This is a genomic window from Algiphilus sp. (assembly GCF_023145115.1).
Lineage (GTDB): Bacteria > Pseudomonadota > Gammaproteobacteria > Nevskiales > Nevskiaceae > Algiphilus.
Map to the genome: position 1 here is coordinate 1 of NZ_JAGLEJ010000029.1, position 57671 is coordinate 57671.

The 57671-nt window shown below is 70.4% G+C and carries 48 protein-coding genes; 27 read left to right on the plus strand and 21 right to left on the minus strand.

Annotated features, from left to right (window positions below; all coding sequences use genetic code 11):
* Positions 1–619: 619 nt before the first annotated feature.
* Positions 620–2179, minus strand: coding sequence for a threonine ammonia-lyase, biosynthetic (ilvA, locus tag KAH28_RS09530; protein WP_290576021.1), 1560 nt, complete (start codon positions 2177–2179; stop codon positions 620–622).
* An 86-nt stretch (positions 2180–2265) separates the two neighbouring features.
* On the opposite strand from ilvA, the gene proC reads away from it, so the two are divergent.
* Genes proC through KAH28_RS09555 form a run of 5 tightly spaced genes read left to right on the plus strand, consistent with a single transcriptional unit; the run spans position 2266 to position 5873 of the window.
* The gene (proC, locus tag KAH28_RS09535) at positions 2266–3096 is read left to right on the plus strand and encodes a pyrroline-5-carboxylate reductase (RefSeq protein ID WP_290576023.1); all 831 of its coding nucleotides are present in this window, start codon (positions 2266–2268) and stop codon (positions 3094–3096) included.
* Positions 3093–3650, plus strand: a complete 558-nt coding sequence (locus KAH28_RS09540) for a YggT family protein (protein WP_290576025.1) — start codon at positions 3093–3095, stop codon at positions 3648–3650. Before proC ends, KAH28_RS09540 begins: the two co-directional genes overlap by 4 nt.
* A gap of 2 nt (positions 3651–3652) precedes the next feature.
* Complete coding sequence (locus tag KAH28_RS09545) at positions 3653–4804, plus strand: homoserine O-acetyltransferase (protein ID WP_290576027.1); 1152 nt, start codon at positions 3653–3655, stop codon at positions 4802–4804.
* A complete protein-coding gene (metW, locus tag KAH28_RS09550; RefSeq protein WP_290576029.1) occupies positions 4798–5433 on the plus strand; it encodes a methionine biosynthesis protein MetW in 636 nt (211 codons plus the stop codon). The genes KAH28_RS09545 and metW overlap by 7 nt, the downstream gene beginning before the upstream one ends.
* Positions 5430–5873: a DUF4426 domain-containing protein gene (locus KAH28_RS09555; RefSeq protein ID WP_290576031.1), complete on the plus strand. Its 444-nt coding sequence runs from the start codon at positions 5430–5432 to the stop codon at positions 5871–5873. The genes metW and KAH28_RS09555 overlap by 4 nt, the downstream gene beginning before the upstream one ends.
* Here the strand turns inward: KAH28_RS09555 and KAH28_RS09560 are convergent.
* The 7 genes from KAH28_RS09560 to KAH28_RS09590 form a co-directional block, all read right to left on the minus strand.
* Entirely contained in the window at positions 5870–6892 is a 1023-nt protein-coding gene (locus KAH28_RS09560; RefSeq protein WP_290576033.1) for a diguanylate cyclase, read from the minus strand. The two genes, KAH28_RS09555 and KAH28_RS09560, sit on opposite strands and share 4 nt — an antisense overlap.
* On the minus strand, positions 6889–7461 hold the full coding sequence (locus KAH28_RS09565; protein ID WP_290576035.1) for a chemotaxis protein CheB: 573 nt from the start codon (positions 7459–7461) through the stop codon (positions 6889–6891). The genes KAH28_RS09560 and KAH28_RS09565 overlap by 4 nt, the downstream gene beginning before the upstream one ends.
* Positions 7462–7467: 6 nt before the next feature.
* Positions 7468–8313, minus strand: coding sequence for a CheR family methyltransferase (locus tag KAH28_RS09570; RefSeq protein WP_290576036.1), 846 nt, complete (start codon positions 8311–8313; stop codon positions 7468–7470).
* A complete protein-coding gene (locus tag KAH28_RS09575) occupies positions 8306–11803 on the minus strand; it encodes a response regulator (RefSeq protein ID WP_290576037.1) in 3498 nt (1165 codons plus the stop codon). Before KAH28_RS09575 ends, KAH28_RS09570 begins: the two co-directional genes overlap by 8 nt.
* Positions 11804–11862: 59 nt before the next feature.
* Positions 11863–12339: a TerB family tellurite resistance protein gene (locus tag KAH28_RS09580; RefSeq protein WP_290576038.1), complete on the minus strand. Its 477-nt coding sequence runs from the start codon at positions 12337–12339 to the stop codon at positions 11863–11865.
* Complete coding sequence (locus KAH28_RS09585; RefSeq protein WP_290576039.1) at positions 12336–13064, minus strand: DUF6588 family protein; 729 nt, start codon at positions 13062–13064, stop codon at positions 12336–12338. The genes KAH28_RS09580 and KAH28_RS09585 overlap by 4 nt, the downstream gene beginning before the upstream one ends.
* A gap of 68 nt (positions 13065–13132) precedes the next feature.
* Entirely contained in the window at positions 13133–13789 is a 657-nt protein-coding gene (locus tag KAH28_RS09590) for an alpha/beta fold hydrolase (protein WP_290576040.1), read from the minus strand.
* A 187-nt stretch (positions 13790–13976) separates the two neighbouring features.
* On the opposite strand from KAH28_RS09590, the gene KAH28_RS09595 reads away from it, so the two are divergent.
* The 8 genes from KAH28_RS09595 to KAH28_RS09630 all read left to right on the plus strand — a co-directional run bounded on the left by KAH28_RS09595 (position 13977) and on the right by KAH28_RS09630 (position 26851).
* Positions 13977–14606: a hypothetical protein gene (locus KAH28_RS09595; protein ID WP_290576042.1), complete on the plus strand. Its 630-nt coding sequence runs from the start codon at positions 13977–13979 to the stop codon at positions 14604–14606.
* Positions 14607–14693: 87 nt separating this feature from the next.
* The gene (locus KAH28_RS09600; RefSeq protein WP_290576043.1) at positions 14694–16475 is read left to right on the plus strand and encodes a DCC1-like thiol-disulfide oxidoreductase family protein; all 1782 of its coding nucleotides are present in this window, start codon (positions 14694–14696) and stop codon (positions 16473–16475) included.
* A 33-nt stretch (positions 16476–16508) separates the two neighbouring features.
* Positions 16509–17312 (plus strand): TatD family hydrolase, encoded by an 804-nt coding sequence (locus KAH28_RS09605; RefSeq protein ID WP_290576045.1) that lies wholly within the window; start codon positions 16509–16511, stop codon positions 17310–17312.
* A 115-nt stretch (positions 17313–17427) separates the two neighbouring features.
* Positions 17428–20751 (plus strand): DUF2126 domain-containing protein, encoded by a 3324-nt coding sequence (locus KAH28_RS09610; RefSeq protein WP_290576046.1) that lies wholly within the window; start codon positions 17428–17430, stop codon positions 20749–20751.
* 3 nt (positions 20752–20754) lie between these two features.
* Positions 20755–23157, plus strand: coding sequence for a circularly permuted type 2 ATP-grasp protein (locus tag KAH28_RS09615; RefSeq protein WP_290576048.1), 2403 nt, complete (start codon positions 20755–20757; stop codon positions 23155–23157).
* Between the two features lie 4 nt (positions 23158–23161).
* Positions 23162–24040 carry a transglutaminase family protein gene (locus KAH28_RS09620; protein WP_290576049.1) on the plus strand — a complete coding sequence of 293 codons (879 nt, stop codon included), beginning with the start codon at positions 23162–23164 and terminating at the stop codon, positions 24038–24040.
* A 108-nt stretch (positions 24041–24148) separates the two neighbouring features.
* Entirely contained in the window at positions 24149–26206 is a 2058-nt protein-coding gene (locus tag KAH28_RS09625; protein ID WP_290576050.1) for a thioredoxin family protein, read from the plus strand.
* A gap of 24 nt (positions 26207–26230) precedes the next feature.
* Positions 26231–26851, plus strand: a complete 621-nt coding sequence (locus tag KAH28_RS09630; RefSeq protein WP_290576051.1) for a thioredoxin family protein — start codon at positions 26231–26233, stop codon at positions 26849–26851.
* 67 nt (positions 26852–26918) lie between these two features.
* Here KAH28_RS09630 and ilvD read toward each other — a convergent pair whose 3' ends face one another.
* Positions 26919–28619 (minus strand): dihydroxy-acid dehydratase, encoded by a 1701-nt coding sequence (gene ilvD, locus KAH28_RS09635; protein WP_290576052.1) that lies wholly within the window; start codon positions 28617–28619, stop codon positions 26919–26921.
* Between the two features lie 101 nt (positions 28620–28720).
* Between ilvD and KAH28_RS09640 the strand changes: the two genes are divergently transcribed.
* Entirely contained in the window at positions 28721–29815 is a 1095-nt protein-coding gene (locus KAH28_RS09640; RefSeq protein ID WP_290576055.1) for a serine hydrolase domain-containing protein, read from the plus strand.
* A 156-nt stretch (positions 29816–29971) separates the two neighbouring features.
* On the opposite strand, the gene KAH28_RS09645 is transcribed toward KAH28_RS09640, so the two are convergent.
* Genes KAH28_RS09645 through KAH28_RS09675 form a run of 7 tightly spaced genes read right to left on the minus strand, consistent with a single transcriptional unit; the run spans position 29972 to position 35681 of the window.
* The gene (locus KAH28_RS09645) at positions 29972–31255 is read right to left on the minus strand and encodes an MSMEG_0569 family flavin-dependent oxidoreductase (protein ID WP_290576057.1); all 1284 of its coding nucleotides are present in this window, start codon (positions 31253–31255) and stop codon (positions 29972–29974) included.
* Positions 31252–31536: an MSMEG_0570 family nitrogen starvation response protein gene (locus KAH28_RS09650; RefSeq protein ID WP_290576059.1), complete on the minus strand. Its 285-nt coding sequence runs from the start codon at positions 31534–31536 to the stop codon at positions 31252–31254. Before KAH28_RS09650 ends, KAH28_RS09645 begins: the two co-directional genes overlap by 4 nt.
* A complete protein-coding gene (locus tag KAH28_RS09655) occupies positions 31529–32560 on the minus strand; it encodes a sll0787 family AIR synthase-like protein (RefSeq protein ID WP_290576061.1) in 1032 nt (343 codons plus the stop codon). The genes KAH28_RS09650 and KAH28_RS09655 overlap by 8 nt, the downstream gene beginning before the upstream one ends.
* Complete coding sequence (locus tag KAH28_RS09660) at positions 32557–33111, minus strand: MSMEG_0567/Sll0786 family nitrogen starvation N-acetyltransferase (RefSeq protein ID WP_290576062.1); 555 nt, start codon at positions 33109–33111, stop codon at positions 32557–32559. The genes KAH28_RS09655 and KAH28_RS09660 overlap by 4 nt, the downstream gene beginning before the upstream one ends.
* A gap of 2 nt (positions 33112–33113) precedes the next feature.
* Positions 33114–34220: an MSMEG_0568 family radical SAM protein gene (locus tag KAH28_RS09665; protein ID WP_290576064.1), complete on the minus strand. Its 1107-nt coding sequence runs from the start codon at positions 34218–34220 to the stop codon at positions 33114–33116.
* A complete protein-coding gene (locus KAH28_RS09670) occupies positions 34150–35193 on the minus strand; it encodes a Nit6803 family nitrilase (protein WP_290576066.1) in 1044 nt (347 codons plus the stop codon). Before KAH28_RS09670 ends, KAH28_RS09665 begins: the two co-directional genes overlap by 71 nt.
* A 5-nt stretch (positions 35194–35198) precedes the next feature.
* Entirely contained in the window at positions 35199–35681 is a 483-nt protein-coding gene (locus KAH28_RS09675) for an MSMEG_0572/Sll0783 family nitrogen starvation response protein (protein ID WP_290576068.1), read from the minus strand.
* 292 nt (positions 35682–35973) lie between these two features.
* Between KAH28_RS09675 and KAH28_RS09680 the strand changes: the two genes are divergently transcribed.
* A complete protein-coding gene (locus KAH28_RS09680; protein WP_290576069.1) occupies positions 35974–37389 on the plus strand; it encodes a PLP-dependent aminotransferase family protein in 1416 nt (471 codons plus the stop codon).
* Positions 37390–37493: 104 nt separating this feature from the next.
* Here KAH28_RS09680 and KAH28_RS09685 read toward each other — a convergent pair whose 3' ends face one another.
* The 3 genes from KAH28_RS09685 to KAH28_RS09695 all read right to left on the minus strand — a co-directional run bounded on the left by KAH28_RS09685 (position 37494) and on the right by KAH28_RS09695 (position 42091).
* Positions 37494–38129 carry a peroxiredoxin gene (locus KAH28_RS09685; RefSeq protein ID WP_290576070.1) on the minus strand — a complete coding sequence of 212 codons (636 nt, stop codon included), beginning with the start codon at positions 38127–38129 and terminating at the stop codon, positions 37494–37496.
* 82 nt (positions 38130–38211) lie between these two features.
* The gene (locus KAH28_RS09690; RefSeq protein ID WP_290576071.1) at positions 38212–40671 is read right to left on the minus strand and encodes a DUF6351 family protein; all 2460 of its coding nucleotides are present in this window, start codon (positions 40669–40671) and stop codon (positions 38212–38214) included.
* 64 nt (positions 40672–40735) lie between these two features.
* Positions 40736–42091, minus strand: coding sequence for an MATE family efflux transporter (locus KAH28_RS09695; protein ID WP_290576073.1), 1356 nt, complete (start codon positions 42089–42091; stop codon positions 40736–40738).
* An 85-nt stretch (positions 42092–42176) separates the two neighbouring features.
* Here KAH28_RS09695 and cutA point away from each other — a divergent pair, with 85 nt between their 5' ends.
* The 9 genes from cutA to KAH28_RS09740 all read left to right on the plus strand — a co-directional run bounded on the left by cutA (position 42177) and on the right by KAH28_RS09740 (position 49395).
* A complete protein-coding gene (gene cutA / locus KAH28_RS09700) occupies positions 42177–42503 on the plus strand; it encodes a divalent-cation tolerance protein CutA (protein WP_290576074.1) in 327 nt (108 codons plus the stop codon).
* Between the two features lie 2 nt (positions 42504–42505).
* A complete protein-coding gene (locus tag KAH28_RS09705) occupies positions 42506–43009 on the plus strand; it encodes a TlpA disulfide reductase family protein (protein ID WP_290576076.1) in 504 nt (167 codons plus the stop codon).
* Between the two features lie 94 nt (positions 43010–43103).
* The gene (gene aroQ / locus KAH28_RS09710) at positions 43104–43538 is read left to right on the plus strand and encodes a type II 3-dehydroquinate dehydratase (RefSeq protein WP_290576078.1); all 435 of its coding nucleotides are present in this window, start codon (positions 43104–43106) and stop codon (positions 43536–43538) included.
* A 39-nt stretch (positions 43539–43577) separates the two neighbouring features.
* The gene (accB, locus tag KAH28_RS09715) at positions 43578–44036 is read left to right on the plus strand and encodes an acetyl-CoA carboxylase biotin carboxyl carrier protein (protein WP_290576080.1); all 459 of its coding nucleotides are present in this window, start codon (positions 43578–43580) and stop codon (positions 44034–44036) included.
* Positions 44037–44052: 16 nt separating this feature from the next.
* Complete coding sequence (accC, locus tag KAH28_RS09720; protein WP_290576082.1) at positions 44053–45402, plus strand: acetyl-CoA carboxylase biotin carboxylase subunit; 1350 nt, start codon at positions 44053–44055, stop codon at positions 45400–45402.
* Entirely contained in the window at positions 45402–46277 is an 876-nt protein-coding gene (gene prmA / locus KAH28_RS09725; RefSeq protein ID WP_290576084.1) for a 50S ribosomal protein L11 methyltransferase, read from the plus strand. The genes accC and prmA overlap by 1 nt, the downstream gene beginning before the upstream one ends.
* Before the next feature lie 159 nt (positions 46278–46436).
* A complete protein-coding gene (locus tag KAH28_RS09730; protein WP_290576086.1) occupies positions 46437–46703 on the plus strand; it encodes a helix-turn-helix domain-containing protein in 267 nt (88 codons plus the stop codon).
* Entirely contained in the window at positions 46700–48247 is a 1548-nt protein-coding gene (gene purH, locus KAH28_RS09735; RefSeq protein WP_290576088.1) for a bifunctional phosphoribosylaminoimidazolecarboxamide formyltransferase/IMP cyclohydrolase, read from the plus strand. The genes KAH28_RS09730 and purH overlap by 4 nt, the downstream gene beginning before the upstream one ends.
* 326 nt (positions 48248–48573) lie before the next feature.
* On the plus strand, positions 48574–49395 hold the full coding sequence (locus tag KAH28_RS09740; RefSeq protein WP_290576090.1) for a glutathione S-transferase N-terminal domain-containing protein: 822 nt from the start codon (positions 48574–48576) through the stop codon (positions 49393–49395).
* 158 nt (positions 49396–49553) lie between these two features.
* Here KAH28_RS09740 and KAH28_RS09745 read toward each other — a convergent pair whose 3' ends face one another.
* The gene (locus KAH28_RS09745; RefSeq protein ID WP_290576092.1) at positions 49554–50183 is read right to left on the minus strand and encodes a TetR/AcrR family transcriptional regulator; all 630 of its coding nucleotides are present in this window, start codon (positions 50181–50183) and stop codon (positions 49554–49556) included.
* Between the two features lie 183 nt (positions 50184–50366).
* Here KAH28_RS09745 and KAH28_RS09750 point away from each other — a divergent pair, with 183 nt between their 5' ends.
* Genes KAH28_RS09750 through KAH28_RS09760 form a run of 3 tightly spaced genes read left to right on the plus strand, consistent with a single transcriptional unit; the run spans position 50367 to position 56098 of the window.
* The gene (locus KAH28_RS09750) at positions 50367–51575 is read left to right on the plus strand and encodes an acetyl-CoA C-acetyltransferase (protein WP_290576094.1); all 1209 of its coding nucleotides are present in this window, start codon (positions 50367–50369) and stop codon (positions 51573–51575) included.
* 55 nt (positions 51576–51630) lie between these two features.
* The gene (locus KAH28_RS09755) at positions 51631–53769 is read left to right on the plus strand and encodes a 3-hydroxyacyl-CoA dehydrogenase NAD-binding domain-containing protein (RefSeq protein WP_290576096.1); all 2139 of its coding nucleotides are present in this window, start codon (positions 51631–51633) and stop codon (positions 53767–53769) included.
* A gap of 52 nt (positions 53770–53821) precedes the next feature.
* On the plus strand, positions 53822–56098 hold the full coding sequence (locus KAH28_RS09760; RefSeq protein ID WP_290576098.1) for an acyl-CoA dehydrogenase: 2277 nt from the start codon (positions 53822–53824) through the stop codon (positions 56096–56098).
* Between the two features lie 67 nt (positions 56099–56165).
* Here the strand turns inward: KAH28_RS09760 and KAH28_RS09765 are convergent, their stop codons facing one another.
* The gene (locus tag KAH28_RS09765) at positions 56166–57578 is read right to left on the minus strand and encodes an SMP-30/gluconolactonase/LRE family protein (protein WP_290576100.1); all 1413 of its coding nucleotides are present in this window, start codon (positions 57576–57578) and stop codon (positions 56166–56168) included.
* Positions 57579–57671: the final 93 nt, after the last annotated feature.

Genomic DNA, 57671 nt, shown 5'->3' on the forward strand with positions numbered 1-57671 from the left:
CGTGCTCGGGGGCACGGGTGAACAGGACATCCCTGTCCTGGTCACCCTTGCTCGACGTCCTGTCTCGCAGCCCCACTGCGCGCGCCTCCCGGTCCGGCCACCCGTGAAGGCACCCTGGACGGCTGGTTGCTTCGCAACATCGCGGCAACGGAGTGGCGCTGATTCTTGGCTTTGGCGACGTTGCGGAGCAACGAGCCGACCATGTCCCCCTTCAGGAGGCGCGGCGGCTGGTGGTGCGCGCAGGGAGTCGGCCGGCCACGGAAGGCCGGCCGAGCCGCGGAGGACAGGATGTCCGTCCGCGGCGACCCCGGAGCGCGTCGCCAGTCGCCGGGACTCCGTCCCGCCCCGCGGGCGGGCCGGAGCGCCTTCTGCGGGGTGCGCTCTTTTGGCAACTTTTCTGTCGCAAAACAGAAAAGTAGCCCGCGCCGGTCGAGCGGCATCACTCGGTAGCACCGAAGTTCCGTGGCGCGGAACCCGCGAGCACCACCGGATCAACGCGGGAATGGCAACTACCGAACTTGCGAGCACGAACGGGTCAACGAGGAAGACGCAAGCACCGAGCTTCGAGGGCACCGGCCCCGGGACCACGCACGAGTCAACAAGGAACGCGGCAGCGCCCTCAGTCCGTCCCCAGGAACAGCCCGTAGGCCGCGTTCCCGCTCTCCTCCCACCACGGATACCCGGTGGCATCCAGGCGTGCCCGAACCGCGCGCACCTGCCCGCGCGGCACCTGCAGGCCGAGCAGCACGCGGCCGTGGGCCGAGCCGTGATTGCGGTAGTGGAACAGCGAGACGTTCCACCGGGTGCCGAGCTTGTTGAGGAAGGTCAGCAGCGCGCCGGGGCGCTCGGGGAACTCGACCCGGAACAGGCGCTCGTCGCTGAGGCCGGGGGCACGTCCGCCGACCATGTAGCGGATGTGCACCTTGGCCATCTCGTCGCCGGAGAGATCGACGACGGCGTAATCCTTGCCGCGGAGCTGCTCGACGAGGTCGGCGGCTTCCTCTAGCCCGCCGGTGACGCGCACGCCGACGAAGATGTGCGCGGACTGGCTGTCGGCATAGCGGTAGTTGAACTCGGTGATGCCGTGCCGGCCGAGGTCGCGGCAGAAGGCGCGGAAGGCGCCGGGACGCTCGGGGATGGTGACCGCCAGCAGCGCTTCGGTGTGATCGCCCAGCTCGGCACGCTCGGCGATGTGCCGCAGGCGGTCGAAGTTGACGTTGGCACCGGACACGATGGCGCAGAGGCGCTGGTCGCGCGCACCGTGCTCGAGTGCCCAGCGCTTGGCACCCGCCACGGCGAGCGCGCCGGCCGGCTCGGGCACGCTGCGGTTCTCGTAGAAAACGTCGCGCACTGCCGCGCAGATCTCGTCGATGCTCACGGTCATCATGGCGTCGACGGTGGCGCGCGCCACGCGGAAGGTCTCGCGGCCGGCCTGGCGCACCGCTACGCCGTCCGCGAACAGCCCGACCTGCGGCAGCTTGACCCGGCGACCCGCCGCCAGCGCGCGCCCCATGCAATCGGAATCCTCGGGTTCCACGCCGATGACCCGGGTTCCGGGCGAAACCGCCTTGATGTACGCCGCCACGCCGGCCAGCAGACCGCCGCCGCCGACGCAGACGAAGACCGCGTCCAGCGGCGCTTCGTTCGCGGCCTCGAGCTGCTCGACGATCTCGCGCGCGATGGTGCCCTGACCGGCGATGACCAGCGGATCGTCGTAGGGCGGGATATAGGTGGCGCCGCGCTCCTCGACGATCTTGGCGGCATGGGCCGAGGCGTCGTCGTAGGCATCGCCGTGCAGCACCACGCGACCGCCGAATCCGCGCACGGCATCGATCTTGATCTGCGGCGTGGTGCGCGGCATGACGATCCAGGACGGACAGCCCAGCGTGCGGGCGGCCAGCGCCACGCCCTGGGCATGGTTGCCCGCCGACGCGCACACCACGCCGCGCGCGCGCTCGGCCTCCGGAATGTGCACGATGCGGTTGAAGGCGCCGCGCAGCTTGAAGGAGTGCACCGGCTGCAGATCCTCGCGCTTGAGGAGCAGCTGGTTGCCGATGCGCGCGGACAGGCGGGGCGCGTCGGACAGCGGGCTGCGCACCGCCACGTCGTAGACGCGGGCGGCCTCGATGCGCTGCCGATAGCGCGCGATGAGCCTGGAGGTGGGGTCCGCTTGCGACACGTCGACTCCTGTGGGTTCCGGCAGCCCTCTGCAGCCCGATGAGGCGCGCGATTATCATGCATTTTTTGATCGCCCCACTTCGGCACGTGCCTGAATCCCCCCTGCAGCGTCTCCCCATCGCCTTCCTGGGCGGCGGCAACATGGCCGACGCCCTCATCGGCGGGCTGGTCGCCGCCGGTCACGACGCCGACGCCGTCACCGTGATCGAGCCCGATGCCGAGCGCGCGTCGGCGCTGGGCGCGCGCCACGGCGTCCGCGTGCAGGCACCCGGTTCGGCACTGCCGTCCGACGGAATCGTCGTGCTCGCGGTCAAGCCGCAGCAGGCCGCGGCCGCGCTCGCGGAAACGCCGCCGCCGCCGGGCAGCCTGCTGGTGTCGATCGCGGCCGGGCTGTCCTGCGACTGGCTCGGCTCGCGCCTGCCGGCCGGCACGCCGGTGGTGCGCTGCATGCCGAACACGCCCGCCCGCCTCGGCGCCGGTGTCAGCGGCCTCTGGGCGCCCGCGACCGTCGACGATGCCGCGCGCGAACGCGCCGGCTACGTGCTCGCCGCGGCCGGCACCGTGGCGTGGCTGGAACACGAGGATCAGATCAACGCGGTCACCGCGCTCTCGGGCTCCGGTCCGGCCTACGTGTTCGCGCTCGGCGAAGCCATGGCCGAGGCCGGTGTCGCGCTGGGCCTGCCCGCCGACACCGCGCAGTCGCTCGCCCGCCAGACGCTCATCGGCGCCGGCCGCCTGCTCGCCGAGGACCGGGCCTCGCCGGGCGAGCTGCGCGCACGCGTGACCTCGGCGGGCGGCACCACCGCCGCGGCGCTGGACGTGCTCGGCGGCGGCCTCGACGATCTCGTGCTGCGCGCGATGCAGGCTGCCGAACGGCGCGCCCGCGAGCTGTCCGCACCGGAGGACGCGGCACGGTGAGCTCGAACGTCGACAACGCGCTGTTCTTCCTCGTCTCGACGCTGTTCAAGCTCGCGATGTGGGTCCTGATCCTGCGCGTGGCGCTGCAGCTCGTGCGCGCGGACTTCTTCAACCCGGTGTCGCAGCTGGTCTGGCGGCTGACCCAGCCGGTGGTGGGTCCGGCGTCGCGGATCGTGCCGCGCTACCAGCGCTGGGACCTGGCCTGCCTGCTGGTGCTCTACGCACTGGCCGTGCTCTACATCTACGCGGTATTCGCCATCCTGTCCTACCGCGTCGCGCTGGTGCAGGCGCTCTGGCTGGGGCTGGTATCGGTGATCTCGCTGACCCTGATGCTGCTGACCTTCAGCATCTTCGTGCAGGCGATCCTGTCGTGGCTCGGCCCGGGCGTGAACAACCGCGCCGGCAGCGTGCTGTGGAGCCTCAACGAGCCGCTTCTGGGACGCATCCGCCGCTTCGTGCCCGCGGTCAGCGGCATCGACCTGTCGCCGCTCGTCGCCATCCTCGTACTGCAGGTGCTCTACTATCTGCTGCCCCTGCACCCGGTGCTCCGCTGACGGTGGGTAGTCCGCACACAGGCGACAACTCGGTCGGCATCGTCGAACCACGGATCCTCCACTTCGACGAGGCCATCGAGCTCGAATGCGGTCGCAGCCTGCCGCAGTTCGATCTCGCGGTGGAGACCTACGGCACGCTCAATGCCGACCGCAGCAACGCGGTGCTGGTTTGCCACGCGCTGTCCGGGGATCACCATGCCGCCGGCTACCACAGCCCGGATGACCGCAAGCCGGGCTGGTGGGACAGCTGCATCGGCCCCGGCAAGCCCATCGACACCAACCGGCTGTTCGTGGTCAGCCTCAACAATCTGGGCGGCTGCGCGGGCTCCAGCGGACCGACCAGCATCGACCCCGAAACCGGCAAGCACTGGGGCGCCGACTTCCCCATGGTCACCGTGCGCGACTGGGTGCGCGCACAGGCCATGCTCGCCGACCGGCTCGGCATCGACAGCTGGGCGGCCTGCGTAGGCGGCAGCCTCGGCGGCATGCAGGTCATGCAGTGGGCCATCGACAAGCCCGAGCGCGTGCGCCATGCCGTCATCATCGCCGCCGCGCCCAAGCTGTCGGCGCAGAACATCGCCTTCAACGAGATCGCCCGTCAGGCCATCTTCTCGGACCCCGACTTCCACGCCGGCCGCTATCTGGAGATGGGCACCACGCCCGAGCGCGGTCTGCGCCTCGCGCGCATGCTCGGGCACATCACCTACCTGTCCGACGAGGCCATGCGCGAGAAATTCGGCCGCATGCGGCGCTCGGACATCCTCGGCTACCACTTCGACGTCGAGTTCGAGGTGGAGAGCTATCTGCGTTACCAGGGTCAGCAGTTCGTGTCGCGCTTCGACGCCAACACCTACCTGATCATGACCAAGGCGCTGGACTACTTCGACCCGGCGCGCGAGTACGGCGACGACCTGGCCGCGACCATGGAGCGCGTGCAGGCACGCTCGCTGGTGATCGCCTTCGAGGCCGACTGGCGCTTCTCGCCGGAGCGCTCGCGCGAGATCGTCCAGGCGCTGGTGGCCGCACGCAAGCCGGTGGCATACGTGTGCGTGCCGTCGAGCCTGGGCCACGACGACTTCCTCATGCCGATCCCCTACTACCACCGCGTGCTCGGCGACTATCTCGCGCGCATCGCCAAGGAAAGCGGATGCTGACCATGGGACCGCGCGTGCCCGAGAAGCTGCGGCCCGATCTGGCGCTCATCAGCGACTGGATTCCGTCCAACGCGCACATCCTCGACCTGGGCTGCGGCGAGGGCGCCCTGCTGGCCTATCTCAACGCCGAGCGCGGCGTCACCGGCTACGGGCTGGAGATCGACGAGGACGAGATCGCCGCGGCCATCGGCGGCGGCGTCAACGTCATCCAGGGCGACGTCGACGACGGTCTGCAGCAGTACGCCGCCGGCAGCTTCGATTTCGTGGTCATGACGCAGGCCCTGCAGGCCCTGCAGCGCCCCGACCTCGCGATCGGCGAGATGCTGCGCGTCGGGCGCACCGCCATCGTCACCTTCCCCAACTTCGGGCACTGGATGGCCCGCCTCGACGTGCTCCGCGGCCGCATGCCGCTGACGCGCACCATGCCGGAACACTGGTACGACAGCGAGAACATCCACCTGTGCACAGTGCGAGACTTCGAGGTGCTGTGCGAGGAGAACGACTGGCGCATCACGCGCCGCAACCTCCTCAACCACGATCACCAGGACGGCTGGCTGCAGCGCTTCGCGCCCAACCTGTTCACCGAGATCGCGGTCTACATGCTCGAATCGCGCAAGGAGGCGGCATGATGCGCTACCGCTGCACTGCAATGACCCTGCTGCTGGCGATCGCCGGAGTCTGCGCCGCCGAGAACGGCGGCCAGTCGGTGGTGCGCGACGGCTTCGAGATCCACTATGCCGCGCTCGGGACCATGGACATTCCGGCCGAGACCGCGCGGGCGGTGCAGGTGACGCGCAGCGCCAATCGCATGCTGCTGGTGCTCAACGCCCAGCGGGCCGACGATGCCGCCAGCGTGCGCGCCACTGCGGAAGGCACCGTGACCAACATCGTCGGGCAGGCGAAGACGTTCGAGCCGCGGGTGGTCGAGGACAACGGCGTGTGGTACGTGCTGGCGGACTTCCGGGTCTCCGGGGGTGAGCGGCTGCGCTTCGACCTCGCGGTCACGCCCGAAGGTGCGTCCGCACCGATCCCGGTGCGCTTCCAGCAGACCTTCTACCCGCCTCGCTAGCGATCCGGGGCGGACGCTCCCGCCACCCGCACGCGCCCCTTGCCGCCGCGCTTGGCCTCGTACATGGCCTCGTCCGCGGCCGCCACCAGACTGTCCACCCCGCTGCCGTGATCGGCGCCGAAGGCGAGGCCGGCGCTGGCGCCGATGTGCGCGCTGAGGTGCGCCCCTTCGGCCTCGAGACGGAACGGTCTGCCGAGCATATCGACCACCTGGGATGCCAGGCGCTCGGCGAGCGCGCGTCCCTCGGCCGGCAGCGCGCGCAGCAGGACGGCGAACTCGTCGCCACCCAGCCGCGCGACCAGATCCTCGGCGCGGAATCCGTGACGCAGCCGCCCTGCGACCGCCACCAGCAGGGCGTCGCCGGCGGCATGCCCGTGGCCGTCATTGACCTGCTTGAAGCCGTCGAGATCGACGAAGATCAGCGCCACGCTGGCCGGGTCCTCGGTCAGCGCGGCCTCCAGGCACTCGTAGAAGCGCGCGCGATTGGGCAGATCGGTGAGCTGGTCGTGGTAGGCGCGGTGCAGCGCCCGCGCCTCGGCACGCTTGCGCTCCTCGACCTCGAGCTGCAGGCGGCGGTTGTAGTCCTCGACCTGCCGCAGCAGCGTCTGCATGCGGCCGCGCGTGCGGTACAGCTCGAGAAAGGCGCGCACCTTGGCCAGCAGGATGGTCTCGTTGACCGGCTTGGTGAGGTAGTCCACCGCCCCCAGCCGGTAGCCCTCGAGATGCGAGAGCTCGTCGGTACTGTTCGCGGTCACGAAGATCACCGGTGTGTCCGAGAGGTCCCCCTGCCCGGACAGCAGCTCGGCGACCTCGAAGCCGTCCATGTCGGGCATCTGCACATCGAGCAGGATGAGCGCGAACTGTTCCTCGAGACACGCCGAAAGCGCCGCGGCACCGGAGTCGGCCTCGACGATGTCCGCATCCACCTGCGCCAGCAGGCGGCGCATGGCCACGCGATTGGCGTGGATGTCGTCGACCACCAGGATGCTCGGCCGGTCGGTGTCGGCTGTGTCGCTCACGGCAACCATGCAATGACTTCCCCTGCGATCCGGTCGGCGGCCACTACGCGATCCACCGCAACCGTGGCGATGGCGGCTTCCGGCATGGCGCGGAAGGCAGCGTCTTCCGGTTCCTGGACGATGATGTGACCTCCATGATTGTGCACGCGCGGCAGCGCGCGGGCACCGTCGCCATTGGCTCCGCTGAGGATGACGGCGCAGAGCCGCTCGCGCCAGCAGTCGGCGGCGCTGTCCAGGAGCACATCGGCGGAGGGCCGCACGTACGACTCGCGGGCGTCGAGCGACAGCGCAAAGGTGCCGTCGGCCTCCACCAGCAGATGATAGCCGGCCGGCGCGGCGTGCAGGTAGCCGCCGGAAGCCGGCGCGCGGTCGGCCGCCTCGACGACCGGAGCGGGGCTGCGGCGGCGCAGTCCCTCCGGCCAGGTGCCGGGGTCGTGTTCCGGCAGATGCATCAGCACGATGAACGCGGTATCGGCCCGCACCGGCAGTTTCGGCAGGATCCGCCCGAGCGCGGCGATGGCGCCGCTCGATCCGGACAGGACGACCGCATTGCGTGCCGCGATGGCCATACGCGCCTAGCTGCTGAGACGCCGGTAGAGACCGTCGCCGAGAGGCTCGAACCACCGCGTCACGAGCTCGCGGTCGACCGCCTCGCGCAGCCCGAGCAGGAGGTAGCCGCCGCGCACCAGCGAGTCGGCGAACAACTGCAGCGCGCGGCGCCGCAGCGCCGCGTCGAAATAGATGAAGACGTTGCGGCAGAGCACGAGCTGCGCCTCCACGAAGACGCCGTCCGCAGTGAGATTGTGGGTGGCGAAGGTCATCGGTGCCCGCAGCCAGTCGTGCATCTTGATGCCGCCGTACTGGGCGTGCATGTAGTCCGAGAAGCTGGCGGTTCCGCCCGCGGCGAGGTAGTTCTCCGCGTACTGGCGCGCTTCGCGCAGCGGATAGATGCCCTCGCGGGCGAGCGCCAGTATGCCGTCGCTGATATCGGTGGCGTAGATCCGGCTGCGCCGCATCAGGCCCAGCTCGTGCAGCACGATGGCCAGCGAATAGGCCTCCTCGCCGCCCGCGCAGCCGGCATGCCAGACGGTAAGGCGCGGGTGACTGGCCAGTGCCGGAAGCACCTCGCCGCGCAGCCGCGCGAACACGCCGGGATCGCGGAACATGCCGGAATGCGGCACCGACAGGCCGGAAATGATCTCCGGGAGCATGGCGGGATCGCGCAGCATGCGCCCGATGAGGCTGCTGATGTCGGGCGCCTGCTTGCGGGCCGCGAGCGCCTGCAACCGGCGCTTGAAGCTCGCACGAAGATAGCCCGAATAGTCGTAGCCATGGGCGCGCCTGAGCGCCTCGATGAACAGCTCGACCTCGACATCCTCGGCGTCGGGCGGCGCGGTATCGTCGGGGACCGCCTCAGTCATGCGGCGTCGCGTCGAGCCAGACCCGCATCATCGAGACCAGCTTGTCGACGTCCACGGGCTTGCTCAGGTAGTCGCTGGCACCGGCCTCCAGACACTTCTCCCGATCGCCGCGCATCGCCTTCGCCGTGAGCGCGATGATCGGGAGCTGCTTGTGCCGGGCGTCGGCGCGGATCCGGCGCATGGCTTCGTAGCCATCGATGCCCGGCATCATGATGTCCATCAGCACGAGCTCGATGCCGCCGGCGTCCTCGGTCGCCAGGAGCTCGAGCGCCCGGGCGGCATCCTGCTGCATGACCACGTCCAGCCCGCGCGCGCGCAGCGCCTTGGACAGCGCGAAAACATTGCGCACGTCGTCGTCGACGATGAGCACGCGCCGCCCGTCGAGATCGGCAGCGCCCCCCGATGCCGCGGCGGCACCGGTGGCGCGCGGCCGGTCCACGGCGTGCAGGAACAGCTTGACCTCGTCGAGCAGGCGGTCCGTGGCCTGCGCCCCCTTGATGACGATACTGTCGGTGTGCCCGCGCAGGCGCAGCATCTCCGCCTCGCTGAGCTCGCGCGCGGAATAGACCACCACCGGCGGCGGGTCCGGGTTGCGTTCAATGGCGTCGAGCAGCTCGAAGCCATCGATATCGGGCAGATTGAGATCGAGGATCATGCAGCCGATGCGCCGACCGCTGCCCAGCGCGGCGAGCGCGGCCTCGCCGTCGGCAGCCTCGTCGACCGTAATCTCGGGGTAGCCGCGCAGCAGCTTCGCGAGCGCCCGTCTGGTGGCGGCGTCATCGTCGACGATGAGCACGCGCCGGCCGCGCTCGGTACCCAGCAGCCGCGCGAACACCTGGTCGAGATCCTCGCGCGTGACCGGCTTGCGCAGGAACCCGCGGATGGCGGCGTCGTCGGCGCCTCCGGCGTCGTCCGCGGCGCTGATGATGTGCACCGGCACGCCCCGCGTGCGCTCGTCCGCACGCAACGCCTCGACCACGGCACTGCCGTCCATGTCAGGCAGCCCCAGGTCGAGCACGATGCCCGCAGGCGGATGGGTGCGCGCCAGCTCCAGACCGGCTCCGCCGGTGGCCGCGTGCTGCACCTCGAGGCCGCGGCCCTCGGCGGTCTTCGCCACCACCCGCGCAAACGCGGCGTCGTCCTCGATGATCAGCAGACGCGGTCGCGCACCGCTACCGGCTCGCTCTAGCTCGGGCTCTGGCGCGCTCGGCACCGGCGTCGGCGCCGCCTCGGGCACCGGTTCCGCATCGTCACGGTCGTCTCCGGCGAGCGTCAGCGGCACCCGCAGGCGGAAGCAGGCACCGGCGCCGGGCTCGCTCTCGACCGACAGCGAGCCCCCCAGCAGCTCCGCCAGACGACGGGAGATGGCCAGCCCCAGACCGGTACCGCCGTAGCGCCGGGAGGTCGAGCTGTCGGCCTGCTCGAAGGCCCGGAAGACGCGTTCGGCGGTCGCGGCATCCATGCCGATGCCGCTGTCACGGACCGCGACCGACAGCTGCGCGGCATCGCCCTCGGCGACCACGGCGACAGACAGCGCCACCTCGCCCTGTTCCGTGAACTTGATGGCATTGCCCAGCAGGTTCACCACGATCTGACGCAGCTTGTCACCGTCATGCCGGATGTGCGCGGGCAGCGCCTCGTCGATGTCGAGTTGGAAGGCGAGCCCCTTGCTGCGTGCCATGGGCTCGAACTCACGCCGCAGGCGCTCGAAGAGCGCGCGCGGCGCGATGCGCTCGGCAGCGACCTCGAGCCGGCCGGCCTCGATCTTGGAGAGATCCAGCACATCGTTGATCAGGCGCAGCAGGTTCTGGCCGCTCTCGTGGATGATGCGGGCGGACTCGATCTGGTCGTCGTCGAGATTGCCCTGCTCGTTGTCCGCCAGACTGCGCGCCAGGATCAGCAGCGCGTTCAGCGGCGTGCGCAGCTCGTGCGACATGTTGGCGAGGAACTCGCTCTTGTAGCGCGACGCCTGCTCGACCTCGCGGCTCTTGCGCGCAATCTCCTCGGAGGCGCGCTCCAGCGCCATGCTGCGCTCCTGCAGCTCGCCGTTGGCCTCGCGCAGTTCCTGCGCCTGGACACGCAGCTCCTCCTCGGAAGCGCGCAGGCGCTCACCCTGCTCCTCGAGCTCGGCGGTCTGCGCACTGAGCGTGTCATTGCTCGCACGAAGCTCCTCCTGCTGGGCGCGCAGCTCCTCCTCGCTCTCGCGCAGCGCCTGCGCCTGCTGACGGGTCTCGTCCAGCAGCTGGCGCGTCCGCAGATCGCCGTCGAGACTGTCCAGCGCCAGGGCGAGCACGCTGCGCGCCTCGTCGAGCAGGGCCCGCTCGGCCTCGCCGGGCGAACGGAACCCGCTGATCTCGAGCACGCCGATCACCTCGCTGCCGACGGTCAGCGGCTCCGCCATCGCGTAGGCCGGTCGGCTCTCGCCCAGGCCACCGCGTACCAGCGGATAGTCCGGCGGGAGATCGGTGACGCGGACCGGTGCATGCGAACGCAGCGCTTCGCCGACCAATCCCTCGCCGGCCGCGAACACGATGTCCGCCTCGCCGCCCGCGGCACCGCGCGCCCACTGCCCGAAGCAGCGCGCGCGGGCACCGTCGTCCTCGACCCGGTACAGCGCCCCGCTCACTGCACCCAGCTGCGGGCACAGGGTGCCGAGCGCCGCCGAGGCGAAGGCGGGCCAGTCGTCGGCACGGCCGAGTCGCTCGGTGAGATCGGTGACGCTGGTCTTGATCCAGACGTTCTGCCGTGTCCGGCGGTTGGCGCGGCCGAACTCATCGAGCGCGCGCGCGATGTCGCCGATCTCGTCGCGCGCGTCGAGATGGTCGATCTGCGCGGCCTCGCCGGCCGCCAGGCGCCGGGTGCTCGCGGCCAGCGCCGTCATGGGGTCGGCCACGCGGACGCGCAGCGTCCGGACCACGCCGAGCAGCACGAGCATCGCGACCGCCAGGGCCACAGCCACCGCAATCGTCATCATGTCCAGCCGCCGGGCCAGCTGCGCCTCGCGCGCGGCAAGGGCCTCGCGATCCTCGGCGATGAGCCCGTCGGTGAGCGTTTCGATGCGCGTGACCATGTCGCGCCCGCGGCCGGCCTCGATGCGGTCGCGCAGCGCCTTCACGTCGCCGTCGCGGTACAGCGCCAGGACCGGCTCCGCGAACTCGGTTCGCCAGCGCTGTGCCAGTGCGACGATCTGGTTGATCGTCGACCGGTGGCCGTCGCCGACGGCCTCCAGTGCCGCCGCCTGTTCGCTCAGACGCTGCGGTGCCGACTCGTAGTCGTCGAGGAACGGGCGGCGATCGCTGAGCAGATAGCCGCGCAGGCTGCTCTCCTGCTCGTGGATGGTTGCCAGCAGACGCTCCACGAGCGCGAGGCGCTCGGAGGTGCGCCGGCCAAGCTCCCGGGCGGCGTTGAGCTCGACGACGGCGACCCCGAACAGGGTCGTGAGCCCGACGAAGAGCGCCAGGATGGCGCCGAACGCGACCGAAAAGCGCATCTGCAGCCGCATCCGCCGACCCGATCCACCCGGTTCGCCACCCGTCGAACGGTCCACCGCTATCCGGAGGCCTCCCCGCCGTCGCTGACGCCGCGCGCTTCCTGCACCGCGAGCTTCTGCTGGATGAAGACGCTGTGCGGCACGAACAACAGATCGCTCAGGCGGCGGACCATGTGCTCCTCGTGCGCGTCGAGCACGCCATCGGCGTAGGCCACTTCCCAGATCATGCGCACGAGCCGGCGCTTGTCGTCGAAGCTGCAGACCTCATTGAGCGCCCCGACGTATTCGTGCAGCGAGACGTTCTCGTCCTTGATCGCGGCGGCGCGCGCGATCAGTGTCTCGATGCTGTCGGCGTCGACGCCGGGCAACCCTGCCAGCAGATTGCGCAGGGTATGGTTCTCGGCATCGGCCACTTCCATGTCGGCACAGGCGATCTCGTAGAGCAGCACGGCCGTGGCGATATCGGTATCCGGTGTATCGCCGCCGCCGGCGGCATCGCCGCCAATGGCGGACTTGAGCTTGTCCCACAACGTCACAGCGTCACACCGAGGCGCAGATTGGCAACCGTCGATCCACCGCTCTGCTCGATCTCGGGCGTGATGTCCAGCAGACCGAGCGACACCCGCATGCCGCCGAACACGCGTGCACGATCGACGCTTTCGCGATCCAGCGTGCCGACCTTCGGGTCGATCTCGCCGCGCACGTAGCCGACGCCGGCGTAGGGCGTGAGGATGGCGAAGCCCTTGGAGACGATGGCATCGAGACTGAGCGCATCGAAATCGAAGTCGTTGATGCCGTCCAGGCGACTGTACCCGGCGCGCACCGCCACGCCGGGCGTGACGGCGCTGCCCTCCAGCAGGGCGTACTGCAGGGCTCCGCCGATCACGCGGGCATCGCTGCTCGGCACGTCCGCGTAGAACGCGGAGACGTCGATGCCAAGCGGCAACCCCTTGCGCGCTCGCAGACCGTAGGCGTAGAGCGTATCGGTGTCGGTGCCGCCGGCGCGCTGCCACGCGCCTTCATCGTCGACGCCGACCCGGGTGGCAAAGGTCCCGATGCCGAAGCCGACCGTACCGAAGGCCTCGGCCGGCCCCACCGCCTTGTAGGCGTAGGCCGCGGACAGGTCCTTGGCCATGGCCGCGATATCGCCGGCAGCCGCTCCCGGCTGCAGCTGAAGATCCTCGGCCGCCACCGGTCCGGTGCCGATCAGCGCGACCACCAGCGCGCAGCGGCGCAGCGCGCGCGTGCCTACCGGAACCATGACTCGCTCCTCGCTTCGCTTTCGTGCCGCGAGAATAGCACCGGCCCGCGCCGGCGGACCGCACGCGGTCAGGCAGCGGAAAGCGTCTCCAGCAGGGCGCGTGCCGGATCCCGGACGAGCTCCAGCCGCCCATGGAAGAAGTGCCCGGCCTGTTCCGGGATCTCCCACCGCGGAGCCGAATCCGCCGATGCCAGTCGCGCGCGGTTCTCCTCCAGCGACACGACGTCGTCGTCGCGTGCGTGGATGCACAGCCACGGCATGCGCGGCCAAGCCGGTACGCCCTGTTCGCCGAAATACGCCACTGCCGGCGCCACCGTGATCAGTGCGGCCGGCGCGATCACGGCCTGCGCGGCGAGCGCGACGAAGCCCCCGAAGGAGAACCCGGCCAGCGCCAGCGGGCGGTCACCGAGCTGCTCGCGCAGCCACTGCGCCAGCAGCACGCAGTCGCGGGCCTCGCCGCGCCCCTCGTCGTGCGCGCCGCCGCTGCCGCCGACGCCACGGAAGTTGAAGCGCATGGCGGCCATGCCGGCGTCGTGCGCGGCGGCCGCCAGCGTGGTGACGACCTTGTTGTCCATGGTGCCGCCGTACAGCGGGTGAGGATGACAGACGAGCAGCGCGCCGACCGGCTCGCGGCCGCGAGGGGCCGACAGCGCGCATTCGATATCGCCCGCCTCGCCGTCGATGGTCAGTCGGCGTCGTTCACCGGGGTCCGGCAGGCCGTTCACGGCGCACCCGCGTGCGGCGGGACGAACTCGGAAGTGTCGCGGATCATCGCGCCGAGTGTAGCGACACCGCGCGGCGCCTGCGGCCGGCACACCCGCCATCGCTTGCGGGCCTTCCTGTGCCATCCTATAGTCCGGACACACAGGTGGCGCGCTCCGGCAGTGCCGCCGACAACATCGGGGAGAGGACATGAAAGCTTGGAAGACCGCTGCCGTCGGCCTTGTCGCGGCAATCGGCAGCACTGTCTCGGCCACCACCAGTGCCGAAGTGCTTCACGACCGGATGCTATGGAGCGACCCCGCTGCCCGCGCCTATCTCAGCCTCGGCTTCGGTGCCTCCGCCGATGCCGTCGACGCACCGGTGAGCGTCGGCCTTCGCGTGGATCGCGATGCGCGCAGCGACTGGACGCGCGTGCCGGCACTGGCCCGCGTCGACTTCGACTCGGCCGGCCTCACCGAAGCCACGCTCAACGGCATGCCGCTGGTCTCCCGCGATCCAGTGGTCTACCAGCAGGACGGCGACATCGTCTACAACTGGACCGACTGGGGGCTGTTCGCGCTCGGCCTCGGCGGCATCGGCTATCTCATCTACGAAGTCGCGGACAGCGAGGACGACCCCGATCCGCAGCCGGTGGACGGCGGCAACGGTGACGACGGTGATGACGGCGACGGCGGTGGCGGCGGCGGCGGTCTGCTGGGCGGGCTGCTCGGTGGCCTGCTGGGCGGCGGCTTCCAGGCCGACCCCACCGGCTCGCTCAGCGATGCCGAATACCGTGCCTGGATGGACGGTGGCACCGGACAAATGGGTGATCTCGACTAGCGCGACCGGGGGCGTGGCGGCACGCCTCGCGACGCCGGTTGCACGACGGGGAGCCCTGGGCTCCCCGTCGCGTTTCCGGCACCCCGCATGACGAAGTGGCTGCAACGCTGGTGGTGCGACGCGAGCAGCGTCGACCTGCGTGCGCTGGCGGCGATGCGCGTCGCGCTCGGCGTGGTCCTGCTGGCGGACCTCGTGCTGCGCCTGTGCGATCTCGGTGCCTTCTACACCGACGGCGGCGCGCTGCCCCGCGCCACCCTGATGGGGCTCGCCGAGTACAGCCGCCCCTCGCTCCTGCTGATGGCCGGCGGCCCGCTGTGGAGCGGCGCCGTCATCGCGGCGGCCGGCCTGGCCGCGCTGGCCTTCGCCATCGGCTGGCGCACGCGAACGGCCGCGCTGGTGCTGTTCGTCCTGCTCGCGTCGATCCAGGCGCGCAATCCGGTCGTTCTCATCGGCGGCGACATCCAGATGATGGCGCTGCTGCTGTGGGCGCTCTTCCTGCCGCTGGGTGCGCGCTTCTCGGTCGATGCCGCAGTGGCGCGCACGCCGCCGCCGCGCTCCGGCCGCTACCGCAGCATCGCGGCCTTCGCGCTACTGGTGCAGATCGTCTCGGTGTACTTCTTCTCCGCCATCCTCAAGGACGGCGACGCCTGGTGGCCGGACGGCACCGCGGTGTACTACGCGCTGGAACTCGACCGCTACACCACCGACGTCGGCCGCTGGCTGCAGCAGTATCCATCGCTGACGCAGCCGCTCACCCACGGCGTCTGGTTCCTGGAGTGGGCGGCGCCGCTTCTGGTATTCGCACCGGTGTTCATGCACGGGCTGCGGACCGCGGCCTGGATACTGCTGTCGCTGATGCACATCGGCTTCCTGCTCTGCCTCGAGCTCGGGCACTTCCCGTGGGTGAGCCTGGCGGCGCTGCTGGCGCTGACCCCGCCAACGCTGTGGCACACCGCGCGGCGCGCGCTGGACCGGGACGCGACCGCGCGCCGCCGGACCCGCATCTACTACGACCGCGACTGCGGATTCTGTCTCGCGAGCTGTCATCTGCTGCGCGTGTTCCTGGTCGTTCCGCGGGTCCGCATCGCCCCGGCCCAGGACACGCCGCGCGCGCAGCGCCTCATGGACGCGCACTGGAGCTGGGTCGTCATCGACGGCGACAACACCGCCCATCTCAAGTACGAGGCCTTCGTCGCGCTGCTGCGCGCCAGCCTTCTGTTCCGCTGGCTGGCGCCGCTGGCGGCGCGGCCCTGGGCGGTCCGCGCCGGCGACGCGCTCTACGACGTGGTGGCGGCGCAACGCGGCACCATCGCGGCACTGACACGCTGGCTCTGGCAGCCGCGCCCGGTGCGCTGGCGGCCGGGCGCCGCCGCGCACGGTGTGGCGGGGGCGGCGCTGGTCGCGGTGACGGCGTGGAACGCGCACACCGTGGGCTGGCTGCCCGCCCCGGTGCTGCAGCCGATCGCACCACTGATGCAGGCACTGCGCATCGATCAGCGATGGGACATGTTCGCGCCCGAGCCGTCGCGCACCGACGGCTGGATCGTGCTGCCCGGCACGCTCGAGGACGGCCGCGACATCGACCTGCACGCGGCCGACCGCGTGCTCGACTGGCAGCGCCCCGACCCACCCAACGCCCACCGCAACGTGCGCTGGCACAGCTACGAATGGCGGCTGCTCGCGTTGCGCGAGGAGTCGCTGTTCCTCGCCTACGGACGCTATCAGTGCCGGCGCTTCAATGCCGACCGCGCGCCGGGAACGCGTCTCGAGCGCTTCGACCTGGTCTACGTGGTCGAGACCTCGCCCCCGCCCGGCGGGCGCGCGACGCTCGAACGCCGGACCGCCTGGCACCATCGCTGCCTGCCCTGACCCGCCCCATCCGACCCGCCGGACCGCACCGACATGATCGACATCGGCGCCAACCTCGCGCACGAGAGCTTTCACGATGACCTGGAAGCCGTGGTGGCCCGCGCCACCGCGGCCGGCGTCGAGCACATCGTGCTCACCGGCAGTTGCGCCGAGAGCAATGCGCGCACCCTGGCGCTGGCGCGTGCGCAGCCGCATCTGCTGTCCTGCACGCACGGCCTGCACCCGCATCACGCCGAGCAGTGGAACGAGGGGCTGGCCGGCCAGATCCGCACCGGCGCGACGGCGCCGGAGTGCCGCGCGGTCGGCGAATGCGGCCTCGACTACTTCCGCGACCTCGCGCCGCGCGACGCCCAGCAGCGCGCCTTCCGCGCCCAGCTCGACATTGCCGTCGAGACCGGCGCCCCGGTCTTCCTCCACCAGCGCGACGCGCACGACGACTTCGTCGCCATCCTGCGCGAATACCGCCCCCACTTGCCGGGCGCCTGTGTGCACTGCTTCACCGATACCGCCGAGGCGCTGGACGACTACCTCGCGCTCGACTGCCATGTCGGCATCACCGGCTGGATATGCGACGAGCGCCGGGGCACCGCCCTGGTCGAGGCGGCCGCGCGCATCCCGGACGATCGCCTGATGATCGAGACCGACGCGCCCTACCTGCTGCCGCGCAACCTGCCGCGCGCATTGCGCAAGAGCGCCGGCCGGCGCAACGAACCGAGCTTCCTGCCCTGGGTGCGCGACCGACTGGCCGAGGCCCGCGACCAGACACCCGACGAAGTGGCAGCCGCCACCACCCGCAATGCGCGCGTCTTCTTCGGGCTGGAACCGGCAGCGACCTGATCGCCGCATCGGCATTGCCCATCGCGCCGCGCAACGCGCCGGGCGAGACGATCTAGCCTGGCGGCACGAAGCGTGCAACGCTTACGGCCTTCCCCTCACCGCAGTGCGGCCGACCGTGCCCATTCAAGCCAGCATCCATCACCTGACGCGCTACCGCTACGACCGTCCGGTCTCGCTCGGTCCGCAGATCATCCGGCTGCGCCCGGCACCGCACAGCCGCACGCGCGTGATCTCGCACTCGCTGAAGGTCGCACCGGGCGGGCACTTCGTCAATCACCAGCAGGACCCCTACGGCAACTGGCTGGCGCGATTCGTCTTCCCGAAGCCGGTCAACGAGCTGCGCATCGAGGTCGACCTGGTCGCCGACATGACGGTGTACAACCCCTTCGACTTCTTCGTCGAGGAGAGCGCCGAGCACTGGCCCTTCGCGTACCCGGAGGACATCCGCGACGACCTGCGCATCTACCGCGAGCCCGAACCCGCGGGCGAGCGCATGCAGGCGCTGCTCGCCGACATTCCCCGCACGCGCCAGCGCAGCGTGGATTTCGTCGTCGGACTCAACGCGCGCATCGCCGAGCAGACGAACTACATCATCCGCATGGAACCCGGGGTCCAGACACCGGAGGAGACGCTGACGCTGGGCTCCGGCTCGTGCCGCGACTCCAGCTGGCTGCTCATCCAGCTGCTGCGCCATCTCGGTTTCGCGGCCCGCTTCGTGTCGGGCTATCTCATCCAGCTCAAGCCGGACCTCAAGCCCATCGACGGCCCCGCCGGCACCGACCACGACTTCACCGATCTGCACGCCTGGGCCGAGGTCTATCTGCCCGGCGCGGGCTGGATCGGCCTCGACCCGACCTCCGGCCTGCTGACCGGCGAGAGCCACATCCCGCTGGCGGCCACGCCGCACTATCGTCTGGCTGCGCCCATCGCCGGCACCGCGACCCACGCCGAGGTGGATTTCGACTTCGACATGCGGGTGACGCGCGTCGCCGAGCACCCGCGCATCACCAGGCCGTTCTCGGACGATGCCTGGCGCGATCTGCTCGATCTCGGCGACCGCGTCGACGAGACGCTGCAGGCCGACGATGTGCGCCTGACCATGGGCGGCGAGCCGACCTTCGTGTCGATCGACGACTTCGAGTCCGAGGAATGGAATACCGCCGCCGTCGGTCCGACCAAGCGGGCCTTCGCGGACCGCCTCATCCGGCGTCTGCAGGCACGCTTCGCGCCCGGCGGATTCCTGCACTACGGCCAGGGCAAGTGGTACCCGGGCGAGAGCCTGCCGCGCTGGACCTTCTCGCTCTACTGGCGGCGCGACGAGCGACCGATCTGGCACGACCCCGCGCTGATCGCCACCGAGGACACCGATCACGGCGCCACGCCGGAGCAGGCGGAGACGCTGCTCCAGACCGTCGCCATCGAGCTCGGTCTCGCGCCCGACCGCGTCGTCGCGGCCTACGAGGATCCCGGCGAGTGGCTGCTGCGCGAAGCCCGCCTGCCGGACAACGTCTCGCCGGAGAACGCCGAGCTCGAGGACCCCGAGGCACGCCGGCGCATGGCGACGGTGTTCGAGCGCGGCCTGAGCGCGCCCACCAGCTTCGTGCTGCCGGTACAGCGCTGGCAGGCGCGCTCCGGCGAGCGTCGCTGGCAGTCCGAGCGCTGGAAGCTGCGTCGCGGGCATCTCTTCCTGGTGCCGGGGGACAGTGCCGCCGGCTACCGGCTGCCGCTGTCCAGCCTGCCGCACGTGCCGCCGGCGCGCTATCCCTACATCCATCCGCTCGACCCCACGGTCCCGCGCGGACCGCTGCCGGAATTCCCGCCGCGCGCGCCGGACGCGCAGGCACAGCCCTTCCGGCGCGTCGAGTCGCCGCGCGGCGGCCAGCAGCGGGTCGAGCAGCAGCGCACCGAGCTCGAGGGCGTGGTGCGCACGGCGATGTCGGTGGAGCCGCGCGACGGCCGGCTGTGCGTGTTCATGCCGCCGGTCGAGCGCATCGAGGACTACCTCGAGCTGGTGGCCGCGGCCGAAGCCGCCGCTGCGCGTCTCGGTCTGCGCGTGCATATCGAGGGCTACGCGCCGCCCGCCGACCCGCGCCTCAATGTCATCCGCGTGGCACCCGACCCGGGCGTGGTCGAGGTCAACATCCACCCCGCCACCAACTGGCGCGAGTGCGTGACCATCACCGAGGCGATCTACGAGGAAGCCCGCCAGACGCGCCTTGGCGCCGACAAGTTCATGATCGACGGCCGCCATACCGGAACCGGCGGCGGCAACCACGTGGTCGTGGGCGGCGCCACCACGCTGGACAGTCCCTTCCTGCGGCGCCCCGACCTGCTGCGCAGCCTGATCCTGCACTGGCAGCGCCACCCCAGCCTGTCCTATCTGTTCTCCGGTCTGTTCATCGGCCCGACCAGCCAGGCGCCGCGCGTCGACGAGGCGCGCCACGACGGGCTCTACGAGCTCGAGACCGCGCTCGGCCAGATCCCCGATCCGGGCGACGGCGTCTCGACACCGCCCTGGCTGGTCGACCGCCTGCTGCGCAATCTGCTGGTGGACGTCACCGGCAACACGCATCGCGCCGAGATCTGCATCGACAAGCTGTATTCACCGGACGGCCCCACCGGCCGCCTCGGGCTGGTCGAATTCCGCGGCTTCGAGATGCCGCCCGACCCGCGCATGAGCCTGGCGCAGCAGCTGCTGATCCGCGCCCTCATCGCGCGCCTCTGGCGCCATCCGGTGTCGGGGCGGCTGGTGCGCTGGGGCACGAGCCTGCACGACCGCTTCATGCTGCCCCATTTCGTCTGGCAGGACTTCCTCGACGTGCTGGCCGATCTGGAGCAGCACGGCTTCACGCTGCGGCCGGAATGGTTCGACGCGCAGGCCGAGTTCCGTTTCCCGTTCTGCGGCGCGATCACCGTCGAGGGCGTGCACCTGGAGCTGCGCCAGGCGCTGGAGCCGTGGCACGTGCTGGGCGAGACCGGCGCCATCGGCGGCACGGTGCGCTACACCGACAGCTCCACCGAGCGCCTGCAGGTCAGGCTCGGCGCACCCGATCCGGCACGCTACATCGTCACCTGCAACCGCCGCGCCGTGCCGATGTCCCCGACCGATGCACAGGGCGTCAGCGTCGGCGGGGTGCGCTACAAGGCGTGGCAGCCGGCGATGGCGCTGCATCCGGCGATTCCGGTGCACGCACCGCTGACGCTCGACATCTTCGATACCTGGAGCGGCCGGGCGATCGGCGGCTGCGTGTATCACGTGGCGCATCCCGGCGGCCGCAACTACGAGACCTTCCCGGTCAACACCAACGAGGCCGACGCACGCCGCCTGGCGCGCTTCGAGGCCCACGGACACACGCCGGGCGCCTACCGCCCGGCCGCCGAGTCGCGCCACGCCGAGTTCCCGATGACGCTCGACCTGCGCCGCCCGGCGGGAATCTGAGCCTTGGCCGGACAACCCGCCGCCCGGAGCGACCGCGTCGCCGAGCTGCTCGCCCGCTATCGCCCGCCGGCCGGCGTCTCGGATGAGCTCATCGACGGCAGCGGTGCCATCCGGCCGGTGTGGCGGCCCTTCATCGACCACCTCGCCGGCCTGTCCGGCGACGAGATCGCGCGTCGGCTCGCGCGCGGCGACCGCTATCTGCAGGATGCCGGGGTCTACTACCGCCAGTACGGCGAGGCCGGTGCCGCCGAGCGCGACTGGCCGCTCAGTCATGTGCCGGTGCTCATCGACGAAGCCGAATGGCAGACCATCGTCACCGGCATCCGCCAGCGCGCGACGCTGCTCGAATCGGTGGTCGCCGATCTCTACAGCGCCAACCGACTGGTCGCCGACGGACATCTGCCGGCCTCGCTGGTGGCGCGCAACCCGGAGTGGCTGCGTCCCATGGTCGGCGTGCGGCCGCGCTCCGGCCATTTCCTGCACTTCCTGGCCTTCGAGATCGGGCGCGGGCCGGATGGCGGCTGGTGGGTGCTGGGCGACCGCACGCAGGCACCATCCGGCGCCGGCTTCGCGCTGGAGAACCGCATCGCGACCTCGCGCGCGTTCTCCGAGCTCTTTCCGCAGGTCAATGTCCACCGGCTGGCGGGCTTTTTCCGCGCCTTCCGGGATGCCCTCCAGCGCATGCGCGGCGAGGACGATGCCCCGGTCGGCATCCTCACGCCGGGTCCGCTCAACGACACCTATTTCGAGCACGCCTACATCGCGCGCTATCTCGGGTTCAGCCTGCTGGAGGGCGAGGACCTGACGGTCCGGGACGGTCGCGTCATGGTGCGCACGGTATCCGGCCTGCAACCGGTATCGGTGCTGTGGCGCCGCCTGGATGCGGCCTGGGCCGATCCGCTCGAGCTCTTCGAGGGGTCGCGCATCGGCACACCCGGCCTGGTCGGTGCGCTGCGGCGCAACGGCCCCACCATGGTCAATGCACTGGGTGCCGGCGTGCTGGAGATGCGGGCGCTGCTCGCCTTCCTGCCGCGCATCTGCGAGGCCCTGCGCGGCGAGCCGCTGGCGCTGCCCAATCTCGCCACCTGGTGGTGCGGCCAGACGTCGGAGCGCGAGCACGTCAAGGCCCACACCGAGCGCATGACCATCGGCCAGGCGCTGGCCACGCAGCTGCCCTTCCGGGTCGACGACAAGGCCGTCGTCGGCGGCCAGCCGGTCGGCGACATCGGCGTTCCGGTGGCGGAATGGATCGACGCCGCGGGCCCCGATCTGGTCGGCCAGGAAGCCGCGACGCTGTCCACCACGCCGGCGCTGATCGACGGCGCGCTGGTGCCGAGGCCGATGATCCTGCGCGTGTTCGCCGCGCGCACGCCCGAGGGCTGGACGATCATGCCGGGCGGCTTCGCGCGCATCGGCCACTCGGGCGACCCGGCCGCGGTCGCCATGCAGGCCGGCGGCTCGGTGGCGGACGTCTGGGTGACCAGCGAGCGGCGCGTGGCGGAGGAGACGATGCTCACCGACGGCGAGTCGCTGCCGGCGCGCAATCGCGTGGGCGCGCTGCCCAGCCGCGCCGCCGACAATCTCTACTGGCTCGGACGCTACGTCGAGCGCGCCGAGGGCTTCTTCCGGCTGCTGCGCGCCTATCACGCGCGCCTCGCCGAAACCGCCGGCAGCGAGACGCCGCTGCTCGTGCAGATGCGGACCTACCTGCGCAATGCCGGAGTCGACCCCGACGACGGCATGCCCGAGGGTCTGGTGACCACGCTGAGCTCGGCGGTGGGCAGCGCCGGCCGCGTACGCGACCGCTTCTCGGTGGACGGCTGGACGGCCCTGGCCGAGCTCGCGCGCAACGCCCGCGGCCAGATCGGGGCGGTCACGCCGGGCGACGACGCGGCGCGCGCCATGGGCGTCCTGCTGCGCGGGATCAGCGGCTTCTCCGGCCTGGTGCACGAGAACATGTACCGCTTCCTGGGTTGGCGCTTCATGAGCATCGGCCGCGCCCTCGAGCGCGCGCTGTCCATGACCACCCTGCTGTCGGTGTTCGCCGACCCGGGCGCGCCCGACGGCGGCCTCGATCTGGTCGTCGAGGTGGGCGACAGCGTCATGGCACAGCGCCGACGCCATTCGGTCAGCACCACGCGCGCCACCGTGATCGACCTGATGGCACTGGATGCTCTCAACCCGCGCTCGGTGCTCTACCAGCTGGGAGAGCTGCAGGAGCACGTCAATACCCTGCCCGGCGCCTCGTCGGACGGCCGCATGTCGACGCTGACGGGGGCCGTGCTGCAGACCCACAGCATGCTTGCCGTGGCCACGCCCACCACGCTCGACCGGGCCGCGCTCTACCGCCTCGGCGACGGGATCGCCGGCCTGTCCAACCAGCTCGCCGCGGCCTATCTCAAGTAGCGCCATGCTCTACGACATCCGGCTGCGCGTCGCCTACCAGTACTCCAGCCCGGCGGAAGCGGGTCGACAGACGCTCTGTCTGATGCCGGCGACGCTGCCCGGGGTGCAGCGTGTCGCCGCCGGCGAGTTGCGCATCGCGCCCGAGCCGGCGGAGCGCATCGAGCGCACCGACTTCTTCGGCAATGCGCTGGTCGATCTGGCCTATCGCTCGGCACATGCCGAGATCGCCTTCGAGGTGTCCGCGCGCGTCGAGCGGGAACTGGTGCCGCCGGGGCTCGACATGTCGCCGCGGCCGGGTGCCCTGGCCGACGAAGTCGCCAGCGTGCGTTCGCTGGCACCGGATGCCCCCGTGCACTTCATCGGCGGTTCGCCGCTGGTGCCACCGGTCGCGGCCATCACCGACTACGCGCGCGACCGCCTCGCCGACGGCATGTCGGCGCTGGACGCCGTGCGCGCGCTGGGCGCCGCGCTGCATGCGGACATGCGCTACGACAGCGACGCCACCGAAGTGGATACGCCGATCAGCGAAGCCTTCGCACAGCGACACGGCGTCTGCCAGGACTTCTCCCACATCATGATCGCCGGCCTGCGCGCGGTCGGGATCCCGGCCGGCTACGTCAGCGGCTTCCTGCGCACGGAGCCGCCGGCGGGCCAGCCGCGCCTCGAGGGTGCCGACGCCATGCACGCCTGGGTGCGCGCCTGGTGCGGCTTCGAGATGGGCTGGGTGGAGTACGACCCGACCAACGACCTCATGGTGGGCACCGACCACGTGGTGATCGCCTACGGTCGCGACTACGCCGACATCGCACCGGTGCGCGGCAGCTTCCGCTCGTCCGGCTCGCATAGCAGCGAGCAGGCCGTCGATGTGCTGCCCGTCGGATAGGCCGCGTCACCTCCCCGCTTGTCGCGGGGAACCGGGGCGCGTGATCGGGCGCATGGTCGCGACCTCGATGCCGCCCACGGAACCATCCCGGGCTGGCACGATCTGTTGATGATGCTTCGCACGCTTCTCGCACTGCTGCTGATTCCGGCGGCCGGAACGGCGGCCGCGGCCAGCAGCGGCTGGTCGCAGCACGACCATCTGCGCGTGGCGCTGGTCAGCGAGACGACGCACATCCAGCCCGGCACGCCCTTCCGCGTGGCGCTGCGCATGCAGCCCGAGACGCACTGGCACACCTACTGGAAGAACCCGGGCGATTCGGGCATCGAGACCCGCTTCGACTGGACGCTCCCCGACGGCTTCTCGGCCGCGCCCATCGACTGGCCGTACCCGGAACGCCTGCCCATCGAGCCGCTGGTCAACTACGGCTATTCCGGCGAGCACGCGCTGCCGGTCACCGTCACGCCCCCGGCCGATCTGCCGACCGGCGAGCCGGTCACGCTGACGCTGGACGCGAGCTGGCTGGTCTGCAAGGTGGAGTGCATTCCCGGCGAGGCCACGCTGACCCTGCGCATGCCGGTGCGCGACCGCGCGCCCGAGGCGGCGGCCGAGCAGGCGGCGATGTTCGCCTGGGCGGACGCCCGCCAGCCGGTGCCACGGGACCGGGCGGCGCGCTTCGCGACCGACGGCGGCCATCTCAGCCTGCAGGTGCCGATGCCGGAGGCGCCGAACGTCGAGGCCCTTGCGGTCTTTCCGGCGCAGCCCGAGCTGGTCGATCACGCCGCCGCGGCCAGCCTGCGCCACGACGCCGGACAGCTGCAGCTGTCGCAGCCGCTCTCCGACTACTTTGCCGGGGCCGACGCGCGCGTCGAGTTCGTCATCGTCGATACCGCAGCCGGCGAGGCGGTGTCGGTGATCGCCGAGCACGGCGAGCTCTCCACCGGCGCGGCGACCGCCGGAGCCGGCGACAGCGGACGCCCGGCGCTGGGCTGGATCCTGCTGCTGGCGCTGGGCGGCGGCGCCCTGCTCAATCTCATGCCGTGCGTCTTTCCGGTGCTGTCGCTCAAGGCGCTGCACATCGTCGAGGGCGGTGGCCACCAGCGCGCGCAGGCGCTGGCCTACACCGCCGGCGTGCTGGTCGCATTCGGTGTCGTCGCCGGCGCGCTGCTGGCGGTGCGCTCGGCCGGCGCCGCCGTGGGTTGGGGATTCCAGCTGCAGTCGCCGGCCTTCATCGCGATCCTGGCCTACCTGCTGTTCGCGATGGGTCTGTCGCTTTCCGGTCTGGTGCACTTCGGCACCGGCTGGATGGGCGCCGGCCAGAAGCTCACCGAGCGCGGCGGGCTGGCCGGATCCTTCTTCACCGGCGTGCTCGCATGCGTGGTCGCCAGCCCCTGTACGGCGCCCTTCATGGGCACCGCGCTGGGCTTTGCGGTGACCCAGCCTCCGGCGATCGCGCTCGGCATCTTCCTGGCGCTGGGACTGGGCATGGCTGCGCCCATGCTGCTGATCGGCTTCCTGCCCGGGCTAGCGCGCGTGCTGCCGAAGCCCGGCGCCTGGATGGAAGCGTTCAAGCAGGCGATGGCCTTCCCGCTCTATCTCACCGTGGTCTGGCTGCTCTGGGTGCTCGCCCGGCAGACCGACCCCAACGGTCTCGCCGCCGTCATGACCGGCCTCGTGCTGCTGGCCTTCGCGCTGTGGCTGTGGGGCCGCGGTCAGGGCCGGCCGGCGCGCTGGCTGCGCGGCGCGACCGTCGCCGCCGCCGTGGTCGCGGCACTCGCGCTGGTGGCGCTGCCCGCCGCGCCCGGCACGGCCACTGCCGCCCGCACGGCCGACGCCTGGCAACCCTGGCAACCGGGCCGGGTTGCGGCCCTGCGCGACGAAGGGCGCGGCGTCTTCGTCAACATGACCGCGGACTGGTGCGTCACCTGTCTGGTCAACGAGCGCGTTGCGCTGAGCACGGACACGGTGCGCGCGCACATGCGCGACAACGACATCGTCTACCTCAAGGGCGACTGGACCCGGCGCGACGCCGCCATCACCGAGTATCTCGCACGCTTCGATCGCAACGGCGTGCCGCTCTACGTCTACTACCCGTCCGATCCGGACGCCGAGCCCACCGTGCTGCCCCAGATCCTGACCCCGGACCTCGTCGTCCGGAATCTGCAGTAACGCCCCCGACCGGAGGAATCCGCCATGCAAGCGTTCCGCTTCAAGCCTCTCATCGCCCTCGCCGCCCTCGCCGCCCTCGCCACCGCCGGCACCGTCCATGCCGCCGCCGACATCGGCGAGCCGGCACCCGGCTTCACGCTCACCGACACCAGCGGCGAGACGCACGCGCTGTCCGATTTCGAGGGCAGGACCGTGGTCCTGGAGTGGACCAACCACCAGTGCCCCTTCGTGCAGAAGCATTACGGCGCCGACAACATGCAGGAACAGCAGCGCACCGCCCGCGATGAACACGATGCGGTGTGGCTGACCGTGATCTCGTCGGCGCCCGGCAAGCAGGGCCACGTCTCCCCCGAGAAGGCCGATGCGCTCACCGCCGAGCGCAATGCCGAGCCCGCTGCGGTGCTGTTCGACGAGTCCGGCGATGTCGGCCGCGCCTACGGCGCCCGCACGACGCCGCACATGTACATCATCGATGCCGACGGCACGCTGGTCTACAAGGGCGGCATCGACTCGATCCAGAGCGCCGACCCGGCCGACATCCCGAAGGCGGACCAGTACGTCGTGACCGCGCTGAACGAGATGGCCGCCGGGGACGCGATCAGCGAGCCGGTGACCCGGCCCTACGGCTGCAGCATCAAGTACTGAGACCGCGGCGATTCCGGCGCGCCACGGCTTTGGCGCGCCGGAATGCGTTCAGCGGCTTCGCGCCCGGTTACGCCTCGTCGGGATCCGCGTCGGTGACGGCGCCACGCTCGGCGCCCACCGCGAGGCGCGCGAACTTGCCGAGCACGCCGCGCGTGTAGCGCGGCGGACGCGGCTTCCACTCGCCGCGACGGCGCTCGAGCTCGGCGTCATCGACGTTGATCGAGATCCCGAGGTTCTCGGCGTCGATGGTGATGGAGTCGCCGTCCTCGATCAGCGCGATCGGGCCGCCGACCGCGGCCTCGGGCGCGACGTGACCCACCACCATGCCCCAGGTGCCGCCCGAGAAGCGGCCGTCGGTGATGAAGCCGACGCTCTCGCCCAATCCCTTGCCGATGATCGCCGAGGTCGGCGCCAGCATCTCGCGCATGCCGGGGCCGCCCTTGGGCCCCTCGTAGCGGATGATGAGCACGTCGCCGGCCTTGATGCGGTCGTCGAGAATGGCCTCCATGGCCTCGTCCTCGGAGTCGTAGACACGCGCCGGCCCGGTGATGACCGGATGCTTGATGCCGGTGATCTTGGCCACGCAGCCCAGCGGCGACAGGTTGCCCTTGAGGATGGCGAGATGGCCGCGCTCGTACATCGGCTGGTCGAAGGGCCGGATGACGTCCTGGTTCGGCCGCGGCTGCTCGGGGATGTCCGCCAGCAGCTCGGCGAGCGTGGCACCGGTGATGGTCGGGCAGTCGCCGTGCAGCAGACCGTTGGCGAGCAGCATCTTCATGACCTGCGGCACGCCGCCGGCCTCGTGGAACTCGGTGACCACGTAGCGCCCCGACGGCTTGAGGTCGCACAGCACCGGCACCTTCTTGCGCATGCGCTCGAAGTCGTCGATGGTCCACTCGACGCCGGCGGCGTGCGCGATCGCCAGGAAGTGCAGCACCGCGTTGGTCGAGCCGCCGGTGGCCATGACCACCGCCACCGCGTTCTCGATGGACTCGCGCGTGACCAGATCGCGCGGCCGGATATCGAGATCGACGGCCTTGCGCAGCGCGCGCGCCGATTCCGCCACCGATTCGGCCTTCTCCGGGTCGGGATTGGCCATGGTCGACGAGTACGGCAGCGACACGCCCATCGCCTCGAAGGCGCTGGACATGGTGTTGGCCGTGAACATGCCGCCGCAGGCCCCGTAGCTCGGGCAGGCGTTGCGCTCGATGCCGTCGTAGTCGGCCTTCTCCATCTTTCCGGCGGTGTAGGCGCCGACCGCTTCGAAGGCCGAGACGATGGTCAGGTTCTGGTCCTTCCAGCAGCCCGGCTTGATGGTGCCGCCGTAGCAGAACACCGCCGGCACGTTCATGCGCAGCAGCGCGATCAGCGCGCCGGGCATGTTCTTGTCGCAGCCGCCGATGGCGAGCACGCCGTCCATGAACTGCGACTGCGCCGCGGTCTCGATGGCGTCGGCGATGACCTCGCGCGAGGCCAGCGAGTACTTCATGCCCTCGGTGCCCATCGAGATGCCGTCGGTGACGGTCGGGAAGCCGAAGAGTTGCGGCTTGGCGCCGGCCTCGTCGAGCGCCTCGACCGCGCGCTCGGCCAGCGGCCCGATGCCGGCGTTGCACGGGTTCATCGTGGAATGCCCCGACGCGACGCCGATGATCGGCTTCTCGAACTCGTCCTCGCCGAAGCCGACGGCACGCAGCATGGCGCGGTTCGGTGCGCGGGCCACGCCCTGGGTTATGGTGCTGGAACGGTAGCGCGGCTTGTCGCTGCTCATGGCCGGAATCCCGGTTCAGGTGAGGATCAGGGCGCGAATGCTACATCAAGCGACCGTCGGAACTGCACTCTCCGACCGCCCCACCCCGACCCCGGAGTCCCATGAACCCGTTTCCCGCCCGCCACCGCGCGATGCTCGCTTCCGGCCTCATCGCGCTGCTCGCCGCATGCTCGCCACAGGACGACATGGAGACCGACGACCGCATCGCACCGCCCGACGAGGGCGCGCTGCAGGCCGCGGCCCGGTCCGTCCTGGAGAATGCGCGCAACCGCAACGAGATCGACGGCTACGCCCTCGAGATCGGCACGGCCGACGACATTTACGCGCGCATCTCGGCGGGCGACGTGCAGAGCGTGGATACGCAGGTGGCGATTGCCAGCGCCGGCAAGCCGGTATCGGCGGCAGTGCTGCTGAACATCATCGACGAGGACCGCGGCAGCCTGCGCCTGAACCGCCTGCGCCTGGACGAACCCATCGCGCGCTGGCTGGACGGCACGCCCGCAGGCAATACCGCGGCAGCACAGGAAGTCACGCTGCGACACCTGCTCAACCACACTTCCGGCCTCGAGCAGCAGCCCGACTGCGTAGAGAGCGAGCTCAACGGCAGCACCTCGCTGATGGCCTGCGCCACCGAGATCCTCGAGGCCGGCACGCGCTTCACGCCGGGAACCCGATTCGCCTACGGCGCGGGCAGCTACCACGTTGCCGGCGCCGTGGCCGAGGCCTACACCGGACAGTCCTGGCAGTCGCTGGTCGACGAGCGCATTGCCGCCCCCCTGGAGGTCGATCTCCCGTATCTGCCCGAGGACAATCCGCGCATCGCCGGCGGCATCCTGACCTCGGTGGCCGATCTCGGCACCTTCTTCCGCGCGCTGCTGGTCCGCGACGACCGCCTCATGGGCGAGGCCGATTACAGCATGCTGCGCACGCCGCAGACCGATACCAACCAGGGCCGCCTGCCCAACGTCACCGCCACCGGCTACAGCTTCGGCCTGTGGATCGAGGATCCGGCCGAGCTCGCCGAGGCCGGCACGGCCGGTCCCGAGCTTTCGGCGCCGGGGCTCTTCGGCGCTGTGCCGTGGCTCGACGACGATCGCGGGTACTACGCCGTGCTGCTGCTGCGGCTGTCCAACTACACGACCGGACTCGATCTGATGCGCGAGCTGCGCACCGAGATACTGGCGCGGCTGCCCTGAGTCTGATGCGCGCTCGGCGGCGCCATGCCCCTCACCCTGACCCTCTCCCCGGCGGGGAGAGGGGACGAGGCACATCCAGCGCTCGCGCCTGTTCCCTTCTCCCATCGGGGAGAAGGTGCCGCGAAGCGGCGGATGAGGGAACGCGCGAAGCGCGTCTCAGGCCGACATCGACAGCGGCGTCTGCCGCGTGCGGGCGCGCGCCTGGATGTGGGCGAACAGGTGCTCGGCATCGTCGCCGACATCCGAGAAGCGGCCCGAGCCCCAGGTGTGCAGCCAGGGCAGTCCGAGGAAGTAGACGCCCGGCACCGGCGTGACGCCGCGCTTGTGCACGGGTTCGCCGCGACCGTCGAAGACCGGTGCCTGCAGCCAGCCGAAGTCGGCATCGAAGCCGGTGCACCAGATCACCGTGGTGATGCCGGCGGCCCGGAGGTCGAGGCTGGCGGGCTCGGCGTCGGGTTCCCAGACCCTGCGATACGGCGGCTCGGTGGGCGCGTCGATGCCGTTGGCGGCGATGTAGTCGTCGATCGTCCGCTTGATGGCCTCGGCCGAGGCATCGGCGCGGTCGAGATTCGCGGCGAGATCGGGCCGGAAGCGCAGCGCGCCGCCTTCGACGTCCTGCAGACGCCCGTAGAGCTGCATGCCCTGGGTGGCGAAGACGCGCAGGTCGATCTCGCGGCCGCCGCCGCGACCGGACAGATAGTGGTTGGTCTTCTCGCGTACCGCCTCGCCCTGCGGATGGCGATCGATGGAGATGGCGTAGTAGCCGCTGTCGGTCAGCCAGTCGGTCACGTCGCGGCCGCGGTAGAAGCGCGGCGAGCGCGGTGCGCTGCCGACGCTGAGGTGCACCCGCCGGCCGGCGAGGTGCAGGTCCTCGGCGATCTGGCAGCCGGACTGGCCGGTGCCCACGACCAGGACCTCGCCTTCCGGCAGCTGCTCGGGCGCACGATATTCGGAGGAGTGCAACTGCTCGATGCCTTCCGGCAGCGCGTGCGCCAGCCGGGGAATGCGCGGGCGATGGTAGCCGCCGGTCGCCGCAACCACCTGGGCGGCGCGGTACGGACCCTCGCTGGTGTCGATGTCGAAGCCGTCGCCGGCCGGCCGCACGCGCTCCACCGTCACGCCGGTGCGCAGCGGCGGGTCGAAGCTGGCGGCGTAGGTCTCGATGTAGGCGACGATCTCGTCGCGCAGCATGAAGCCGTGCGGGTCGTTGCCGGGATACGGGAAGCCCGGCAGCCGGCACTGCCAGTTGGGCGTCACCAGACAGAACGAATCCCAGCGGTTGGTCCGCCACTCGTGCCCGGGTGCGTGGCGCTCGAAGACGCGATGGTCGATGCCGGCACGGGTCAGGAACCAGCTGATCGACAGGCCGGCCTGGCCGCCGCCGATGACGGCGACTTCGAGCGGCGTGCGCGGCCGGCCGCCGGCGATGTAATCGGTCATTCGAAAGCCTCCACGGTGATGCGGGCGTCGGGATCGGCCGCGAAGCGGGCGGCTGCCTCCTCGATGACGCGGATCTGCTGCAGCGCCTGCCCGCAGCCGAAGCCGTACTTCGCGGTCACACGCGCACTGGCGTGCTCCAGCGCGGCGCGGCTGCGCGCAACGAAATCGGGCACCGGATAGGGATGATCGAGCGCGAGCGCATCGCGGATCGTGCTGGACGGCGAATAGCACTGCAGGGTGGTGTCGTCGGGCAGACGGATGCGGAACTGCATCTCAGGCATGAACGTGCTCCGGGGTTGATGGCGGCATCGCGGCGCCACGGCAGCCGGTGACCGGCTCGCGCACGAAGTCCCAGGCGGTGCGCCGCGCGTCGCCGCTGGTCAGGGTGAGCACGCGATCGGCCGTGAAGTCGCCGACCGCGGCACAGGCGATGTCGCGCCCGGCAAAGGCCACCGCCACCTCGGCCTCGCGCTCGGGCGGCACCGCCATCAGGAAGCCGTAGCTGGGAAAGGTCGACAGCAGCCAGCGCGCGCGATCGACGTTCCCGGGCAGCGGAACGGCCTCGATATCGACCGTCGCGCCGACACCGGAGCCCTCGCACAGCATCATCAGCGAGCCCAGCACGCCGGCCTGGCTGATGTCGCGCGCCGCCACGCAGTGGCCCTCGCGCGCCAGCTCGGGCAGCAGCGCCAGATCGCCGCGCAGCCGCGTGGGCGGCGCGGCGGTGGCGGCATCCCAGTGCGGAAAGCCGTCGCGATAGCCGCCTCGGAGGTCGACCGCCACCATCAGGCGATGGCCGGGCCGCGCGGCAAAGCCGCTGAGCAGATGATCGGCGCGCCCCAGGATCGATACCGCGAGCTGGCCGCGCTCGCTGCGCGCATTGCTGTGGCCGCCGACCACCGGCACGCCGTAGCAGCGGGCGGCGGCGGCCATGCCGGCGAGCACCTGGGCCATGGCCTCGCCGCCCTCGGCCCACACCGCGTTGACCACGGCCATCGGCCGGCCGCCCATGGCGGCGATGTCGGAGCAGTTGACCATGACGCCGCACCAGCCCGCGAACCACGGCTCGCGCGCGACGAAGTCGTTGATGAAGCCCTCGATGGCGAACAGCAGCCAGCCGTCGCCGTCGGGCAGGGCGGCGCAGTCGTCGCCGTTGGGTGCGGCCGGCAGGCCGGCGTCGCCGAGCGCGGCCAGCGCCCAGGCGATGTCGCGCTTGTGTCCGAGGCCGGCGCTGGCGCGCAGCTCGCGGCAGAGTGCGGCCAGTCGCACCGGGGCATCGTCATCGTGCCGCGCCAGCGCGCTCATGCCGCCACGGCCCGTCGATCCCGCGCCGCCGGATAGAGCGCGATGTCCGGCTGCGGGCACGGTGGATAGTGCGCCAGCTCCGCCGCCATCAGGCGGTGCGGCCGGCCGCGGACCACGGTCGGCCGCAGGGTGCGCCAGTGCAGGTCGACGAAGAACGGCACATTGGCCTCCTGCACCTGCGCCAGGAAGCGGCGGCAGCCGAGCGCGTGGGCGTGGCCGACCGCGAAGCGGATCAGCGCGCTGCCCAGCCAGGCGCTGCGCCGGTAGTCGGCGTGCACGGCCAGGCGCGATCCCCACCACATGCCGTCGGCATCGCGATGGATGCGCACCGTCCCGACCACGACCTCGGGCTGCCCGGCGACGCAGGCGATGGCGGCCAGCGGGATGGCGTGCGCGTCGATGGCGTCGCGGTCGTCGCCGTCGAAGATGCCCTGCTCGTCGCAGAACACCGCGCGCCGCAGCCGTGCGCATCCGGCGTGCTCCCAGGCGGCGGTGGCGCGGCGCACGCGGTACTCGCCGGGCAGGAAGCGGAAGGGCGGTGCGTCGAACACGATCAGTCGTCCTCGTAGGTGGACAGACTCGAGCAGGCACCGCAGCGCCCGCAGCCCGCCTTGATGTCGCGCGAGCGCAGGCCGGCCTCGGCGAGCATGCGGCCGAGCGGCTGCAGGATCGACTGCATGAAGTGCGCATCCGGTGGCGGGTGATCGGCCAGCGGCGTGCCGCCCACCGGCACGAAGGGCACCACGAAGGGATACACCCCGAGCGCCACCAGCCGCTCGCAGCAGTCCAGGATGGCGTCGGCGCTGTCGCCCAGGCCGGCGAGGATGTAGGTGCTGACCTGGCCGCGCCCGAACACCGACACCGCCTCGGCGAAGGCTTCCATGTACTGCTCGACCGAGACCTCGGCCTTGCCGGGCATGATGCGCGCCCGCACCTCGGGCGTGACCGCCTCCAGATGCATGCCCAGGCTGTCGACGCCGGCCGCCTTCAGGCGCGCGAACCAGGCCGGGTCGTCGGGCGGCTCGCACTGCGCCTGGATGGGCAGGTCCACCGCCGCGCGCACCGCGAAGGCCGACTCGCACAGCAGCTCGGCGCCGCGGTCGGTGAAGTTGGGCGTGCCGGTGGTCATCACCATGTGGCGGACACCGTCGAGCCGCACCGCCGCCCGCGCGACCTCGGCGAGTTGCTCGGGCAGCTTGCGGTTGATGGTGCGGCCGGCGGCCAGCGACTCGCCGATGGCGCAGAACTGGCACGAGGTCGCGCGCCGCCCGTAGCGCACGCAGGTCTGCAGTACGGTGGTGGCGAGCACGTCGGTGCCGTGCAGCTGCGCGATCTTCCAGTACGGCACGCCGTCGAGGGTCTGCAGCCGGTAGAAGCGCGGCGCGGTCGGGAAACTGATGTCGCCGACGCGCACGCCGTCGCGGGTGAGCACGGCACGGCCGTCGGCCCCCGAGGCACCGGCCTCGAAGGGCGACACCGCGGCGCTGCTGCTGTGCACCGGCACCATCACGGTCTGGCCGTCGACGGTGACCGCCTTGTGGTCGGACGGCCCGGCGCCGCCGCGGCGGCTGGGCGCGCCGACCGACTCGTCAACCAGTCGCAGTCCGCGCGACTGCAGCTCCGTGATCAGCCGGCGATTGGTATCGGTCTGGGTCGTCATCGTGGGACCTCCGGTTGTCGTCGGCGGGCGTCGCCTCGCCGGTGATGTGCAGCGGGCGCGCGGGCGCGTCGTCGATGCGCAGCGACAGCAGTTCCGGCCGGGCGTAGTGGCCCACCGAATCCATCATCCGCTTGCGCTTGGTGATCAGGTCGAGGTCGAGGTCGGCGACCACCATGCCCTCGCCCTCGGTCAGCGGCTCGGCCAGGTGACGCCCCTCGGGCGAGATGATGGCCGTGTAGCAGCCGCCCCGGAGCCCCTTCTGCAGCTTGGAATCGTCGGTAACGGCGTTGACCTGCTCATCGGTCAGCCAGCCGGTGGCATTGACCACGAAGCAGCCCGACTCCAGCGCGTGGTGGCGCATGGTCACTTCCATCTGCTCGGCGAAGATCGGCCCCACCAGCGAGCCCGGGAACTGGCTGCAGTGGATCTGCTCGTGCTGCGCCATGAGCGCATAGCGCGCCAGCGGGTTGTAGTGCTCCCAGCAGGCCAGCGCGCCGATGCGGCCGACCGCCGAGTCCACCACCTTCAGCCCGGCGCCGTCGCCCTGCCCCCACACCATGCGCTCGTGGTAGGTGGGCGTGATCTTGCGGCGCTTGAGCAGCAGGGTGCCGTCGGCATCGAACACCAGCTGGGCGTTGTAGAGCGTGCCGTGATCGCGCTCGTTGACGCCGAGCACCACCACGCACGCGTGGGCGCGCGCCGCCGCCGCCACCGCCTCGGTGGTGGGACCGGGCACGGTGACGGCCTGCTCGTAGAGCGCCAGGTGCGGCGGCCCCATCGCCATCGGCGGCGTGATGAACGAGAAGTACGGGTAGTTCGGCACCACCGTCTCGGGGAACACCACCAGCTGCGCGCCGCGGCCGGCAGCCTCGGCGATGGCGGCCACCACCCTGTCGGTGGTGGCCGCGCGGTCGCCGAGGACCGGACACAGCTGCACGGCGGCGGCGCGCACGGTGCGGCTCGGCTCGGCCATGGTCGCTACAGCGTCCAGGTATCGAGGATGAAGGCGTTGTCGCGCCGGTGGAGCAGCACCAGATCGAGCACGTCGAGCGGGTTGATCGGCCGGATGCCCGGCTGCAGCGAGGGCTCGCCGTGCCCGTACAGCGCCTGCAGCGCGAAGCGGCAGGCGTAGACCTTGCCGCCCTCCTCCATGAAGGCCGCCAGCTGGTTGTTGAAGTTCTGGTGGCCGGGGAAGGCGTCGTCGCCGATGGTCGGAAAGCCGCGCTGCACGCCCAGGGTCACGCCCGGGCCGTAGAGCAGCACGCTGGTCTCGAAGCCCTTGCGCATGAGGCGCTTGGCCTGCAGCAGATTGACCAGGCCGATGGACCCCTCGAAGGCGACGGTGTGGAAGGTCACCAGCGCCTTCTCGCCGGGTTGCGCCTGGACGTCCTCGAAGACCTTCTCCTCGTAGTCGACGAAGAAGTCTCCCTTCTGGTGTGCGGCTTTCTCGACAGCGGGCATGATCAACTCCTGAATGGATGGGGGCGCGCCCCGAAGGACCGGTGGCGACGGAATACATGGCGCAACCGATGTGCCATTCGGGCGCGACGACGCACCCCGCTGGTCCATACAACGCGAGACAATGCTGTTTGGCGTGGCATTTTTCTTGCGTAATCCGGGATGTAGCGCCGCACGCACGCATGCCGCCAATCAACGCAACGCAGGCGACGGCGCCCCCGTAGCGGGCGCCTGCACCGTTGCGGCGCATCGGGTTCGCGCATCGCGGTGCGCATCGGGACCGTCGGGAGGAGAGATGGCGCTGGACTTCGGGCACTGGCGTACGCGCATCGGCGACAGCGGTGTGCCGGCCTATCGCGCCATCGCCGACACCATCGCCGAGGACATCGATCGCGGGCGTCTGGTCGCGCACCAGAAGCTGCCCACGGTGCGTGCGCTGGCGGAGCAACTCGACCTCAACTTCACCACCGTCGCGCGCGGCTACACCGAAGCCCAGCGACGCGGGCTGATCATCAGCCGTCCCGGCACCGGCACCCGGGTCAGCGAGCGCATCCGCACCGGTGCGGTCCGGCGCGCCGGGCCGGAAGGGCTTCCGGACATGATGATGAACATGGCGCCCGAACCCGCGGACAGCGCGCTGGTCGCACGCCTGTGTTCCGGGCTGGCCGACATGGCGGCACTGCGTGAGCCGGGCACGCTCTGGTCACTGATGCGCTACGACGAAGCCGGTGGACCGCCGGAGGACCGCGCTGCCGGCGCCGACTGGCTTCGCGACGCCATCCCCGACATCGACGCGGACCGGGTGCTGATCTTCCCCGGCGTGCAGGCGACGCTGCTCGCGCTGTTCCTGACCCTGGCGCGCCCCGGCGACCGTATCGCCTGCGAGGCCGTGACCTATTCCGGCGTCAAGGGACTCGCCGCCCAGCTGGGCATCGAGCTCACCGGTCTCGCCTGCGACCGCGAAGGCCTCGACCCCGAAGCCTTCGCCGCGGCCTGCGCCGCCGAGCCGCCGGCCGCGCTCTACTGCAACCCGACGCTGCAGAACCCGACCACCCGGACGCTGTCACTGGAGCGGCGCATGGCCCTGGTCGACATCGCGCGCCGCTACAACGTGCCGATCATCGAGGACGACCCCTACCGACCGCTGGTGCCGGACGGGCCGCCGCCGCTGGCAGCCCTGGCGCCCGAGCTCTGCTTCCATGCCGCCGGGCTCGCCAAGTGCATCGGCGCCGGACTGCGCGTCGCCTATCTGGTGGTGCCGCAGGCGCGCTATCGCAGCCGACTGGCGGCCGCGCTGCGCACGACCATGGTGATGCCGGTCCCGCTGATGGTGCGCCTGGCGACGCAATGGCTGCATGACGGCACGGTGACCGCGGCCACCGATGCCATCCGCGAGGAATCGCGGCTGCGCCAGACGCTGGCGTCCGAGATCCTGGCCGGCGCCGACATCGAGACCCACCCGGACGCCTTCCACTTCTGGCTGCATCTCCCGGCCGGCACCGATGCCGATGCCTTCGCGGCCGACCTGCGCGCGCGCGGCTGCGCCGTGGTGGGGTCGGACGCCTTCCGGGTCGGCACGCCGGTCGCCCCGGCCGTTCGCGTCTGTCTCGGCGGTCCGACGACGCGCGGGGCCTGCCGCGAGACCCTGCAGGCGATCGCGGCGCATCTGGTGGCGGCGGGCGACGGTGTCGCGGCGCGGGCTGGCGGGTAGCGGTCGTGCCGCATGCCCCCCTCATCCCCGGCCCTTCTCCCCGGCGGGGAGAAGGGAGTCCGAGCCCCTCTCCCTCGGGGAGAGGGGCACCCGGATGCGACGCGCTACTTCTTCGGCTGCGGCACGGTCCGCAGGTAGGGCCTGATCTCGTTCCAGCCGTCCGGGAACAGCCTGGCCGCGTCCTCGTTGCTGACCGCGGGCACGATGATCACGTCCTCGCCCTGCTGCCAGTTCACCGGCGTGGCGACCTTGTGGCCGTCGGTGAGCTGCAGCGAGTCGATCACGCGCAGGATCTCGTTGAAGTTGCGGCCGGTGGAAGCGGGATAGTTCATCGTCAGCCGGACCTTCTTCTTCGGGTCGATGATGAACACGCTGCGCACCGTGAAGCGGTCCGAGGCGTTGGGGTGGATCATCCCGTAAAGCTCGGCCACCTTCATGTCCGGGTCCGCGATCATCGGGAACTCCACCGAGCAGGACTGGGTTTCCTCGATGTCCTTCTGCCAGCCGCGGTGGTCCTCGATGCCGTCGACCGACAGGCCGATGACCTTGACGCCGCGCGCCGCGAACTCGTCCTTCAGACGCGCCGTGTAGCCGAGCTCGGTGGTGCAGACCGGCGTGTAGTCCTTGGGGTGCGAGAACAGCACGCCCCAGCCGTCACCGAGCCAGTCGTGGAAGCGGATCTCGCCGAGCGTGGTCTCCGCCGTGAAGTCGGGTGCGGTATCGCCGAGTTGCAGACTCATCGCTGTCCTCCTTGCTGATGGGGTCGCCAGCGTGCGCTTCCGTTCTGGTTATGAAAAGCCCTATCCATAAAACCAGTCGCGATTACTGCGGTGCTTCCGCGCGCGCCGCGCGCCACTCCAGTCCGAAGGGCTCCGGCGCCCGCATGCGGCCGCCCACCGACGGCCAGATCATGCTGCGCTCGACATCCCCGACACTCGGCTGCGAGTAATCGCAGACCCCGTCGGGGAAGACCTCGGCAATGGCGGCCAGCTGCTCGCCGCTGAGCGGTGCATCGTAGTCGGCGGCGTCCACCGGCTTGCGCTGGCACTTGAGGACATCGTCGCTGATCGGCATGCCGGCCACCATGCGCGGCGTGCTCGGTACCGGCAGCGCGATATTGCAGACCGAGAGACCGACCTGGCCGGGCACGTCGACGCGCAGCGTCAGCGGTGGCAGGCCAGGCAGCTGCAGCACGCCGTCGAGCCCCAGGATCTGCTCGAGCGTGGGCAGCACCGGCAGCTCGATCCCCAGCGGCAGGTTGAGGCCGATAGACGACAGATCGAGCCGCCCGCCGATCGTGCCGAAGGAGCACGCGTCGCCGGCCACCGGCGGCTTGGCGTCGACCACGGCCTGCACGCGGTCGCGCTGATAGCCGGATTCGGACTCGATGGCGTCGAGCGCGTCGAGCCAGCGCGCCATGGCGCCGTAGACATCGGGCTGGGTCAGCAGACCACGCTTGATGCTGTGCGTGGCGCCGCCGCCGGCGCGCGGTTCCAGGCGGCCGCGTACGGTGAACGGCCGCACCGCTTCGTGGATGTTGGCGACCGGAATGAGGTCGAGGTAGGGCGCGACATCGATGAACGGCGTCTCCGGCAATGCGCCGCGGCCGATCACCGCGCCGATGCGATAGGTCAGCGCTGCGACATCCGGAGCCATCACCATGCGCTCCGGCTGCCACTGGCCATCGATGTCGTAGCCGCCGATGTTGCGGTTGAGATCGAGGAATTCCGCGAAGCTGATGACGCCGCGGTTGAACGCGTCGAGACCGTACTGCACGCCGGTGTTGTCGAGCGGCCGGCGCGCCACCGTCGCCCCGTGCACCGGATGCGGCATGGTGCCGAAGATGTTCACGTTGGCGTCCTGGATCGTGCATCGCACGCCGGTGGGATTGGTCTCCGCGTCGTAGCGCATCTCGTCCGGGACCGGACAGCCCCGGGTGGGGTCGATGCGGTCGAGGAAGGTATCGCCCCAGGACGTGCAGATGGCGTTGAGCGGCGTGCCGGTGAGCACGTTGTGCCCGTTCACCGACCAGCGCTTGTTGGCCGCCCAGCCCAGATCGCTGCGTTCGTAGTAGGCCTCCAGCAGCCCGCAGTCGGCAACCGTCATGGCGGTCGACGGAATGTCCGCGAAGGTGGCGGTGGGCAGGCCGGCCGAGATCAGGCCGGGCGCGTTGTTGGCGGCATTGAACTGCTGCATGGCCGCACCGGAGCCGTTCGTTCCCACCATGCGCTTCACCGGCCCGTAGGCCTCCACGATGTGCTCCTTGGTCATCATCGTGGTCTCGATGCTGATCATCGGGTTGCAGTGGTTGCCGAAGGCCGACAGCGTGTTGTGCACCGTGATATCGCCGCGCCCGAGCCGATCCGAAACGCCGGCGATGGTGATCAGCAGATTGTCCGAGCTGATATTGGTGACATCGGGCAGGCCGCCCAGCACGAAGGCCGGCGTGCTGCTGCCCTGCGCATAGCCCACGCCGCAGGACTCGCCGAACACGTAGTAGACGCCGCCGCTCCAGTTGATCGGCTCGAAGGGCGCATCGGCGCCGCGCGCCGCCGGATCGTCCAGCACCGCAATGCGCGCGATGCCGCGATTGATCGGCCGCGACTCCACCCGCACCACCCACGGCACCGAGCGGCCGTCGGCGGTCTGCGTGCCCATGGTGCCGGGCGGATAGCCGCCATGGGGATCCTCCAGCTCGACGAAGTTCTGGGTCGCCAGCCGGGCGAACCACTGCACCTTCGGCTCGAAGCTGCAGTTCTCGTCGAGCGCCGGACCGAGCCCGGCATCCTCGCTGCGGCAGAAGAACGGCTCCTGGTGCGGCCCCGAGATCACCGGCCCGCTCACCGGGTGGTTGTCCACTTCCAGCGCCGCGCTGCGCACGCCGGCGGGGCCGCGCGCCTCGGCGGCGATGGTGTTGACGCCCTCGGCCAGCCCGCTCACCAGCCCGGTCCACTCGCCGTCCTCACCGCGCGTGAAGGCATCGGTGACATCGGCGCCGTTGCGCGTCACGCGCAGCGTGTCGGCTTCGTCGAGGCCGCGCACCGCCATCAGCACGTCGCCGCCCGTGACCGCGTCCGGCAGGGTCGACACGGTGAGCAGGTCGAACTCGCCGGTCTCGCGCTGCGGGGTCTTCAGGGTGTGGAAGTCGGCCGCCACGGTGCGGCTGCCGGCGCCGCCACCGGCCCCCTCGGCGGGTGGCTCCGAGCCGCCGCAGGCACTGAGCAGAAAGGCCGCGGCCACGACAAGACCGGCCGCGCGGCCGGCCGAATGCGATCCATGCATCGACGTCTCCTCCCGATCGTCGTATTTGTTGTTGCGGGAAGATTACGGCGTCGGGGCGGTAATGTCAGTCGTTGTTTTGGCTGACGCCTTCGGCGCGCACGAAGCGCAGCACCAGCCCGATGGCCGCCGCGGCAAGACCGGCGATGAGCCCCCACCACAGGCCGGTCGGCCCCAGCCCGAGCGTGAAGCCGGCCACCAGCGCCAGCGGCATGCCCACCAGCCAGTAGGCGGCGATGGTGATGCGCATCGGACCGCGCGTGTCCTTGAGCCCGCGCAGCGCGCCGTTCGCGGAGGCCTGCAGACAGTCGAAGACCTGGAACGCGGCGGCGAAGCCCAGCAGACGCGCCGCCAGCGCGACCACCTCGCGGTCGTCGGTGTAGAGGCGCGCGATGGCCTCCGGGAAAAGCGCCATCACTGTCGCCGACGCCAGCGAGAACGCGAAGCCGGCGCCGATCGCGAGCCGCCCGCGCATCTGCGCCTCGACGGCATCGCCGGCGCCCACCGCGTGACCGACGCGCACCGTGGCCGCGAAGCCGAAGCCCAGCGGCACCATGAAGGCCAGCGCCGCGAAGTTGATCGCCACCTGGTGCGCCGCCACTGCCGCATCGCCGAAGGCGGCCATCAGCAGCATCACCGCCGAGAACAGCCCGGCCTCGGCGAGCAGGATGCAGCCAATGGGCAGGCCCAGGCGCAGGGTGTCGCGCCACACCCTGCCGTGCCGGGTCGCGACCCGCGCGGTGAACACCGCCAGCGGCTGCAGTGGCCGCCACCCCGCGTACAGCGCCAGCCAGCACGCCAGCATGAACAGCACCGCCACCACCGTCGCCCAGCCGCAGCCCACCGCGCCGAGCGCCGGGAACGGCCCCACGCCGAGCATGAAGAGCCAGTCGAACAGCGCATTGACCGCGAAGCCGCCGACGCTGATCCACAGCACCGGACCGGTACGGCCGGTGCCCTCGACGCCGTAGCGCAGCACGAACACGGCGGCGAAGGCGATGCACGACACCGACTCGGCGCGCAGATAGGCGCGCGCCAGCGCGGCGGTCTCCGGCTGCAGGCCGGTGAGGCCGATGAGGGCGCTGCCCGCGGTCCACAGCAACACCATCCACACCGCGCCCAGCACCAGCGCCAGCCCCATGATGGCGCGCAGCAGCGTGCCGGTGTCGTGGACATCGTCGGCCGCGCCGATGCGCTGCGCGACGATCGGCGAGACCGCCATCAGGGTGCCGAGGAAGAACATGAAGGCCGGCATCCAGACATGGCTGCCCACCGCCACCGCCGCCAGCGCCTGCCCGCCGAGGTGCCCCGCGAACAGCGTGTCGACCACGCCCATGCCCATGAACGACAGCTGCGCGCCGATGATGGGCGCGGCGGTGCCCAGGAAGGGGCCGAGCTCGCGGCGGTAGGCGGAAACGGACACGGCGGCGAACCACGGGGTCGGGACGGAAGGGCCGCCATCTTATGCGCCCGCGTGGCGACACCTCGGCCACTGCTATCCTCGGGGCATGAGCAACCCGCTGGTCGTCCTCATCACCGCATCGGAGTCCGAAGCCGCCGACCTCGCCGAGGCGCTGGTCGAACGCCGGCTGGTGGCGTGCGTCAACATCGTCCCGAACGTGGAGTCGGTCTTCCGCTGGGACGGCGGTGTCGAGCGCGAGCCCGAGGCGCTGCTGGTGTGCAAGACCAGCGCCGAGGCCTACGACGCGCTCGAATCCGAGCTGCCGTCGCTGCATTCCTACGACGTGCCCGAGTGCATCGCGATCGAGACCGACCGCGCGCTGGCCGCCTACGCGCAGTGGGTCTCGGCCGAAGCGCGTCCGGACGACCGCTGAGCGTGGCGCGCGCGCTCCCCCTCGTCCTGCTGGGCATCGCTGGTCTGCTGATCGGCGCCGGCGCCTACGTCTGGCTCGAGCCGGAGCCCCCGCCCGCGACGCCGACGCTCACCGTGTCGGACCTCGACGGGCGTGCGCACACGCTGGCGGAATACCGCGGCAAGGTGGTAGTAGTGAATTTCTGGGCGACCTGGTGTCCACCGTGCCGCAAGGAGATCCCGATGCTCATCGAGGCGCAGGCCGATCTGGCCGACGACGGGCTGCGGATCCTCGGGCTGGCGCTGGACGATCCGGAGCCGGTGCGCCGCTACGCCGAGCAGGAAGGCATGAACTATCCGGTCTTCGCCGACCCGGCACAGATCGGGCCGGCACTGGCGCGGCTCGGCGACACGCGCGGCGCTCTGCCCTTCACGGTCGTGATCGACCGCAGCGGCACGGTCGTCGAACAGCACTACGGCGAGCTCGATCGTGTTGCATTGGACGCCATTCTTGCCCCCTATTTGTAAGAAAATCGCTCGAAAAGCGTTAAACGTGCGCTAGGCTGGCACTCTGCGGAACGCTCCGGCTATACTGGCCGGGAACCTCGACGAGCATCCCCTCGTGCACCGCATCCTGTTGCTGAACGGGCCCAACCTCAACATGCTCGGCCGCCGCGAGCCCGAGCGGTACGGGAGCGAGACCCTGGACGCGGTAGTCGCCCGGTGCAGCGAGCTCGCCGATGCACTCGGCGCCGAGCTGGACGCCTTCCAGTCCAATCACGAGGGCGCGCTGGTCGACCGCATCCACGCCGCCGCCGACGACGGCACCACCGCCATCGTCATCAACGCCGGCGCCTATACCCATACCAGCATCGCGCTGCGCGACGCCCTCGCCGCAGTGCCGCTGCCGTACTACGAAGTCCATATCAGCAATGTGCACGCGCGCGAGTCGTTCCGCCACGCCTCGCTGATCGCCGCCGGCGCCGCCGGCGTGCTGGTCGGCCTGGGCACGGACGGCTACCTGCTGGCCCTGCGCGCGGCCTGCGGCCAGACCTGACTCCACTCACGCATTCGGCAACGAGACCCCAAATACGCCATGGATATCCGCACCATCAAGAAGCTCATCGAGCTGCTCGAACACTCCGGCATCGCCGAGCTGGAGGTCAAGCAGGGCGAGGAATCGGTCCGCATCAGCCGCCAGGGCCCCAACGTCGTCGCGGCGCAGGCCGCGCCCGCCTATCCGCAGCCGCAGGCGGCTCCGGCCCCGGCGCCCGAGCCCGCACCGGCCGCGGCTCCGGCACCCGCTGCCAGCGAGGCCAACGCCATGCGCGCCCCCATGGTGGGCACCTTCTACCGCGCGCCGGCGCCGGGCGCGAAGGCCTTCGTCGAGGTCGGCCAGACGGTGAAGAGCGGCCAGACGCTCTGCATCATCGAGGCCATGAAGATGCTCAACCAGATCGAGTCGGACCGCGACGGCGTGGTCAGCCAGATCCTGGTGGAGAACGGCGAGCCGGTCGAGTTCGACCAGCCGCTGTTCGTCATCGAGCCCGCCTGATCGCCCCGGCGCCGGCATGTTCGACAAGATCCTCATCGCCAACCGCGGCGAGATCGCGCTGCGCATCCAGCGCGCCTGCCGCGAGCTCGGCATCAAGACGGTGGCCGTCTACTCGCAGGCCGACCGCGACCTGAAGCACGTCCTGCTCGCCGACGAATCGGTGTGCATCGGGCCCGCGCAGGCGACCAATTCCTACCTCTCGATGGCGGCGCTGATCAGCGCCGCCGAGGTCACCCAGGCCGACGCCATCCACCCCGGCTACGGCTTTCTCTCCGAGAATGCCGACTTCGCCGAGAGCGTCGAGCGCTCGGGCTTCGTGTTCATCGGTCCGCGCGCCGAGACCATCCGGCTGATGGGCGGCAAGACCGCCGCCAAGGCGGAGATGATCGCGGCCGGCGTGCCCTGCGTGCCGGGCTCCAAGGGCGAGCTGCCCGACGATGACGAGGCCTGTCTGCAGCTCGCCGACGAGGTCGGCTATCCGGTGCTGATCAAGGCCGTGTCCGGCGGCGGCGGCCGCGGCATGCACGTGGTCCACACCCCGCAGGAGCTGATCGAGTCGATCCACGTCGCGCGCTACGAGGCGCAGTCGGCCTTCGGCGACGGCGCCGTCTTCCTCGAGAAGTATCTCGAGGCGCCGCGGCACATCGAGTTCCAGGTGCTGGCCGACGAGCAGGGCAACGCCATCCATCTGGGCGAGCGCGACTGCTCGATGCAGCGCCGCAACCAGAAGGTGGTCGAGGAAGCCCCCGCCCCGGGCATCACCCAGGAGCAGCGCGACCGCATCGGCGCGCTGTGCATCGCCGCCTGCGAGCGCCTCGGCTATCGCGGCGCCGGCACCATGGAGTTCCTCTACGAGGACGGCAACTTCTACTTCATCGAGATGAACACGCGCATCCAGGTGGAGCATCCGGTCACCGAGATGATCACCGGCGTGGACCTCATCAAGAAGCAGATCGAGGTCGCGGCCGGCCGCACGCTGACGCTCCGGCAGGAGGACATCGAGTTCCGCGGCCACGCCATCGAGTGCCGCATCAACGCCGAGGACCCGCGCAGCTTCGTGCCGTCGCCGGGTGCCATCACGACCTATCACGCACCCGGCGGGCCCGGTGTGCGCATGGATTCGCACATCTATTCCGGCTACCGCGTGCCGCCCTACTACGACTCGATGATCGGCAAGCTCGTCTGCCACGGCGAGAGCCGCGAGATCGCCATCGCGCGCACGCAGAGCGCGCTGTCCGAGCTCGTCATCGAGGGCATCAAGACCAACATCCCGCTGCATCGGCAGATCCTGAGCGATGCCGGCTTCGTCGAGGCACGCCACAACATCCACTACCTGCAGCACCTGATCGAGCGCTGGGCCGAGTGATGGCCTGGCGTCAGCTCAGCCTGCGGACGCGTCATCCCGAGTTCGCCGAGGAGATCCTCGACGCCAACGGCGCGGTCTCGGTCAGCGTGCTGCCCACCGACGACGCCGAGGCGATCCTCGAGCCCGGCCCGGGCCAGACACCGATGTGGCAGGAGGCGCTGGTCCAGGGCCTGTTCGCCGACGATGCCGATCTCGACCCGGCGCGTGCCGCCCTCGCCGAGCTGCTGCCGGACGGCGACGGCGTGACACCGGACGAGGCCCTGGTGCCCGACGCGGACTGGGTACGCAACTGCCTCGACAGCATGACCGCTATGCGTTTCGGCGAGCGGCTCTGGGTGACGCCGCATCACCGCGACGTCCCCGACGACGATGCCGTCGTGGTGAAGCTCGACCCCGGCCTGGCGTTCGGTACCGGCACCCATCCGACCACCGATCTCTGCCTGCGCTGGCTCGACGGCGCCGCGCTCGCCGGGAAGCGCGTGCTCGACTACGGCAGCGGCTCGGGCATTCTCGCGGTGGCTGCGCTCAAGCTCGGCGCGCGCGAGGCGGTGGCGGTGGACAATGACCCCCAGGCGGTGCGCGCCAGCCGCGAGAACGCCATCAACAACGGCGTCGCCGACGCACTGCACTGCTGTGACATCGATGCCTTCGATGCCGGCACGGGTTTCGACGTCGTGCTGGCCAACATCCTGGCCGAGCCGCTCATCGCGCTGGCACCGACCCTGCTGTCGGCGCTGCGCCCGAACGGCGACATCGTGCTCGCCGGACTGCTCGACCGTCAGGCCGACCGCGTGGCGGCCGCCTACCCCGGCATCGACTGGACCCGCGAGGGGCACGAGGGCTGGACGCGGCTTGCAGGGCGCAGCACGAATTAGGCGCTGAAAATGCTGCGCCGCGACACGCGGCGGCCCGGAAATCCACGGTGGTCCGAGCGCGACGCAGGCGCTATAGTGCGCCGCTGTCATGTCCGCGTCATGTTCGGTCCGCCGGCCGACGAGGACGCGCGAAGCCGCCCACCCAGACCGCCTCCGGCCATGCCCGATACGCTACCGCCCGCGCCCAAGTGCCTAGCTGATCACGTTGCCGAGAGTCTCGATGACTACTTCCAGCACCTCAACGGGCACACGCCGCCGGGCGACCTCTACGGCATGGTGCTGAACCAGATCGAGGCGCCGCTGCTGTCGAAGGTGCTGCAGCACTGCGACGGCAACCAGTCGCGCGCCGCAGCGGTGCTGGGCATGAACCGCGCCACCCTGCGCAAGAAGCTGCGCCAGCACGGCCTCATGGCAGCTACATCATGACGGCGATGCGTGCGCTGCTGTCGGTCTCCGACAAGACCGGCCTCGACACCCTCGCGCGTGCGCTGCACGAAGCCGGCGTCGAGCTCATCTCCACGGGCGGTACCCATCGCGCCATCGCCGGAGCCGGCATCCCGGTCACCGAAGTCTCCGCCGTCACCGGCTTCCCGGAGATCATGGACGGGCGCGTCAAGACCCTGCACCCGACCATCCACGGCGGCATCCTCGGCCGGCGCGGCACCGATGACGCGGTCATGGCAGAGCACGGCATCACCGGCATCGATCTCGTCGTGGTCAACCTCTACCCCTTCGCGCAGACCGTCGCACGCGAGGACTGCACCTTCGAGCTGGCGGTCGAGAACATCGACATCGGCGGCCCCGCCATGGTCCGCGCCGCCGCCAAGAACCACGCCCATGTCGCCGTGGTCGTCGACCCGGCGGACTACGATGCCGTGATCGCGGCGGTGTCGCAGGGCAAGCTGCCCGACCGCCTCCGCCAGCAGCTCGCGACCAAGGCCTTCGCCCATACCGCGCGCTACGACGCGGCGGTCGCCGAGTACATGCAGCGCGCCTGCGATCCCGACGAGGAACACCCCGCATCGCTGGTCGCCGGCTGGGACCGCGTCGACCGCCTGCGCTACGGCGAGAACCCGCACCAGAGCGCCGCGTTCTACCGCGACGCCGACGCCGCGCCCGGATCGCTGGGCGCCGCGCGCCTGGTGCAGGGCAAGCCGATGTCGTACAACAACTACGCCGACGCCGATGCCGCCATGGGCTGCGTCGCCCAGTTCGAGGAAGCGGCCTGCGTCATCGTCAAGCACGCCAACCCCTGCGGGGTCGCGGTGCGCGACGACATCGCCGCGGCCTACGATGCCGCCTTCCAGACCGACCCCACCTCGGCCTTCGGCGGCATCATCGCCTTCAACCGCACGCTGGACGGCGCCACCGCCGCGACCATCGTCAAGCGCCAGTTCGTCGAGGTGCTGATCGCACCGGATGCCGACGACGCCGCCATCGAGGCCGTCGCCGCCAAGCCCAATGTGCGGCTGCTGCTCACCGGCTCGGCGGCGACGCCGCTGCCCCGGCGGGTGCTGCACAGCGTCTCCGGCGGCCTGCTCGTGCAGCAGCCCGATGCCGGCGCCATCGACGCCGGGCAGCTGCGCACCGCCAGCAAGCGCGAGCCCGACCCCGACACCGTGCGCGACCTGCTGTTCGCCTGGCGGGTGGCCAAGTACGTCAAGTCCAACGCCATCGTCTACGCGCGCGACGGCCAGACCATCGGCATCGGTGCCGGCCAGATGAGCCGCGTCTACTCGGCGCGCATCGCCGGCATCAAGGCCGCCGACGAGGAGCTCGCAGTCGAGGGCGCGGTCATGGCATCGGATGCCTTCTTCCCGTTCCGGGACGGCATCGACGCCGCTGCCGCCGCCGGCATCCGCGCGATCATCCAGCCCGGTGGCTCGATGCGCGACGAGGAAGTCATCACCGCCGCCGACGAGCACGGCATCGCGATGGTGTTCACCGGGATGCGGCACTTCCGGCACTGAGTCGCGCCGGCATCCTCGCCGCGCGACCACCGCGCATGGGGGCTCCGGCACGCCGCGCACGGGACACGCAAGGGGACCGCACCGCCCACTGGAAGCGCCGCCGAGAGGGGACAGTATACTAAATTTCTCTGCATCATCGCGCGCGCACGAAAGGGGACAGTATATTTAATCCCCGTGGCCGCCGCGGACTACGCGCGGCAATGCAGAGGAATTAAATATACTGTCCCCCTTCTTCGCGTCTTGCGGTCGTCGTGTGGGCAACCACGGCCCGGATCGAAGGGAATCCGCATAATGTGCGGCCCTAACCGCCTTCCGGCAGTCATTCCATGGCCAAGACCCCGCCGTTGATCTCCCGCGCCGCAGTGGCGGCCTCGGGCAGCCTTTCGCGCGTGGCGCGCTCGCGCCCGCTCGACCTGACCACTTCACTGCTCGCGTCGACCGCCGCCGGCTGGCGCGGCACGATGGTGCGCGTGCATCAACCCGAGGCGGTCGGCGGCCTGACGCTCTACGAGTTCGAGGGCTGCCCGTTCTGCCGCGTGGTCCGCGAGGCGCTTACCGAGCTCGACCTGGATGCCGACATCCGGCCCTGCCCGGCGGGCGGCACGGTCCACCGCCGCGAGGCCGAAGCCGTCGGCGGCCGGCAGCAGTTCCCCCTCCTGGTGCTGGACGGCGAACCCCTCTACGAGTCGGCCGACATCATCGCCCGCCTCTACGAGCGCTTCGGCAACGGCGCCGCGCCTTCCTCGGGACTGCGCCAGCGGCTGGCGCTCGCCGGCTCGCAGGCCGCCACCCTCAGCCGCGGGCTCGGCGGCATCCGCGCGCGCGCCTCGCGGCAGCCGGCCAGGCCACTGGTGCTCTACAGCTTCGAGTCCAGCCCGTATTCGCGTCTGGTGCGCGAGCGCCTGTGCGAGCTCGAGATCCCCTACCGGCTCAGGAACTTCGGCAAGGCCCGCATGAGCGACATGGGGCCGCCGCTGGTGCGCACGCGCTTCTTCCCCGATGCGCCCATCGAATCCCGCAACCGGCGCGAGATGATCGAGAAGACCGGGCGCACCCAGGTGCCCTATCTCGAGGACCCGAACACCGGCGCGACCATGTTCGAGTCGCGCGTGATCAACAAGTACCTCGACGCGGTCTACGCGCTGTAGCGGCGTGGGTCGATGCGCCGGCTGGCGCCGGCACCCCTCACCCTGACCCGCTCCCCGGGGGAGCGGGAGCACTGATCGCGGCGTTCGCGCGTACCGTGCCCCTTCTCCCCGCGGGGGAGAAGGGTCGGGGATGAGCGGGCACGCGCCGGGGCGCCCGGCTACTCGGGCTTGGCGATCGCCCGCCAGAGCATCTCGAAATAGACGTTGGCGTTGTCGGTGAGCGCCTTGCCCTGATCCCGGTGCAGGTGCGTCTGCACCAGCCGCCAGCTGATGCCGAAGATGTAGTCGAGCAGGATCTTCTCGTCGACGGCGTCGTTGAGGATGCCGCGCTCGCGCCCCTCGGCGAGCACCTTCATGAAGGTGCCGAAGAGCAGCGGGTTGTGATACTGCTCGTGCTTGCGCCAGGTGTTGACGTAGACCGAGCTCATGATGAGCTGCGCCACCTGCGGCTTGTGCACGAAGTAGTCGAGCTTGACCCAGAAGGTCTTGCGCAGCCGCTCCTTGAAGTCCTCGATGCCCTGCAGGTGGTCGACCATGCGCTCGGCCAGCTCGGACAGGCGCGCGTCCAGGCTGGAGAAGAGCAGCGCCTCCTTGCCGCCGTAATACTTGTAGATGGTCTGCAGCGAGACATTGGCCGCGCGCGCGACCTCGATCAGGCTGACCTTGTGGAATTCGCGCCCAGAGAAGATCTCGAGCACCGCCTGCTCGATGCGTTCGCGGGTTTCGAGGTTCAGGCCGTTCAGGGACGGCGGCTGTCCGGCAAGGGATTGCTCTGCTACGGCGTTCATACGGTAATTGTCCTTACTTCCGATGCGGCCTGCAAGCATCGACATACGGCAGCGTATTGCGCCCCGCCACGCGGTGTGCTTTCATGCCGTGAACGACCATACGGTGGCGTGTGGTGCCCTCCCGGCGCACCGCAGCCGATGGCTCGCGCCGCGTTTCGACAATCCCCATTACCGGAGACCCCCATGACCGATGCCTACATCTTCGACGCTGTGCGCACCCCGCGCGGCAAGGGCAAGGCGGACGGCAGCCTGCACCAGGTAACGCCGGTCCACCTGCTCGGCAACATGCTGGACGGACTGCGCACCCGCAACGACCTCGATACCGCCAAGGTCGATGACGTCGTCATCGGCTGCGTCACGCCGGTCGGCGAGCAGGGCGCGGACATCGCGCGCACCGCCGTGCTCTATGCGGGCTGGGACCAGTCGGTCGCCGGCGTCACGCAGTCGCGCTTCTGCGCCTCGGGCCTCGAATCCGTGAACCTGGCCGCGATGAAGGTCATGTCCGGGCAGGAGGACATGGTGGTGGCCGGCGGCGTCGAGTCGATGAGCCGCTGGCCGATGGGCAGCGACGGCGGCGCCATGGTCATGGATCCGCGCGTCAACCAGCAGATGGGCTTCGCGCCGCAGGGCATCGGCGCCGACCTGATCGCCTCCATCGAGGGCTTCTCGCGCGCCGATGTCGACGGCTTCGCCGTGCAGTCGCAGCAGCGTGCCGCCGCCGCCGAGGCGGCCGGCTACTTCGAGCGCACCCGCGTGCCGGTGCGCGACGTCAACGGGCTGGTGGTGCTGGACCGCGACGAGACCATCCGCGGCGACACGACCGTGGATGCGCTGGGCAACCTCAAGGCGAGTTTCGCGCAGATGGGCGAGATGGGCTTCGACAGCACCGCCAAGCGCCGCTACCCCACCGTCGAGACCATCAACCACGTGCACCACGCCGGCAACAGCTCGGGCATCGTCGACGGCGCCGCCCTCATGCTCATCGGCAGCAAGGAGATGGGCGAGGCTCTCGGCCTGAAGCCGCGCGCCCGCATCCGCTCCGTGGCCGTGACCGGCTCCGAGCCCACCATCATGCTCACCGGCATCGCGCCGGCCTGCCGCAAGGCGCTCAAGCGCGCCGGCATGGACATCGGCGACATCGACCTGCTCGAGATCAACGAGGCCTTCGCGGCAGTGGTCATGAAGGCCGCGCGCGATCTCGATGTCGACCTGGGCAAGGTCAACGTCAACGGCGGCGCCATCGCCATGGGCCATCCGCTGGGCGCCACCGGCTGCATCATCCTCGGCACCCTGCTCGACGAGCTCGAGCGCCGCGACCAGAACGTCGGCATGGCATCGCTGTGCGTCGGCGGCGGCATGGGCATCGCCACCATCATCGAGCGCACGCACTGATCGTCGCGCCCCCTCCGCTCCGCGCGGAACCCTATCCAGACGGGAGACCAGTTTCATGAGTAGTGTCCAGTTCGACATCGACAACGACGGCATTGCCCTGCTCACGCTCGACATGCCGGGCCGTTCCATGAACGTGCTCAACGACGAGCTCACCGGGCCGTTCCAGGAAGCCATCGCCAGGATCGAGGGCGACGAGAACATCAAGGGCGTCGTCATCACCTCCGGCAAGAAGGACTTCCTGGCCGGCGCCGACATCGACGGCGTCTACGCCATCACCGACCCGGCCGACGCCTTCCGGCTCGCCGAGGAATACAAGGCCTTCCTGCGCCGCCTCGAGACCTGCGGCCGGCCGGTCGCCGCGGCGCTCAACGGCACCACGCTGGGCGGCGGCCTGGAGCTGGCGCTGGCGTGCCACTACCGCGTCTGCCTGGACGAGCCGCGCATCAAGATCGGCCTGCCCGAGGTCAAGCTCGGCCTGCTGCCGGGCGGCGGCGGCACTCAGCGGCTGCCGCGCCTGATCGGCATCCAGGCGTCACTGCCCCTGATGCTGGAAGGCAAGGAGCTCGACCCGGCCAAGGCCAAGCAGCAGGGCATCGTCAACGAGCTGGTCTCCGACCGCGAGCAGCTCGTGGAGCGCGCCAGGCGCTGGTGCCTGGAGAATCCCAAGGCCATCCAGCCGTGGGACGACAAGAAGTTCAAGTGGCCCGGCGGCGACTCCAAGCATCCGGCCAACGTGCAGATGTGGGCGATCGCGCCGAGCATGGCCTCGGCCAAGAGCTGGGGCAATTACCCCGCCATCCAGCACATCCAGAGCTGCGTGTTCGAGGGCGGCATCACCGACTTCGAGACCGGCTGCCGTGTCGAGTCGCGCTACTTCGCCGCCTGCGTGATCTCGCCGGAGTCGAAGAACATGATCGGCACGCTGTGGTACCAGCTCAACAGCATCAACCGCGGCGAGTCGCGCCCGGACGGCTTCGAGCGCAGCAAGGTCGCGAAGCTGGGCGTGCTCGGCGCCGGCATGATGGGCGCGGGCATCGCCTACGTCTCGGCCAAGGTCGGCATCGAGGTCGTCCTGCTCGACATGAAGCAGGAGGCCGCCGACAAGGGCAAGGCCTACTCGGAAGGCCTCATGGACAAGGCGGTCAAGCGCGGCAAGGCCACGCCCACCGACAAGAGCGCGCTGCTCGACCGCATCAAGGCGACCACCGACTTCAACGATCTGGAAGGCTGCGACCTGGTCATCGAGGCGGTGTTCGAGGACCGCGGCATCAAGGCGGACGTCACCGCCAGGACCGAGGCCGTCATCCCGGAGAGCGCGACCTTCGCCTCCAACACCTCGACCCTGCCCATCACCAGCCTCGCCACTGCCAGCAAGCGACCCGAGCAGTTCATCGGCCTGCACTTCTTCTCGCCGGTGGACAAGATGCCGCTGGTCGAGATCATCAAGGGCGAGAAGACCTCCCCCGAGACCCTGGCCAAGGGCTTCGACTACGTGCAGCAGATCAAGAAGACGCCGATCGTGGTCAACGACTCGCGCGGCTTCTATACATCGCGCGTGTTCGCCACCTACCCGATGGAAGGCCTGGCGCTGCTCGCCGAGGGCCAGCACCCGCGCGCCATCGAGGTCGCCGGTCTGCAGGCCGGCATGCCGGTCGGACCGCTGGCGCTGCAGGACGAGGTGTCACTGAGCCTGTCGATGCACATCATCGACCAGACGCGGAAGGACTTCGAAGCCGAGGGCAAGGAATACCAGGGCCACCCGGCCGAGTCGGTGATCGTGAAGATGGTCAAGGAGCTCGACCGCGAGGGCAAGAAGACCGGCAAGGGCTTCTACGACTATCCCGAGAAGGGCAGCAAGCAGCTCTGGCCCGAGCTCACCCGGCATTTCCCGACGGCGGCTGAACAGCTCGACCAGAAGGAAATGATCGAGCGCATGCTGTTCGCGCAGGCCAACGAGGCAGCACGCTGCTTCGAGGAGAACGTGGTGACCTCGGTCGCGGACACCAACATCGGGTCCATCTTCGGCTGGGGCTTCGCGCCCTTCCACGGCGGTGCGCTGCAATACATCAACGCCTACGGCGTGGAAGCCTTCGTGGCACGCGCACACGAACTGGCCGACCGCTACGGAGAACGCTTCCGTCCCGCCGAGAGCCTGCAGCGCATGGCGGCTGAACAGAAGCGCTTCGCCGCTTGACGCAGCGCACAAAAGCGCGACAATCCATTAGGTCTTATCAGAGGATAATGTCATGTTCCAGCAACTGATGAAGACGATGCAGGCCCGCAAGATGCTTCCGCAGATCTCGGATACCGAGCGGATGGCACTCGAGGCCGGCACGGTGTGGGTCGACGGCGAGTACTTCAGCGGAAGTCCCGACTTCGCCCGCATGATCAACGAACCCTACTCGCCGCTCCCCGCGGAAGAGCAGGCCTTCCTGGACGGTCCCTGCACCGAGCTCTGCCGCATGATCGACGCCTACGAGGTGGCGACCAGCCGGCAGATTCCCGCCGAGGTCCTGCAGTTCCTCAAGGACAAGGGCTTCTTCGGCATGCTCATCCCGAAGGAGTACGGCGGCCTGGGGATGTCCACGCAGGCGATCAGCTCGGCGATGGCGATGATCTCGCCGTACTCGGGCGTGGTCAGCACGCTGGTGGTCATCCCCAACTCGCTGGGCGCGGCCGAGCTCATCAACCACTACGGCACGCAGGCACAGAAGGATCACTACCTGCCCAAGCTGGCCAAGGGCGACTATGTCCCCTGCTTCGGCCTCACCGAGCCCACCGCGGGTTCCGACGCGGCATCCATCACCGCCGAGGGCGAGGTCTTCAAGGGTGAGGACGGTACGCCGCAGATCCGGCTGAACTTCGCCAAGCGCTACATCACGCTGGCGCCGGTGGCCAACCTGATCTCGCTGGCCTGCTACATCCGCGACCCCGAGAACCTGCTCGGCCGCGGCGAGAACCCGGGCATCACCGTGGTGCTGCTGCACAAGGGTGCCAAGGGTCTCGAGATCGGCGATCACCATCAGCCCATCGGCGAGGCCTTCTACAACGGCCCGATCTTCGGCAAGGACGTGGTCGTCCCGGCCGAGAACGTCATCGGCGGCACCGAATACGCCGGCCAGGGCTGGCGCATGCTGATGGAACAGCTCGCCGGCGGCCGCGCGGTGTCGCTGCCGGCAGGCGCCATCGGCGGCATGAAGGCGGTGGCGGCGACCACCGGCGCCTACTCGATGGTGCGCCAGCAGTTCGGCATCCCGATCGGCCGCATGGAAGGCGTCGAGGACAAGGTGGCGCGCATCGCCGCCCTCACCTACATGTGCGAGGGCGCCCGCGTCTACGCCTGCTCGGCGATCGACGCCGGCGAGCAGCCGCCGGTGGTCTCGGCCGTGCTCAAGGCCTACACCACCGAACTGAGCCGCCAGTGCGCCACCGACGGCATGGATGTCTTCTCCGGCGCCGGTGTCATGCAGGGGCCGAACAACATCCTCGGCCTCGGCTACATGGGCGCGCCGGTGGGCATCACCGTCGAGGGCGCCAACATCATGACGCGCACCCTCATCATCTTCGGCCAGGGCGCCACCCGCTGCCATCCGTATGCGCAGAACGTGGTCAACGCGGTCGAGAATGACGACGTCGATGCATTCCGCTCCAACCTGCTGGGCTGGTTCGGGCAGTTCTTCGTCACCATCGGCCGCAGCTTCGTGCGCAGCATCACGCGCGGCTGGTCGGCCGGCAGCCCGGTCTCCGGCCCCACCGCCCGGCACTACCGCAAGCTGGGCTGGGCGGCCGCGCGCTACGCGCTGCTGACCAACCTGGCGATGTTCTTCATCGGCGGCAAGCTCAAGGCCAAGGGCAAGCTCACCGGTCGCTACGCCGATGCGCTGGCCTGGCAGTTCCTGGCCCTGTCGGCGCTGCGCCGCTTCGAGGGCGAAGGCCGCAAGTCCGAGGACCTGCCGGTGGTGCACTACGCGGTCAACATGGCGCTGTCGGAAGTGCAACAGGCCTTCGAAGGCATCTATGCCAACTTCGATGCGCCGGTGCTGGGCCTCTACATGCGCACCGTGGGCTCCTGGCTGCTCCGCCTGAACAGTCTCGGCCGCGGCCCGTCGGATACCGAGACCACCAAGGTGGCGATGGCCATCCAGCGCCCCGGCGAGCAGTACGAGCGCATCATCAAGGGCGTGTACGCGCCGGACGATGGCAGTGCCGGCGTCGGCCGCCTGCTGTCCGCCTGGAAGCTCGGCTACGAGGCGCAGCCGGCGATCAACAAGATCGTCGCCGCGCAGAAGGCCAAGAAGCTCGAGCGCGCCGTCCCGGAAACGCAGGCCGATGCGGCGCAGACCGCGGGCGTGCTCACCGGGCAGGAGGCGGATCTCGTCAAGCGTGCCTATGCGGCCCGCATCGAGGCCGTGCAGGTGGACGTGTTCTCGCCGGAGGAGTTCTTCGGCGTCAAGGGCATGACCATCGCCCCCGGCTTCGAGGACACCGAAGCCGACAGCCCGCGCCTCGCCGCCAGCGCCTGATCATCCAGGCGCTGCGCCCCGGCCCGCCCCGGCCTCGTGCCCGGGCGGGCCTTTTCATGGACGGCTGCTATTCCGTGCCCGCGTCTGCGTCTGCGTCCGCACCTTCGCCTTCGCCGGCTGCATCGTCACCAGCGTCGGCATCGTCGGCCTCGCGCTGCGCCGCACGCTCGCGCTGCAGTTCCTTCATCAGCTCGGTTTCGTCGGCAGTGGAAGCGTCGTCGGCTGCGGCGTCAGCTGCGGCATCGGCATCCGTGGTCTCGGCGGAGCGGCCCTCGTCGGGTGCTGACCCGGAGCTCTCGGGCGCCCCGACTTCCGGTTCGGCGGCGCCGCCGGGGCCGGCATCGGCATCCGCTTCGGCGCCGGAGGGGGCGGCCGACGCGTCGTCGGGCGGCGTCTCCGGTGTCAGCGCGGGCAACGCATCGAGCGCGATGCGCCCGATCGCCGGCGCGCTCAGCGAGCCGAGATAGAGCGCGCCGTCGTGCTCGATGGCGCTGGTGATCGGGCCGTAGGCGCCCTCGCCGGCGTACTGCAGATCGGCGAGCAGCTCGCCCTCCGGGCTGATCGCGAGCACGTAGCCGTGCAGCTCGGGCAGCGGCTGCACCGCTTCGGGCAGCCGATACGCCACCTTGCGCAGGAAGGGATACGGCATGAGGGCGTCGAGCGTGGGATTGCGCGGCGCGTAGAGCGCGACCCAGAAGCGGTCCTCGCCGTTGAAGGTGATGTTGTCGGGAAAGCCCGGGAGGTTCTCGACCAGCACCTCGGTCTCGCCGGCACGCTCGCCCTTCAGCCAGTGGCGCTTGATCTGGTAGCGCGTGGTCTCGTTGAACAGCAGGTACTGCTCGTCCGGCCCCAGCGTGATGCCGTTGGGAAAGTACAGATCCTCCGCCAGCACGCGCACGCGGTCGGTTTCCAGATCGTAGGCCAGTACCCGCCCGTGCGGGGTGTGCTCGAAGGCGTTGGCCATGGTCTCGTGGATGCCGAACTTGGACGAGGCATCGGTGAAATAGGCAACGGTCTCGTCGGCGTTGACCACCACATCGTCGACGAAGCGGTAGGGCGTGCCGTCGGCGGTCACCGACAGCGTGTAGGCGTAGCCGTCCGAGACCCGCAGCAGGCCCTCGATGGCGTCGGCGACGATCAACGATCCGTCCGCCATCACATCCAGGCCGAGCGGGCGGCCGCGGGTGGTGGCGAGCAGCTTGCCGTCGGTGCCGTCGGCATCGAAGCGCATGACGCGGCCGTCCTCGAAGGCCGTGTAGAGGCGCCCCTGATCATCGATGTCGATGGCCTCGGGGCCGTGCCCCACGCCCTCGGCGAGACGCTCGACACCGCGCAGATGCTCGTTGTAGGCGTGCGCCCCGCTCTCCGTCGAGGGCGGGTCCAGGGGCTCCCACGCGACCGGATCGATGGGCACCGGCCAGAGCGCGAGGTAGGCGATGCCCGCAAGCACCAGCGCCAGGAACAGATAGCGCAGTCTCATTGCTGTCTCCCTTTTGTCTATTGCGGCATGGTACGGCGCCCGGATGCCGGAGTCCCGCCGCCCGTTCGGCTAGTATCCTTGCGCGACAGGGCC

What these genes read in the sequence shown, in the direction of transcription:
- metW (WP_290576029.1), top strand. Translation starts at nt 4,798, where the DNA reads ATGCTGACCATGGGACCGCGCGTGCCCGAGAAGCTGCGGCCCGATCTG.
- KAH28_RS09555 (WP_290576031.1), top strand. Translation starts at nt 5,430, where the DNA reads ATGATGCGCTACCGCTGCACTGCAATGACCCTGCTGCTGGCGATCGCC.
- KAH28_RS09565 (WP_290576035.1), bottom strand. Translation starts at nt 7,461, where the DNA reads ATGGCCATCGCGGCACGCAATGCGGTCGTCCTGTCCGGATCGAGCGGC.
- KAH28_RS09570 (WP_290576036.1), bottom strand. Translation starts at nt 8,313, where the DNA reads ATGACTGAGGCGGTCCCCGACGATACCGCGCCGCCCGACGCCGAGGAT.
- KAH28_RS09575 (WP_290576037.1), bottom strand. Translation starts at nt 11,803, where the DNA reads ATGCGCTTTTCGGTCGCGTTCGGCGCCATCCTGGCGCTCTTCGTCGGG.
- KAH28_RS09585 (WP_290576039.1), bottom strand. Translation starts at nt 13,064, where the DNA reads ATGGTTCCGGTAGGCACGCGCGCGCTGCGCCGCTGCGCGCTGGTGGTC.
- KAH28_RS09595 (WP_290576042.1), top strand. Translation starts at nt 13,977, where the DNA reads ATGAAAGCTTGGAAGACCGCTGCCGTCGGCCTTGTCGCGGCAATCGGC.
- KAH28_RS09600 (WP_290576043.1), top strand. Translation starts at nt 14,694, where the DNA reads ATGACGAAGTGGCTGCAACGCTGGTGGTGCGACGCGAGCAGCGTCGAC.
- KAH28_RS09605 (WP_290576045.1), top strand. Translation starts at nt 16,509, where the DNA reads ATGATCGACATCGGCGCCAACCTCGCGCACGAGAGCTTTCACGATGAC.
- KAH28_RS09620 (WP_290576049.1), top strand. Translation starts at nt 23,162, where the DNA reads ATGCTCTACGACATCCGGCTGCGCGTCGCCTACCAGTACTCCAGCCCG.
- KAH28_RS09625 (WP_290576050.1), top strand. Translation starts at nt 24,149, where the DNA reads ATGATGCTTCGCACGCTTCTCGCACTGCTGCTGATTCCGGCGGCCGGA.
- KAH28_RS09630 (WP_290576051.1), top strand. Translation starts at nt 26,231, where the DNA reads ATGCAAGCGTTCCGCTTCAAGCCTCTCATCGCCCTCGCCGCCCTCGCC.
- ilvD (WP_290576052.1), bottom strand. Translation starts at nt 28,619, where the DNA reads ATGAGCAGCGACAAGCCGCGCTACCGTTCCAGCACCATAACCCAGGGC.
- KAH28_RS09640 (WP_290576055.1), top strand. Translation starts at nt 28,721, where the DNA reads ATGAACCCGTTTCCCGCCCGCCACCGCGCGATGCTCGCTTCCGGCCTC.
- KAH28_RS09645 (WP_290576057.1), bottom strand. Translation starts at nt 31,255, where the DNA reads ATGACCGATTACATCGCCGGCGGCCGGCCGCGCACGCCGCTCGAAGTC.
- KAH28_RS09650 (WP_290576059.1), bottom strand. Translation starts at nt 31,536, where the DNA reads ATGCCTGAGATGCAGTTCCGCATCCGTCTGCCCGACGACACCACCCTG.
- KAH28_RS09655 (WP_290576061.1), bottom strand. Translation starts at nt 32,560, where the DNA reads ATGAGCGCGCTGGCGCGGCACGATGACGATGCCCCGGTGCGACTGGCC.
- KAH28_RS09665 (WP_290576064.1), bottom strand. Translation starts at nt 34,220, where the DNA reads ATGACGACCCAGACCGATACCAATCGCCGGCTGATCACGGAGCTGCAG.
- KAH28_RS09670 (WP_290576066.1), bottom strand. Translation starts at nt 35,193, where the DNA reads ATGGCCGAGCCGAGCCGCACCGTGCGCGCCGCCGCCGTGCAGCTGTGT.
- KAH28_RS09675 (WP_290576068.1), bottom strand. Translation starts at nt 35,681, where the DNA reads ATGCCCGCTGTCGAGAAAGCCGCACACCAGAAGGGAGACTTCTTCGTC.
- KAH28_RS09680 (WP_290576069.1), top strand. Translation starts at nt 35,974, where the DNA reads ATGGCGCTGGACTTCGGGCACTGGCGTACGCGCATCGGCGACAGCGGT.
- KAH28_RS09685 (WP_290576070.1), bottom strand. Translation starts at nt 38,129, where the DNA reads ATGAGTCTGCAACTCGGCGATACCGCACCCGACTTCACGGCGGAGACC.
- KAH28_RS09690 (WP_290576071.1), bottom strand. Translation starts at nt 40,671, where the DNA reads ATGCATGGATCGCATTCGGCCGGCCGCGCGGCCGGTCTTGTCGTGGCC.
- cutA (WP_290576074.1), top strand. Translation starts at nt 42,177, where the DNA reads ATGAGCAACCCGCTGGTCGTCCTCATCACCGCATCGGAGTCCGAAGCC.
- accB (WP_290576080.1), top strand. Translation starts at nt 43,578, where the DNA reads ATGGATATCCGCACCATCAAGAAGCTCATCGAGCTGCTCGAACACTCC.
- accC (WP_290576082.1), top strand. Translation starts at nt 44,053, where the DNA reads ATGTTCGACAAGATCCTCATCGCCAACCGCGGCGAGATCGCGCTGCGC.
- prmA (WP_290576084.1), top strand. Translation starts at nt 45,402, where the DNA reads ATGGCCTGGCGTCAGCTCAGCCTGCGGACGCGTCATCCCGAGTTCGCC.
- KAH28_RS09730 (WP_290576086.1), top strand. Translation starts at nt 46,437, where the DNA reads ATGCCCGATACGCTACCGCCCGCGCCCAAGTGCCTAGCTGATCACGTT.
- purH (WP_290576088.1), top strand. Translation starts at nt 46,700, where the DNA reads ATGACGGCGATGCGTGCGCTGCTGTCGGTCTCCGACAAGACCGGCCTC.
- KAH28_RS09740 (WP_290576090.1), top strand. Translation starts at nt 48,574, where the DNA reads ATGGCCAAGACCCCGCCGTTGATCTCCCGCGCCGCAGTGGCGGCCTCG.
- KAH28_RS09745 (WP_290576092.1), bottom strand. Translation starts at nt 50,183, where the DNA reads ATGAACGCCGTAGCAGAGCAATCCCTTGCCGGACAGCCGCCGTCCCTG.
- KAH28_RS09750 (WP_290576094.1), top strand. Translation starts at nt 50,367, where the DNA reads ATGACCGATGCCTACATCTTCGACGCTGTGCGCACCCCGCGCGGCAAG.
- KAH28_RS09755 (WP_290576096.1), top strand. Translation starts at nt 51,631, where the DNA reads ATGAGTAGTGTCCAGTTCGACATCGACAACGACGGCATTGCCCTGCTC.
- KAH28_RS09760 (WP_290576098.1), top strand. Translation starts at nt 53,822, where the DNA reads ATGTTCCAGCAACTGATGAAGACGATGCAGGCCCGCAAGATGCTTCCG.
- KAH28_RS09765 (WP_290576100.1), bottom strand. Translation starts at nt 57,578, where the DNA reads ATGAGACTGCGCTATCTGTTCCTGGCGCTGGTGCTTGCGGGCATCGCC.